This window comes from Streptomyces sp. NPDC059850 (assembly GCF_042731515.1).
In the GTDB taxonomy this organism is placed as follows: domain Bacteria; phylum Actinomycetota; class Actinomycetes; order Streptomycetales; family Streptomycetaceae; genus Streptomyces.
In genome coordinates this window covers 1-56,669 of the sequence record NZ_JBHWJI010000053.1, presented here as the reverse complement: position 1 = coordinate 56,669, position 56,669 = coordinate 1, and the positions used below count along the sequence as shown (strand labels likewise).

The 56,669-nt window shown below is 71.1% G+C and carries 49 protein-coding genes and 1 pseudogene (1 of these 50 running past the window's edge); 32 read left to right on the top strand and 18 right to left on the bottom strand.

Annotated elements, in window-relative coordinates:
• Positions 1-1,057: the 5' portion of an ABC transporter ATP-binding protein gene (locus tag ACFV9T_RS33090; RefSeq protein ID WP_385446188.1), read on the bottom strand. Its footprint begins 47 nt before the window's first position; the window shows 1,057 of its 1,104 coding nt (coding positions 1-1,057); its start codon is at positions 1,055-1,057; the stop codon falls past the left edge of the window.
• Positions 1,058-1,220: 163 nt separating this feature from the next.
• Between ACFV9T_RS33090 and ACFV9T_RS33085 the strand changes: the two genes are divergently transcribed.
• Together ACFV9T_RS33085 and ACFV9T_RS33080 are read left to right on the top strand one after the other, a co-directional pair.
• A complete protein-coding gene (locus tag ACFV9T_RS33085; protein WP_385446187.1) occupies positions 1,221-2,807 on the top strand; it encodes an aromatic amino acid lyase in 1,587 nt (528 codons plus the stop codon).
• Positions 2,807-3,685, top strand: coding sequence for a MurR/RpiR family transcriptional regulator (locus ACFV9T_RS33080; protein WP_385446186.1), 879 nt, complete (start codon positions 2,807-2,809; stop codon positions 3,683-3,685). Before ACFV9T_RS33085 ends, ACFV9T_RS33080 begins: the two co-directional genes overlap by 1 nt.
• A 259-nt stretch (positions 3,686-3,944) precedes the next feature.
• On the opposite strand, the gene ACFV9T_RS33075 is transcribed toward ACFV9T_RS33080, so the two are convergent.
• Together ACFV9T_RS33075 and ACFV9T_RS33070 are read right to left on the bottom strand one after the other, a co-directional pair.
• Complete coding sequence (locus ACFV9T_RS33075; protein ID WP_385446185.1) at positions 3,945-5,309, bottom strand: diaminopimelate decarboxylase; 1,365 nt, start codon at positions 5,307-5,309, stop codon at positions 3,945-3,947.
• Positions 5,310-5,779: 470 nt separating this feature from the next.
• Positions 5,780-6,805, bottom strand: a complete 1,026-nt coding sequence (locus ACFV9T_RS33070; protein ID WP_385446184.1) for a zinc-binding dehydrogenase — start codon at positions 6,803-6,805, stop codon at positions 5,780-5,782.
• 166 nt (positions 6,806-6,971) lie between these two features.
• Between ACFV9T_RS33070 and hutU the strand changes: the two genes are divergently transcribed.
• The 4 genes from hutU (at position 6,972) to hutI (ending at position 12,608) form a co-directional block, all read left to right on the top strand.
• Positions 6,972-8,633: a urocanate hydratase gene (gene hutU, locus ACFV9T_RS33065; RefSeq protein ID WP_385446183.1), complete on the top strand. Its 1,662-nt coding sequence runs from the start codon at positions 6,972-6,974 to the stop codon at positions 8,631-8,633.
• A 92-nt stretch (positions 8,634-8,725) separates the two neighbouring features.
• Positions 8,726-9,913 carry an allantoate amidohydrolase gene (locus ACFV9T_RS33060; protein WP_385446182.1) on the top strand — a complete coding sequence of 396 codons (1,188 nt, stop codon included), beginning with the start codon at positions 8,726-8,728 and terminating at the stop codon, positions 9,911-9,913.
• Positions 9,904-11,286: a formimidoylglutamate deiminase gene (locus tag ACFV9T_RS33055; protein WP_385446181.1), complete on the top strand. Its 1,383-nt coding sequence runs from the start codon at positions 9,904-9,906 to the stop codon at positions 11,284-11,286. The genes ACFV9T_RS33060 and ACFV9T_RS33055 overlap by 10 nt, the downstream gene beginning before the upstream one ends.
• 125 nt (positions 11,287-11,411) lie before the next feature.
• Entirely contained in the window at positions 11,412-12,608 is a 1,197-nt protein-coding gene (gene hutI, locus ACFV9T_RS33050) for an imidazolonepropionase (protein WP_385446180.1), read from the top strand.
• A gap of 94 nt (positions 12,609-12,702) precedes the next feature.
• Here the strand turns inward: hutI and ACFV9T_RS33045 are convergent, their stop codons facing one another.
• Complete coding sequence (locus ACFV9T_RS33045; RefSeq protein WP_385446179.1) at positions 12,703-13,650, bottom strand: RNA polymerase sigma factor SigF; 948 nt, start codon at positions 13,648-13,650, stop codon at positions 12,703-12,705.
• A gap of 253 nt (positions 13,651-13,903) precedes the next feature.
• Here ACFV9T_RS33045 and ACFV9T_RS33040 point away from each other — a divergent pair, with 253 nt between their 5' ends.
• The 7 genes from ACFV9T_RS33040 (at position 13,904) to dacB (ending at position 20,729) form a co-directional block, all read left to right on the top strand.
• Positions 13,904-14,272, top strand: coding sequence for an STAS domain-containing protein (locus ACFV9T_RS33040; protein ID WP_009717368.1), 369 nt, complete (start codon positions 13,904-13,906; stop codon positions 14,270-14,272).
• A gap of 183 nt (positions 14,273-14,455) precedes the next feature.
• Positions 14,456-14,965 carry an ATP-binding protein gene (locus ACFV9T_RS33035; RefSeq protein ID WP_009717369.1) on the top strand — a complete coding sequence of 170 codons (510 nt, stop codon included), beginning with the start codon at positions 14,456-14,458 and terminating at the stop codon, positions 14,963-14,965.
• Positions 14,966-15,144: 179 nt separating this feature from the next.
• A complete protein-coding gene (locus ACFV9T_RS33030) occupies positions 15,145-15,924 on the top strand; it encodes an LPXTG cell wall anchor domain-containing protein (RefSeq protein WP_385446178.1) in 780 nt (259 codons plus the stop codon).
• Positions 15,925-15,931: 7 nt separating this feature from the next.
• Positions 15,932-16,837, top strand: a complete 906-nt coding sequence (locus ACFV9T_RS33025) for a hypothetical protein (protein WP_385446177.1) — start codon at positions 15,932-15,934, stop codon at positions 16,835-16,837.
• Positions 16,834-17,853: a neocarzinostatin apoprotein domain-containing protein gene (locus tag ACFV9T_RS33020; RefSeq protein WP_385446176.1), complete on the top strand. Its 1,020-nt coding sequence runs from the start codon at positions 16,834-16,836 to the stop codon at positions 17,851-17,853. The genes ACFV9T_RS33025 and ACFV9T_RS33020 overlap by 4 nt, the downstream gene beginning before the upstream one ends.
• Before the next feature lie 14 nt (positions 17,854-17,867).
• Positions 17,868-19,199, top strand: a complete 1,332-nt coding sequence (locus tag ACFV9T_RS33015) for a hypothetical protein (RefSeq protein WP_385446175.1) — start codon at positions 17,868-17,870, stop codon at positions 19,197-19,199.
• Between the two features lie 138 nt (positions 19,200-19,337).
• Entirely contained in the window at positions 19,338-20,729 is a 1,392-nt protein-coding gene (gene dacB, locus ACFV9T_RS33010; RefSeq protein ID WP_385446174.1) for a D-alanyl-D-alanine carboxypeptidase/D-alanyl-D-alanine-endopeptidase, read from the top strand.
• A gap of 64 nt (positions 20,730-20,793) precedes the next feature.
• Here dacB and ACFV9T_RS33005 read toward each other — a convergent pair whose 3' ends face one another.
• Positions 20,794-22,323 carry a peptide MFS transporter gene (locus ACFV9T_RS33005; RefSeq protein ID WP_385446173.1) on the bottom strand — a complete coding sequence of 510 codons (1,530 nt, stop codon included), beginning with the start codon at positions 22,321-22,323 and terminating at the stop codon, positions 20,794-20,796.
• A 296-nt stretch (positions 22,324-22,619) separates the two neighbouring features.
• Here ACFV9T_RS33005 and ACFV9T_RS33000 point away from each other — a divergent pair, with 296 nt between their 5' ends.
• Both ACFV9T_RS33000 and ACFV9T_RS32995 read left to right on the top strand, forming a co-directional pair.
• Complete coding sequence (locus ACFV9T_RS33000; RefSeq protein WP_123101300.1) at positions 22,620-23,300, top strand: response regulator transcription factor; 681 nt, start codon at positions 22,620-22,622, stop codon at positions 23,298-23,300.
• A 22-nt stretch (positions 23,301-23,322) separates the two neighbouring features.
• Complete coding sequence (locus ACFV9T_RS32995; protein WP_385446172.1) at positions 23,323-24,573, top strand: ATP-binding protein; 1,251 nt, start codon at positions 23,323-23,325, stop codon at positions 24,571-24,573.
• 21 nt (positions 24,574-24,594) lie between these two features.
• On the opposite strand, the gene ACFV9T_RS32990 is transcribed toward ACFV9T_RS32995, so the two are convergent.
• Complete coding sequence (locus ACFV9T_RS32990) at positions 24,595-25,131, bottom strand: GtrA family protein (RefSeq protein ID WP_385446171.1); 537 nt, start codon at positions 25,129-25,131, stop codon at positions 24,595-24,597.
• A gap of 165 nt (positions 25,132-25,296) precedes the next feature.
• Here ACFV9T_RS32990 and ACFV9T_RS32985 point away from each other — a divergent pair, with 165 nt between their 5' ends.
• The 4 genes from ACFV9T_RS32985 to ACFV9T_RS32970 all read left to right on the top strand — a co-directional run bounded on the left by ACFV9T_RS32985 (position 25,297) and on the right by ACFV9T_RS32970 (position 30,130).
• Entirely contained in the window at positions 25,297-26,436 is a 1,140-nt protein-coding gene (locus ACFV9T_RS32985; protein ID WP_385446170.1) for a 5-(carboxyamino)imidazole ribonucleotide synthase, read from the top strand.
• A complete protein-coding gene (gene purE, locus ACFV9T_RS32980) occupies positions 26,433-26,963 on the top strand; it encodes a 5-(carboxyamino)imidazole ribonucleotide mutase (protein WP_385446169.1) in 531 nt (176 codons plus the stop codon). The genes ACFV9T_RS32985 and purE overlap by 4 nt, the downstream gene beginning before the upstream one ends.
• Positions 26,964-27,332: 369 nt before the next feature.
• Positions 27,333-28,532: a dipeptidase gene (locus ACFV9T_RS32975; protein WP_385446168.1), complete on the top strand. Its 1,200-nt coding sequence runs from the start codon at positions 27,333-27,335 to the stop codon at positions 28,530-28,532.
• 170 nt (positions 28,533-28,702) lie between these two features.
• A complete protein-coding gene (locus ACFV9T_RS32970) occupies positions 28,703-30,130 on the top strand; it encodes an alkaline phosphatase family protein (protein WP_385446167.1) in 1,428 nt (475 codons plus the stop codon).
• Between the two features lie 74 nt (positions 30,131-30,204).
• Here ACFV9T_RS32970 and ACFV9T_RS32965 read toward each other — a convergent pair whose 3' ends face one another.
• Positions 30,205-31,545 (bottom strand): UDP-glucose dehydrogenase family protein, encoded by a 1,341-nt coding sequence (locus tag ACFV9T_RS32965; RefSeq protein WP_385446166.1) that lies wholly within the window; start codon positions 31,543-31,545, stop codon positions 30,205-30,207.
• A gap of 189 nt (positions 31,546-31,734) precedes the next feature.
• Between ACFV9T_RS32965 and ACFV9T_RS32960 the strand changes: the two genes are divergently transcribed.
• Positions 31,735-32,898: an acyl-CoA dehydrogenase gene (locus ACFV9T_RS32960; RefSeq protein ID WP_385446165.1), complete on the top strand. Its 1,164-nt coding sequence runs from the start codon at positions 31,735-31,737 to the stop codon at positions 32,896-32,898.
• Between the two features lie 127 nt (positions 32,899-33,025).
• Here the strand turns inward: ACFV9T_RS32960 and ACFV9T_RS32955 are convergent, their stop codons facing one another.
• Complete coding sequence (locus ACFV9T_RS32955) at positions 33,026-33,577, bottom strand: acyl-CoA thioesterase (RefSeq protein ID WP_385446164.1); 552 nt, start codon at positions 33,575-33,577, stop codon at positions 33,026-33,028.
• A 107-nt stretch (positions 33,578-33,684) separates the two neighbouring features.
• On the opposite strand from ACFV9T_RS32955, the gene ACFV9T_RS32950 reads away from it, so the two are divergent.
• On the top strand, positions 33,685-34,992 hold the full coding sequence (locus tag ACFV9T_RS32950) for an LCP family protein (protein WP_385446163.1): 1,308 nt from the start codon (positions 33,685-33,687) through the stop codon (positions 34,990-34,992).
• A 127-nt stretch (positions 34,993-35,119) separates the two neighbouring features.
• On the top strand, positions 35,120-35,845 hold the full coding sequence (locus tag ACFV9T_RS32945) for a DUF6250 domain-containing protein (protein WP_385446162.1): 726 nt from the start codon (positions 35,120-35,122) through the stop codon (positions 35,843-35,845).
• A 103-nt stretch (positions 35,846-35,948) separates the two neighbouring features.
• Here the strand turns inward: ACFV9T_RS32945 and ACFV9T_RS32940 are convergent, their stop codons facing one another.
• Both ACFV9T_RS32940 and ACFV9T_RS32935 read right to left on the bottom strand, forming a co-directional pair.
• On the bottom strand, positions 35,949-36,563 hold the full coding sequence (locus ACFV9T_RS32940) for a hypothetical protein (protein WP_385446209.1): 615 nt from the start codon (positions 36,561-36,563) through the stop codon (positions 35,949-35,951).
• Between the two features lie 180 nt (positions 36,564-36,743).
• Positions 36,744-36,917 (bottom strand): annotated as a pseudogene (locus ACFV9T_RS32935) (helix-turn-helix domain-containing protein); the annotation flags it as partial.
• A gap of 156 nt (positions 36,918-37,073) precedes the next feature.
• Between ACFV9T_RS32935 and ACFV9T_RS32930 the strand changes: the two are divergent.
• The 7 genes from ACFV9T_RS32930 to ACFV9T_RS32900 all read left to right on the top strand — a co-directional run bounded on the left by ACFV9T_RS32930 (position 37,074) and on the right by ACFV9T_RS32900 (position 41,362).
• Complete coding sequence (locus ACFV9T_RS32930; RefSeq protein WP_385446161.1) at positions 37,074-37,406, top strand: hypothetical protein; 333 nt, start codon at positions 37,074-37,076, stop codon at positions 37,404-37,406.
• Positions 37,407-37,491: 85 nt separating this feature from the next.
• Positions 37,492-37,749, top strand: a complete 258-nt coding sequence (locus tag ACFV9T_RS32925) for a hypothetical protein (protein WP_385446160.1) — start codon at positions 37,492-37,494, stop codon at positions 37,747-37,749.
• Positions 37,724-38,254, top strand: coding sequence for a DUF6879 family protein (locus ACFV9T_RS32920; RefSeq protein WP_385446159.1), 531 nt, complete (start codon positions 37,724-37,726; stop codon positions 38,252-38,254). The genes ACFV9T_RS32925 and ACFV9T_RS32920 overlap by 26 nt, the downstream gene beginning before the upstream one ends.
• Before the next feature lie 26 nt (positions 38,255-38,280).
• Entirely contained in the window at positions 38,281-39,129 is an 849-nt protein-coding gene (locus ACFV9T_RS32915) for a helix-turn-helix domain-containing protein (protein WP_385446158.1), read from the top strand.
• A gap of 102 nt (positions 39,130-39,231) precedes the next feature.
• The gene (locus tag ACFV9T_RS32910; RefSeq protein WP_385446157.1) at positions 39,232-39,771 is read left to right on the top strand and encodes a class IV adenylate cyclase; all 540 of its coding nucleotides are present in this window, start codon (positions 39,232-39,234) and stop codon (positions 39,769-39,771) included.
• Between the two features lie 24 nt (positions 39,772-39,795).
• Positions 39,796-40,908: a radical SAM protein gene (locus ACFV9T_RS32905; RefSeq protein WP_385446156.1), complete on the top strand. Its 1,113-nt coding sequence runs from the start codon at positions 39,796-39,798 to the stop codon at positions 40,906-40,908.
• A gap of 232 nt (positions 40,909-41,140) precedes the next feature.
• Entirely contained in the window at positions 41,141-41,362 is a 222-nt protein-coding gene (locus ACFV9T_RS32900; protein WP_358615900.1) for a DUF397 domain-containing protein, read from the top strand.
• Positions 41,363-41,442: 80 nt separating this feature from the next.
• Here the strand turns inward: ACFV9T_RS32900 and ACFV9T_RS32895 are convergent, their stop codons facing one another.
• From ACFV9T_RS32895 to ACFV9T_RS32885, 3 genes are all read right to left on the bottom strand, one after another.
• Complete coding sequence (locus tag ACFV9T_RS32895) at positions 41,443-42,225, bottom strand: FHA domain-containing protein (RefSeq protein ID WP_385446155.1); 783 nt, start codon at positions 42,223-42,225, stop codon at positions 41,443-41,445.
• Complete coding sequence (locus ACFV9T_RS32890) at positions 42,222-44,147, bottom strand: serine/threonine-protein kinase (protein WP_385446154.1); 1,926 nt, start codon at positions 44,145-44,147, stop codon at positions 42,222-42,224. The genes ACFV9T_RS32895 and ACFV9T_RS32890 overlap by 4 nt, the downstream gene beginning before the upstream one ends.
• An 82-nt stretch (positions 44,148-44,229) precedes the next feature.
• Complete coding sequence (locus ACFV9T_RS32885; RefSeq protein WP_385446153.1) at positions 44,230-45,666, bottom strand: LCP family protein; 1,437 nt, start codon at positions 45,664-45,666, stop codon at positions 44,230-44,232.
• A gap of 225 nt (positions 45,667-45,891) precedes the next feature.
• Here ACFV9T_RS32885 and ACFV9T_RS32880 point away from each other — a divergent pair, with 225 nt between their 5' ends.
• A complete protein-coding gene (locus ACFV9T_RS32880; protein WP_385446152.1) occupies positions 45,892-46,911 on the top strand; it encodes a glycosyltransferase family 2 protein in 1,020 nt (339 codons plus the stop codon).
• A 58-nt stretch (positions 46,912-46,969) separates the two neighbouring features.
• On the opposite strand, the gene ACFV9T_RS32875 is transcribed toward ACFV9T_RS32880, so the two are convergent.
• The 4 genes from ACFV9T_RS32875 to ACFV9T_RS32860 form a co-directional block, all read right to left on the bottom strand.
• Positions 46,970-48,595: an LCP family protein gene (locus ACFV9T_RS32875; protein WP_385446151.1), complete on the bottom strand. Its 1,626-nt coding sequence runs from the start codon at positions 48,593-48,595 to the stop codon at positions 46,970-46,972.
• A 70-nt stretch (positions 48,596-48,665) separates the two neighbouring features.
• Complete coding sequence (locus ACFV9T_RS32870; protein WP_385446150.1) at positions 48,666-50,354, bottom strand: LCP family protein; 1,689 nt, start codon at positions 50,352-50,354, stop codon at positions 48,666-48,668.
• Between the two features lie 232 nt (positions 50,355-50,586).
• A complete protein-coding gene (locus ACFV9T_RS32865; RefSeq protein WP_385446149.1) occupies positions 50,587-51,708 on the bottom strand; it encodes an LCP family protein in 1,122 nt (373 codons plus the stop codon).
• A gap of 222 nt (positions 51,709-51,930) precedes the next feature.
• Positions 51,931-52,674 carry a TIGR03089 family protein gene (locus ACFV9T_RS32860; protein WP_385446148.1) on the bottom strand — a complete coding sequence of 248 codons (744 nt, stop codon included), beginning with the start codon at positions 52,672-52,674 and terminating at the stop codon, positions 51,931-51,933.
• A 117-nt stretch (positions 52,675-52,791) separates the two neighbouring features.
• On the opposite strand from ACFV9T_RS32860, the gene ACFV9T_RS32855 reads away from it, so the two are divergent.
• The gene (locus ACFV9T_RS32855; RefSeq protein ID WP_385446147.1) at positions 52,792-54,234 is read left to right on the top strand and encodes a peptidoglycan recognition protein; all 1,443 of its coding nucleotides are present in this window, start codon (positions 52,792-52,794) and stop codon (positions 54,232-54,234) included.
• A gap of 71 nt (positions 54,235-54,305) precedes the next feature.
• Positions 54,306-55,406, top strand: a complete 1,101-nt coding sequence (locus tag ACFV9T_RS32850) for a sugar phosphate nucleotidyltransferase (protein ID WP_385446146.1) — start codon at positions 54,306-54,308, stop codon at positions 55,404-55,406.
• Between the two features lie 15 nt (positions 55,407-55,421).
• On the opposite strand, the gene ACFV9T_RS32845 is transcribed toward ACFV9T_RS32850, so the two are convergent.
• A complete protein-coding gene (locus tag ACFV9T_RS32845) occupies positions 55,422-56,330 on the bottom strand; it encodes a DNA-3-methyladenine glycosylase family protein (protein WP_385446145.1) in 909 nt (302 codons plus the stop codon).
• Positions 56,331-56,669: the final 339 nt, after the last annotated feature.

The following is a 56,669-nucleotide window of genomic DNA, read 5'->3' as shown; positions in this document are numbered from 1 at the left end:
CGGTGTTCGTACGGCCCGCTTCCGCGTGGCGGCGGCCCGCGTGCTCGTGGATGTGCTCGCGCCCGGTGACCCCGGTCAGCACGCCGTCCGCGTCCACCCGGGCGACCAGCCCGGCGGGGGAGGCCAGCGACTCGTCGAGGGCGGCCAGCAGCGAGTCGGAGTCGCGCAGCGGGCGCACCGGCAGCAGCGGTGCGTTGTCGCCGTCCGGGCCCTCGGAGTCGCGCCAGCCCAGCGGCTCGCCGCGGCCGGAGGTGACCAGCCGCCAGCGGCCCTTGTCATCGGCGGGCCGCTGGGGGAGACCGGCGAGGGTGGACAGCGAGAGCAGCTTGAGCCCGCGCTCGGCACCCAGGAAGCCCGCCACGAAGTCGTCGGCGGGGGCCGCCAGCAGCTCGGCCGGGGGCGCGCACTGCACGAGGTGGCCGCCGGTGCGGAAGATCGCTATCCGGTCGCCGAGGCGGACCGCCTCGTCGATGTCGTGGGTGACGAAGACGACCGTCTTGCGCAGCTCGCTCTGGAGCCGCAGCAGCTCGTTCTGGAGCTGGGTGCGGACGACCGGGTCGACCGCGCCGAACGGCTCGTCCATCAGCAGCACCGGCGGATCGGCGGCCAGCGCCCTGGCCACCCCGACGCGCTGCTGCTGACCGCCCGAGAGCTGGTGCGGATAGCGCTTCCCGGAGCCCTCGGGCAGCCCGACCAGCTCCAGCAGCTCGGCGGCGCGCGCCCGTGCTTTGCGACGGCCCCAGCCCAGCAGCAGCGGGACGGTCGCGATGTTGTCCAGGATCGTGCGGTGCGGGAAGAGTCCCGCCTGCTGGATCACGTAGCCGATGCCGCGCCGCAGCTCGGCGGCGTCGGCCTTGAGGACATCACGGCCGCCGACGCTCACCGTGCCGCTGCTCGGCTCGACCATGCGGTTGACCATCCGGAGGGTGGTGGTCTTGCCGCAGCCGGACGTGCCGACCAGGACGGTGATGTCTCCCTCGGGTAGTTCGAGGTTGAGATCGTCGACGGCGGTGGTGCCGTTCGGGTAGTGCTTGCTGACGTGCTTGAAGCTGATCATCCGCTTCCCCTTGCCCTGCCTGCATATAGTCATGCACAGTCATAGTCGAGTGAATAGAAGTCAATAGGTGTGCGTTAATCGCCGGTTACTTCTGTTCGCGATATGGGACGTAAACGCTTGGCGGCTAGCCCGTAAAGGGTGGGTTCGAGAGGGGTTGCCCTGGATGGTGTCTCACATGCTGGATTCGACGGCGACCGCCTACGGCGCGGGTGCCTCGGGTGTCACCGCCGCACCGCGGATCACGCTCGACGGCCACGGCCTGCGCGTCGTCGATGTCGTACGCCTGGCCGACCGCAGAAACCTACCCGCAGCCCCCGACCCCGCCGCCCTCGCCCTCGCCGAACGCGCCTGGGAGACCGCCGACCGGCTCGCCGCCACCGGACGGGTCTACGGCCGCTCCACCGGCGTCGGCGCCAACCGCACCGAGGAGGTCGGCCCCGGCGCCGACCACGGGCTGCGGCTGCTGCGCAGCCACGCCGGGGCCATCGGCGCCCCGCTGCCCGGCCGCGAGGTCCGCGCCATGATGGCCGTCCGCGCCAACCAGGTACTCGCGGGTGGCGCCGGGCTGCGCTCCTCCGTCGTCACCTCGCTCGTCCGGGCGCTGGACGCCGGTGTCCACCCCGTGGTCAACGAGTTCGGCGCGGTCGGCACCGGCGACCTCGCCGCGCTCGCCCAGGCGGGCCTGGCCCTCGTCGGCGAGCACCCCTGGGATCTCGCCGACGCCGCCCCCGGCGGCAAGGCCCCCGACCCCATCACCCTCGACAGCAACGACGCCCTCGCGCTCATCAGCAGCAACGCCCTCACCCTCGGCCAGTCCGCGCTCGCCCTCGACGACCTGCGGCGACTGCTGTCCGCCTCGCTCGCCGTCGCCTCGCTCTCGCTCATCGCGGTCGGCGGCTCGTACGAGGCGTACGCCGAACCCGTCCAGCTCGCCCGCCCGCACCCCGGCTCCATCCGCGCCGCCGCCCACATACGCGCCCTCCTCGGCGCCCCGGCCCGGCCCACCCCGCCGCTCGGCCGCATCCAGGACCCGTACGGCTTCCGCTGTCTGCCGCAGATCCACGGCCCGGCGCTGGACGCGGCCGACGCGCTGGAGCGGGTGCTGAACGTCGACGTCAACGCCGCCGCCGAGAACCCGCTGATCAGCTCCGCCGACGAGGCCGCGTACCACCACGGCAACTTCTACGCCGCGCACGCCGCCCTCGCCCTCGACCACTTCCGGCTCGCCGCCCTCCAGACCGCGCGGCTGTCCACGGCCCGGCTCGCCGCGCTCAGCGAACCCGACTTCACCCGGCTGCGCCCCTTCCTCGGCGACCCCGCGCCCGCCAGCTCCGGCGTGATGATCCTGGAGTACGCGGCGGGCGCGGCCCTCGGCGAGATGCGGGCCGTCTCCCACCCCGCCTCCCTCGGCCACGCCGTGCTCTCCCGTGGCGTCGAGGAACAGGCCAGCTTCGCCTCGCTCGGCGCCCGCCAGACGCTGCGGGTGGCCGACCACTACCGGCAGGTGCTGGCCTGCGAACTGGTCGCGGCGGTCCGCGCCCTGCGCCAGCGCGGGCTGGAACCGGAGCCCGACGTACCGGCTTCCGCCGCGTATGCCCTGGCGGCGGAAGTCCTCGATCCGCGGATGGAGGACCGGCCGTTGACGGAGGATGTGGCCGACGCGGTGGGTCTGCTGGACCCGCTGGCCGACGTGTGCGAGGGCGTTGAGCTTGCTGTGGCGCGTGAGAGCGCTGAGGGTCAGGAGGACTGATGAGTACGGACAACGGGGTGGCGGATGCGACCGGCGCGAACGGGGGCAGCACTGCCCGCCTCCAGGCGCTGTTCGAGGGCCACCGGCTCACCCCCACCCAGCGCCGCATCGCCCACTGCATGGTGCGGCGGGCGGCCGACGCCCCGTTCCTCTCCAGCGTCGAACTCGCCGAACTCGCGGGCGTCAGCCAGCCCTCCGTGACCCGTTTCGCGGTCGCGCTCGGCTTCGACGGCTACCCCGCGCTGCGCAAGCACCTGCGCGACGTCGCCCCCACCGCCGACCAGCGGGCCGCCGGGGACGGCGCGTACAACGAGTACCAGCAGGCCGTGCAGTCCGAGATCGACAACCTGCGCCACCTCGCCGCCCTGCTCGCCGACCCCGAACCCGTCCTCCGCGCCGGGCGGTTGCTCGCCGCGTCCCGTCCGCTGCCGGTCCTCGGGCTGCGCGCCGCCTCCGCCCAGGCGCGGGGCTTCACGTACTTCGCGCGCAAGGTCCACCCTGACGTCCGGCTGCTGGACGAGGGCGGCACGATGCTCGCCGACCGCGTCGACGCCGCCCACCGCGCGGGCGCCACCGCCCTGCTGTGCTTCGCCCTGCCGCGCCATCCGCGCGAGGTCGTGGAGGGGCTGGAGTACGCGCATGACACCGGCCTGACCGTCGTCACCGTCGCCGACAGCGCCTTCGCCCCGGTCGCCCGCCACAGCGATCTGCTGCTGCCCGCAGCTGTCGGGACGGGGCTGGCCTTCGACACGGCCTGCGCGCCGATGCTGCTGGGGCGGGTGCTGCTGGAGGCCATGTGCGACGCGCTGCCGGACGCGCAGGCGCGGCTGGAGGAGTTCGACGCGCGGGCGGCCGCGCGGGGCCTGTTCGTGGAGTAGCCCCCGGGCGGTAGCCACCCGCTCCACCGGCGGGAAGCCGCTGCGCGGCGGCTCTCCCCTGACCCGCCCCTTCCCGAAACCGGGGGCACCCCGGGCCCCGGCCTGGTTGGGGTTTCGCCGCCGGGTGCGGCCCGGTGGCCGGGTTGTGCCCACCCGTCCCGCCCAGCGGGACGATTGCCCACAACCGGGGGGCAGGTAGCCCCCGGCACCCACCACGCACCCAGGCGCACCCACCCGGCACTCGCACCCCGCCGCCGCGCTACAGGCCCGTCAGGCCCTCGGCCTCCGCGCCTCCGCTTTCCGCCACGATCTCCGCCACCGTCTGGGGCTTTCGCACCTCCGCGAAGCGGATGCCGTTGTGGTCGGGTGCGAAGCCGTATACGCCTGGTCTGGGCAGGCTGTTGTAGGCAAAGTGGTTGGAGAAGTAGTACGCCCCCGTGTCCAGCAGGCCCACCAGGTCCCCCGCCGCCAGCTCCGGCAGCGCCCGGTTCTCGGCCACCAGGTCGCCCGCGAAGCAGCAGGGGCCCGCGATGTCCTGGGTGACCGGCCCGCCGGGGCCGGTGCGCTTGGGGTGGCCGTCCGCGTCGTACGCGGCGACCCGCAGCGGCCAGGAGGAGGGGGCGAAGACCGTACGGGTGGCCAGCTGCGCGCCCGCGTGCGTCACGGCGATCGGGCGCCCGCCCGCCGACTTCGCGTACTCGACGCGCGCCAGCACCACGCCCGACTTGGCGAGGAGCGACCGCCCGAACTCGGTGACCAGCCCGTACCGCCCGTCGAGGAGACCGGGGACGGTGGTCTTGAGCAATTGTGTGTACTCCCGGTAGCTGGGTGTCACCTCGTCGGACGTGAAGTTCACGGGGAGGCCGCCGCCGATGTCGAGGGTGTCGATCTGGCGGCGGCCGATGGCCTCGTTGATCTCCTCGGCGAGTTCGTACGCGGCCTGGACGCCCGCCGCCATCAGCTCCAGCGGGCAGCCTTGCGAGCCGACGTGGGCGTGCAGCCGGGTCAGCCAGGGGCGCTCGGCGAAGGCGCGTACGACCCAGTCGCGCGCCCCTACGTCGCGCAGCGCGACCCCGAACTTGGAGGTCGCCGTGGCGGTGCTGAGCGCGCCGATGCTGCCGCCGCCGACCTGCGGGTTGACCCGCAGGCCGAGCGGGGAGCGGGGGTGGCCCGCGCTCGCCACGAGCGCGTCGAGGCGGGCCAGCTCCTGCGGGTTGTCGGCGTTGAGGGCGATGCCCAGATCGAGGGCTTCGCGCAGTTCGGCGGGGGTCTTGGCGGGCGAGTCGAGGACGATGCGGTCGGGACCCACCCCGGCCGCCCGGGCGAGGGCCAGCTCGCCGGGGCTGGCCACCTCGCAGCCCAGCCCCTCGTCGGCCAGCAGCCGCAGGACGGGCACGAGCGCGGCGGCCTTCACGGCGAAGGCGTGCAGCACGGGCGTGCCGGGCGCCACGACCTCGTCGAACGCCGCCCGCAGCTCGGCGGCGGCGGCGCGGATGCCGGTGACGTCGAGCAGCCCGACGACAGGCTGCCCGTCCCCGAGCAGCCCCTGCGCGACGGCGGCTCGTACGGCCCGCTCCCGCCGCTCCACGGCACCGCCCGACCCTGAACCCGGATGCGCAGTCATGCCCTCACCCAACCACCCGACCCGCGAAGCGTGCCAGGCCGACGCCACCACCACGGCGGACGGCCTGGCCCCACCGCTCCGTCGGGCCACTCGGCTGCCCCGGCCCCCGGGTGGGTGGCCCGGCTCGGTGCCGCGTCAGGGCGCGGGCCCGGCCCGCCGTGCTTGTCCCGCGCTGGGCCGGAGCGGACCGGGCTACTCGGCTGCCCCCGGACCCCGGGCGCGCGGCCTGGCTCGACGCCGCGTCGCGAGGCGCGGGCCTGCCCCGCCGTGTTGCCCCACGCTGGGCCGGGGTGGGCCGTGCCACTCGGCTGCCCGGGTCTCCGGGCGGGTGACCCTGGGGGCTCGGGGCGCCCCGTGCGCACTCGGAACCGGGGCCGGTCCGGTCCGGCCATCCGGCTGCCCCGACCTCTGCGGCCCGGGGGCGCCCTCGGCCCCGGTGGAGGCCGGGGCGCGGCGGCGGGGCACCCCGCTCACAGCTCCACCAGCACCGCCCCCAGATGGCGCCCCTCCAGCAGCTCGACCAGGGCGCGGGGGGCCTGGTCGAGGCCGGGGAGGCGGGTGTGGGGGTAGGTGATGGCGCCCTCGCGCAGCGCACGGCCGAATTCGCGTACGTACGCGGGCAGCGCGTCCGGGTGGTCGTAGCCGCTGATGCCCCGGAGCGTGACGCCGCGGGCGATGAGGGCGAGGGTGCTGATCGGGGTGGTGGCGAGGGCGTCGTCGGACAGCTGGGCGGCGAGCGCGCCGACGATGGCGAAGCGCGCCCTGCGGCGGGCCAGGGCGAGGGCGGCGCGCAGCTGCTCGCCGCCGACGGTGTCGAACAGGACGTCGATGCCGTCCGGCGCCGCCGCCCGCAGCTGCTCCTCGATGGGGCCCGCGCCCCGGATCACGGCCGCGTCGTAGCCCAGCTCCCCGATGAGCCGGTCGGCCTTCGCTCGGGAGCCGGTGGAGCCGATGACCCGCGCGGCGCCGTGGAGCCGCGCGAACTGCCCGGCCAGGGTGCCGACGCCGCCCGCCGCCCCGGTGACGAACACCGTGTCGCCGCGCCGCACCCCGGCGCCCCGCACCACGCCCAGCCAGGCGGTGAAGCCCTGCGAGAGGTACGCGGCGGGGTCGGGCAGCGCGTCGGGGTCGAGCGGCCGCGCCTCGGCCGCGTCGAGTACGGCGTACTCGCGCCAGCCGGAGTGGTGCCGTACGAGGGCGCCGACGGCCGGACCGGAGTCCGGCGGGGCGCTGACCACCTCGCCGATGGCCGGGCCCCGCATGACGTCACCGACCCGGCTCCGCAGCTGCGGCAGGCCGAGCGCGCCGGGATCGGCCGAGGTGAGCGGGCGCATGGCGGCGGCGACGCTCATCAGCCGGTTCCGGACCAGCACCTGGCCGGGGCCGGGCGTGGGCAGCGGGGCGTGGACGACCTCGAAGTGGTCGGTGGTGAGCGGCGCTTGGGGCCGGGGCCGGGCGGCGAGGCGCACCTCGCGATGGGTACGGGGCAGGGGCACGGCAGGACGCTAAGTCCTGGCGCCCGCGCCCCGCGCACGCCTCTCCGCGCACGCCCCTCGGTGGAACCACCCGGGTGTATGCCGCCCTCGCCCTATTGACTAGCTATATTCATCGCATTCAAGATGTGAATAACTCGATCCAGTCGATGGCAGGGAGGCATGGCCCATGTCAGGACCGCGACCCGTACGGGCCCCGCGAGGTACGGAGCTGAGCGCCCGGGGATGGCAGCAGGAGGCCGCCCTGCGGATGCTGCAGAACAACCTCGACCCGGAGGTCGCCGAGCACCCCGACAAGCTCGTCGTCTACGGCGGCACCGGCAAGGCGGCCCGCGACTGGCGTTCGTTCGACGCCATGGTCCGCACGCTGCGCACGTTGAAGCAGGACGAGACGATGCTCGTCCAGTCGGGCCGTCCGGTCGGCGTCATGCAGACCCACGAATGGGCGCCCCGCGTCCTGATCGCCAACTCCAACCTGGTCGGCGACTGGGCGAACTGGGAGGAGTTCCGCCGCCTGGAGGCGCTGGGCCTGACCATGTACGGCCAGATGACCGCGGGCTCGTGGATCTACATCGGCACCCAGGGCATCCTGCAGGGCACGTACGAGACGTTCGCGGCGGTCGCGGAGAAGAAGTTCGGCGGGACCCTCGCCGGGACGATCACCCTCACCGCCGGTCTCGGCGGCATGGGCGGCGCCCAGCCGCTCGCGGTCACCATGAACGACGGCGTCGCGATCTGTATCGACTGCGACCCGCGCGCCATCGAGCGACGCATCGAGCACCGCTATCTGGACGTCCGTGCCGACAGCCTGGACCACGCCCTCCAGCTGGCGACCGAGGCGCGCGACGCCCGCCGCCCGCTCTCCATCGGCGTCCTGGGGAACGCGGCCGAGCTGGTCCCGCAGCTGCTCGCGATGAACGCGCCGATCGACATCGTCACCGACCAGACCAGCGCCCACGACCCGCTCGCGTACCTGCCCATCGGGGTCGGCTTCGACGAGATGGCCTCGTACGCCGCCGAGAAGCCCGCCGACTTCACCCAGCGGGCGCGCGAGGCGATGGCCCGGCACGTGGAGGCCATGGTCGGCTTCATGGACGCGGGCGCCGAGGTCTTCGACTACGGCAACTCGATCCGCGGCGAGGCCCAGCTCGCGGGCTACGAGCGCGCCTTCGCCTTCCCCGGCTTCGTCCCGGCCTACATCCGGCCGCTGTTCTGCGAGGGCAAGGGCCCGTTCCGCTGGGCGGCGCTGTCCGGCGACCCGAAGGACATCGCGGCCACGGACAAGGCGCTCCTCGACCTCTTCCCGGAGAACGAGTCCCTCGCACGCTGGATCAAGATGGCGGGGGAGCGGGTCCACTTCCAGGGCCTGCCCGCCCGCATCTGCTGGCTCGGCTACGGCGAGCGCGACAAGGCGGGGGAGCGGTTCAACGAGATGGTCGCGGACGGGACGCTCGCCGCCCCGCTGGCCATCGGCCGCGACCACCTGGACTGCGGCTCGGTGGCCTCCCCGTACCGCGAGACCGAGGCCATGCTCGACGGCTCGGACGCGATCGCCGACTGGCCGCTGCTGAACGCCATGGTCAACGTCGCCTCGGGCGCCTCCTGGGTCTCGATCCACCACGGCGGCGGCGTCGGCATGGGCCGCTCGATCCACGCGGGCCAGGTGACGGTCGCCGACGGCACGCCGCTGGCTGGCGAGAAGATCCGCCGCGTCCTGACGAACGACCCGGGGATGGGCGTGATCCGCCACGTAGACGCAGGCTACGACCGCGCCGACGAGGTAGCCGCCGACCGCGACGTCAGGATCCCCATGAGGGAGACGGGAGAGTGACCGTTGTGGGCAATCGTCCCGCTGGGCGGGACGGGTGGGCACAACCCACCCACGCACCCGCACCCGCGCACGAAACCCCGTCGTTCCACGAGATGTGGCGCGACCTAGCCCCGATCGGCCGCAACGGCACAACGAACGGCTACCGCCGCTACGCCTGGACCGGCGCCGACGCCGACTGCCGGGCCTGGTTCCAGGCCCAGGCGGAGACCCGCGGCCTCACCTACGAGCTGGACCGCAACGGCAACCAGTGGGCCTGGCTGGGCGACCCCACGGCAGGAAACGCCGTGGTCACCGGCTCCCACCTGGACTCCGTCCCCGACGGCGGCGCCTTCGACGGCCCCCTCGGCGTCGTCTCGTCCTTCGCCGCCCTCGACGAGCTACGGGCCCGCGACGCACACCCCACCAAACCCCTCGCCATCGTGAACTTCGGCGACGAGGAGGGCGCCCGCTTCGGCCTGGCCTGCGCAGGCTCCCGGCTCACCGCGGGACAGCTCGACAAGGACCGGGCGCACGCCCTCCGGGACGCGGACGGGATCACCCTGCCGCAGGCCATGGAGCGCGCCGGGTACGACCCGGAGGCCATCGGCCCGGACCCGGAGCGGCTGGCCCGCATCGGCGCCTTCGTGGAGCTGCACATCGAGCAGGGCCGAGCCCTGGACGACACAGCAAACCCCGTCGGCGTCGCCTCCGCGATCTGGCCCCACGGCCGCTGGCGGTTCGACTTCCACGGCGAGGCGAACCACGCCGGGACGACCCGCCTCGACGATCGCCGTGACCCCATGCTCACGTACGCGAACACGGTGCTCGCGGCCCGCAAGAAGGCCCGTATCGCGGGAGCCCTGGCGACCTTCGGCAAGGTCGGCGTCGAGCCGAACGGGGTGAACGCGATCGCCAGCCTGGTGCGCGGCTGGCTGGACTCCCGGGCGCCCGACGAGGAGACCCTGGCCGCCGTCGTCGGCGAGATCGAGCGTGCGGCGGTCGAGCGCGGGCAGCGCGACGGGGTGGACGTCCGGGTCACCCGGGAGTCCTTCACCCCCGTCGTGGAATTCGCCCACGACCTCCGCGACCAGCTGTCGGGCCTGCTCGGCGGCGTTCCGGTCCTCCCCACCGGGGCCGGACACGACGCGGGCATTTTGTCCGCGTCGGTTCCGACCGCCATGCTGTTTGTAAGGAACCCCACCGGCGTCTCGCACTCACCCGCGGAGACGGCGGGCGAGGATGACTGCCTCGCCGGTGTGGCCGCGCTCGCGCAGGTACTGGAGGGGTTGGCGTGTCACTGACGGCGCAGACCTACTGGGCGGAGTACGCCTGGCTGGACGGCCAGGTGGTGCCGGACGTGGTCATCGTGGTGGCCACGGACGGGCGGATCAAGGCCGTGCGGCCCGGGAGTCCCGCACAGCACCCGGCCGGGTCCGTCACCCTGCGCGGGCTGACCGTCCCCGGCCTGGCCAACGCCCACAGCCACGCCTTCCACCGGGCCCTGCGCGGCATCGTGCAGGCGGGCGCCTCGGCGCGCCCGACCGGCGGCGCGGCCCCGGACTCGTTCTGGACCTGGCGCACGCTGATGTACGAGGTGGCCGACCGGCTCACCCCGGACAGCTACTTCGATCTCGCGCGCGCCGTGTACGCCGAGATGGCCATGGCGGGCATCACCTGCGTCGGCGAGTTCCACTATCTCCACCACGCGCCCGGCGGCAGCCGCTACGCCAACCCCAACGCCATGGGGGAGGCCCTGATCGCGGCCGCGACCGAGGCCGGTATCCGCATCACCCTCCTCGACACCTGCTATCTCTCCTCCGGTTTCGGGGCGGAGCCAAATCAGCACCAGCTCCGCTTCTCGGACGGCACGGCGGACGCCTGGGCCGAGCGGGTCTCCGCGCTCAAGGGCGACGGCAACACCCGGATCGGCGCCGCGATCCACTCGGTGCGGGCCGTCCCCGTCGATCAGCTGGCGACCGTCTCCGGCTGGGCCGAGGGGCAGGCGGCACCGCTCCACCTCCACCTCTCCGAGCAGACCGCCGAGAACGACGCCTGCGTCGAGGCGCACGGCTTCACCCCCACCCGGCTGCTCGCCGACCACGGGGTACTGGGCCCGCGCACGACCGCCGTGCACGCGACCCACCTCACCCCCGGCGACATCCGGCTGCTGGGCCAGTCGGCCACCGGCGTGTGCATGTGCCCGACCACCGAGCGTGACCTCGCCGACGGCATCGGCCCGGCCGCCCAGCTGCACCAGGCGGGCTCACCGCTCTCCCTGGGCAGCGACAGCCACGCCGTGATCGACATCCTCGAAGAGGCCCGCGCCATGGAGCTGGACGAGCGGCTGCACACCCGCACCCGTGGCCACTGGACCGCCGCCCAGCTGCTGCGCGCCGCCACCGCCGACGGTCACGCCGCGCTCGGCTGGGGCGCGGACACCGGCCGGATCGAGGTGGGCGCGCTCGCCGACCTCACCACGATCGCGCTGGACTCGGTTCGTACGGCGGGGCCGCCACCCCGGCTGGGCGCCGAGACGGCGATATTCGCGGCGACCAGCGCGGACGTCCGGCACACCGTGGTCGGCGGCCGCCATGTCGTACGGGACGGGGCCCACCAGCTCGTCCCGCGCGTGCCCGAAGCACTGACCGAGGCCATCGCGGCCCTGCACGCCTGACAACAACACGGCTGACGACACGGCTGCCAACACGGCTGACGACCAGGCCGACCAGGCCGACGACACCGGCCAGATTGACCACGCCGACCAGGCCGAGCCGGTTGATGAAGGAGAACGCCCCCACCATGACCACCGCCACGGACACGGCCGCGACCCCCACCACGACCGCCCTCACCCACATCTCCAGCCTCGTCACCAACGACCCCTCCCTCGGTGAAGGCCCCCTCGGCCTGATCCAGGACGCCGCGGTCGTCATCGACGGTGACCGCATCGCCTGGGTTGGTGAGACAAGCAAAGCACCCGCCACTGACAACCGGGTCGACGCGGCGGGCCGGGCCGCCATCCCGGGCTTCGTCGACTCCCACTCCCACCTGGTCTTCGCGGGCGACCGCACCGAGGAGTTCAACGCCCGGATGTCCGGCCGGGCCTACAGCGCGGGCGGCATCCGCACCACCGTGGCCGCCACCCGCGCCGCCTCGAACAACGTGCTGAACGCCAACGTCGCCCGCTATGTGGTGGAGGCCCTGCACCAGGGCACCACCACCCTGGAGATCAAGTCCGGCTACGGCCTCACTTCGGAGGACGAGGCCCGCGCGCTGTCCATCGCCGCCGCCCACACCGACGAGGTGACCTTCCTCGGCGCCCACATCGTCGCCCCCGAGTTCGCCGACGACCCCGCCGCGTACGTCGACCTCGTCACCGGGCCGATGCTCGACATGTGCGCCCCGCACGCCCGCTGGGTCGACGTCTTCTGCGAGCGCGGCGCCTTCGACGGCGACCAGGCCCGCGCCGTCCTCACCGCGGGGAAGGAGCGCGGGCTCATCCCGCGCGTCCACGCCAACCAGCTCTCGTACGGCCCGGGTGTGCAACTCGCCGTCGAGCTGGGCGCGGCCTCCGCCGACCACTGCACCCATCTCACCGACGCCGACGTGGACGCGCTGGGGCAGGGCGACACGGTCGCCACGCTGCTGCCCGGGGCGGAGTTCTCGACCCGCTCGACGTATCCGAGCGCGCGCCGGCTGCTGGACGCGGGCGCCACGGTCGCGCTGTCGCCGGACTGCAACCCCGGCTCGTCCTTCACCAGCTCGATGCCGTTCTGCGTCGCCCTGGCCGTACGGGACATGGGGATGACTCCCGACGAGGCGGTCTGGGCGGCCACCGCGGGCGGCGCGCGGGCGCTGCGCCGCGACGACGTGGGACGGATCGCCCCCGGCGCCCGGGCCGACCTCGCGCTGCTGGACGCGCCCTCGCACGTCCACCTCGCCTACCGCCCCGGCGTACCGCTGGTCTCGGCGGTCTGGCGCGCGGGCACCCTCGTCTGACGCCACATCAGGGAAAAGCAGGTCAGCGAAAGAGGGCACGAATAAGGACCCGTCCCGGCAAGCGGGGGCGGGCCCTTACCCGTCTGCGGAAGCGTTACTCCTCGATCATCAGTCCCTTGCGGAGCCGACGGAGGGTGCGCGACAGCAGCCTGGAGACGTGCATCTGAGAGATGCCCAGTTCCTCGCCGATCTCCGACTGCGTCATGTTGGCGACGAAGCGCAGGGAGAGGATCTGCTTGTCACGGGCGGGCAGATCGGCGATCAGCGGCTTCAGCGACTCGACGTACTCGATGCCTTCGAGCCCGTGGTCCTCGTACCCGATGCGGTCCGCCAGCGCGCCTTCGGAGTCGTCCTCCTCCGGCTGGGCGTCCAGCGAGCTGGCGGTGTACGCGTTGCTCGCGGCCATGCCCTCGACGACCTCGGCGGTGGTGATGTCCAGGCGCGCGGCCAGCTCGGTCACGGTCGGCGCGCGGTCGAGCCGCTGGGCCAGCTCGTCACCGGCCTTGGCCAGGTCCAGCCGCAGCTCCTGCAGCCGCCTGGGGACGCGCACGGACCAACTCGTGTCCCGGAAGAAGCGCTTGATCTCGCCGACGATGGTCGGCATCGCGAAGGTGGGGAACTCGACGCCCCGGCCCGGCTCGAACCGGTCGATGGCCTTGATGAGGCCTATGGTGCCGACCTGGACGATGTCCTCCATCGGCTCGCTGCGGGAGCGGAAGCGGGAGGCGGCGAACTTGACCAGGGCCAGGTTCAGCTCGACCAGGGTGTTTCGGACGTAGGCGTACTCGTGGGTGCCTTCTTCGAGCGCATCGATGCGCTCGAAGAGCGTCTTCGAAAGGGCCCTCGCGTCGACCGGACTAACCGCCTCAAAGGACGGTATCTCCGGCAGATCAGACAATTCGGTCAGTTCGCCGTAGGAATATCCGGCGAGCGCCTGGGCATCCGCATCAGGGACGAACTGTTCGGGTACGTGAGTCGACGAGACGGTGGCCCTGGTACTCCAAGACGGGTCGGTACGCGAGTCGTCGAGCTGGGGTGACATAGTCTCCTCCGTCGTTCTCGGCATATGGCTGCCGATGCCATGACGTGCTGCTCCGGTGAGCGGCGCCTCCAAAGCCGGGCCGTGTTCGGATGTGGTCCCTACTACGCCTACCCGTATTCACCGGTGCGTGGCAAGTCCACGTTGTCCATATTTGCCGAACTATGCGAAATGTTCGGCTACCGGAGGACCGGTCAAAGGCGTAAGGTTCGTTGCGCGCAATCGAAAGCAACGAGACGCCAGAAGAGGTGCGCACATGGACCGCGGGATGGTCGGCAGCGCCAGCAAGGGCCGGCTCCAGGTCGAGGTTCGGCACCACGGGGCGAGCGCGGTCGTGACACCGACGGGGGAGTTGGATCACCACACCGCCGAGGTGCTGCGAGAGCCGCTGGAGCAGTGCGTGGAAGGGGGGCGCGTGCGACTGGTGGTGGATTGCTCACATCTGGAGTTCTGCGATTCCACCGGGCTCAATGTGCTGCTCGGCGCGCGCCTGAAGGCCGAGGCCGAGGGTGGTGCGGTCCACCTGGCCGGGATGCAGCCGGTCGTTGCCCGCGTCTTCGAGATCACCGGCGCGGAGGCCGTCTTCACGGTCCACGAGTCCCTTGACGCAGCGCTTGTCGAGTGATCTCCGCCACTCCTGATTCCGGTGTGTCGGCAGGGTGTCATCGGGGCGTTGTCCGCGTCACACGAGCCCTACCGGAGAAGTGGGTGTTCTCACGCTTTGACCGGGCAGGAGACAGGCTGAAACTGTTGAAGAGATCAGGTATCCCTTGTCCCTGAATCGGTGAATCGGTGAGGTGAAGCGCTGATGAGCACCACCCGGCCGTACCCGCCGGGCGACCGCGGCCCGGATCCGGACGGCCCTGCCGCTTCGGCTGCCCCACCGGCCACTCCTCCCCCTGGGCGGATCCGCCAGCTCCGCAGGCTCCATCTCATCGGGGCCAGCGGCGCCGTGCCGCGCGCCCGGGATTTCACGCGCGAGGCGCTGCGTGACTGGGGCTGGCTTCCGGCCGCGACCGCCGATCAGCGGGCCGCCGCGGAGGATGTGCTGCTCGTCGTCTCGGAGCTGGTCACCAACGCCTGCCTGCACGCCGACGGCCCCGAGGAGCTGCGGGTCAGCTGCAACGCGAAGGTGCTCCGCCTCGAAGTGGTGGACCTCGGCACCGGTACGCCCGCCCCCCGCACCCCGCACCGCGCCGGGCGTCCGGGCGGCCACGGGATGTTCATCGTGCAGCGGCTGTGCCTCGACTGGGGGGTCGTGCGGAACGCGGAGGGGTCCGGCAAGACCGTATGGGCCGAGCTGGCGGCGCCCGCCTGAAGAGCGCGGCCCCGGCCCCTCTCCGCCCGGGCGCTGAGCGTCCGCTAGTCCCGTAGTCCCACGCCGATTCGGCGTGCTCTGTGTCTTCCCTCGACAAGGTCCCCGGCGTACTGTCGGCGCCCGATCTGATGTGCCGTCAGTTACATTCGGCTGCGGCGCTTGACGAGAGGGGATCTCAGGTGTCCCAACCCCAGCGCCGCGCGGCCGGCCGTGGCGGTGCCCTCACGTTGGCCGCGGCCGTGGCCGGTTCGGCGGTACTGCTCACCGCTCCGGCCGCCCACGCGGCCACGGTGGACGTCAACTACCAGTGCAAGACGCCGATCGGCGACAAGAGCGCCGTATCGCCGATCGACATCAAGAGCACTCCGAGCGGCGGTGGCCACAAGCTCACGATGTCCTTCGAGAAGGGCGTCTCCTCCAGCCCCGTGGAACTGGGCAAGGGGGCCATGCATCCCAGCGCGCTCATCAAGCTGGGCGGCGCGGAGACCGGCACCGTCTCGGTGTCGGGTCCCGCCAACGACCAGGCCGTCCCCGCCAATACGCCAATCAAGATCAGCACGCTGACGGGCACGTACACCCCCAAGAAGAGCGGCAAGGTCACCTTTACCGCCGGGGTCCTGACCATCAAGGCGCTGGGTACGACCACGACCTGTACCCCGGGCAACAACCCCAAGCCCTCGCTGACCCTCGACGTCACCGCCCCGGGCGGTAGCGGCGGCTCCGATTCCACCGGCGGTACGAGCGGCAGCGACGGCACCAGCACCGGCGGTACGGGCAGCACGGGCGGCACCGGCGGTACGAGTAGCACCGGCGGCACCGGCAGCACCGGCGGCGGCCAGCTGCCGCAGACCGGACCCGCCGACTCCGCCATCGCGCTCGGCACTCTCGGCGGAACGGTGCTCCTCAGTGGAGCCGCCGGGGCGCTCTGGCTGACCCGTCGCCGGCGAAACACCCCCTAGGGCGGCGATGCCGTCCCGTACCGGCGCCGCGTTACGCGCGGCCGCCGCCGTCACCGTCGCCGCGGCGCTGCTGGGCGCGCCCCCGGCACCCGCCGCTGCCGCAGGACCCGGCTGGTCGGCGGCGCCCGCGCCCGGCGCGGGCACCGCATCGGACGCCGCCGACCGGCCGTACTTCTACCTGGAGGGACGGCCCGGCACCGTCCTCCACGACAAGCTCTCGGTCACCAACAAGGACAAGCGCCCCCACACCCTCCGGCTCCGCGGCGAAGGGGCCGAGGGAGCGTGGATCGCGTTCGCCGCGCGCACGGTCAGCGTTCCGGCCCGCACCCGCGCCGACGTCCCCTTCACCATCACCGTCCCGCCCGACGCGGCGCCCGGTGACCGCTCCGGCACGCTCGTCGTCACGGGCGGCGGCCACCGGACCGCCGTACGGACGCATCTGCGGATCAGCGGCGCCACGCTGTCCGCGCTCTCCGTCGAGGACGTACGGGTCGTACGGACCGGGGGCGGCGGCGGGGCGGCCATCCGCTACGCGGTCGTCAACCGCGGCAACACCGAGCTGACGCCACGGCTGGCCGTACGCGCCGACGGCCTCTTCGGCGCGGTGCTGCGCCGGGACGCCCGTACCCTCCCCGTCCAGGTGCCGCCGGGCAGGCGGGTGCGGCTCACCGAGCGCTGGCCGGACGCCCCCGCCCTCGACGCGGTGGACGTGAAGCTCACCGTCACCGCGGGCGGCGGCGCGCACGCGGCGGCCTCCGCCACCTACACCGCCGCCCCCGGATGGCTGCTCGCCGCCTCGGCGGCCACGGCGCTGGGCGCGGCGGGCGGCGGCACCTGGCTGTTCCGCAGACGCAGACGCAGACGACGTCAGGCACAGGTGGGCGGCACCGAGCCAGGGGTGGTGAGCGCATGAACGCCGGGACGCGCCACCGTCGCTACGCAGGCCTGCTGGCCGCCTGGCTCACCGCGCTCGCCCTCGTCCTGCCCTCCCCCGGACCCGCCTTCGCGGCCGACGACGGCCCGGCCGCGAAGGTGTCCCGGGAGCAGGCGGGCAAGGGCGGCACGATCACCGTGAGCGGCACCGGCTGGCGGCCGCGCGCCCTGCTGACCCTGCTCATCTGCGGTCAGAACATGATCGGCGGCACCAACTCCTGCGCCAACGCCGAGGGCAGGGCGGTCACCACCACAGCGGACGGCACGTTCCGCCGGACGCTGCCGGTCGCCGAACCGCCCAAGCCCTGCCCCTGCGTCGTCCATGTCGCGACCGTGACCGGCGAAGCCGCCGCCGTGGACGTGGCGTTCAAGGTCGCAGGGCATCCCGTAGCGGCCCTGCCCGAGCAGCGCACCGGAGGCGAACGGCTCAGCGTGCTCTCCGCGCGGCTCGACGGTTCGAGCGGGCTGCTGACCTGGTTCGGCGCTCCGCCGCAGCGGCGACTCGTCGTCACTGTCGGCAATCTCGGCTCGACCCCGGCCCGCGATCCGGTCTTCCAGGTGGGCACCTCGCACGGCGTCTTCGCTCCCGAATGGGAGGAGCAGCAGTGGCGGGGCACCATCAAGCCGGGGGAGAAGGCGCAGGTCAAGCTGCCCGTCGAGTTGTCGGCGGGCGCGCACGGCGACTATCAGGTGTCGCTCAAGTACGGGCGCAAGGTGCTCGTCGAACAGCCATGGGGCGTGGGGCGGCCCTGGGGCGTGACCCTCTTCTGGATCCTGCTGTGCGTTGTCGTCCCGGCGGCGGTCTTCCGTATCGGCATGGCCGTCGTGGACAAGGCACGGCCGCGCACACCCCCGCCCGCGAAGCCCGCCAAGGCCGCGAAGCCCGCCAAGGCCGCCCTGCCCTGGTTCACCCCGGACACGCTGCCGGGGACCCCGACGCACCACCTGTCCGCACCGTCCGAGGAGAACCGACCGAACCCGAAGGGAACGACGTGAGGACGCGACGAAGAGTGAGTGCGGCCGCCGTCGCACTGCTGCTCGGCGGTGCGGGCGTGGTGCTCGGCGCGAGCACCGCGTACGCAGCCGAGGTCTCGTACGAGACGGAATGCCTGCCACCGCCCATCTCCGGACTGCCCCCGGTGCAAGGCACCACGACCGTTGACGTGCAGGCTCCGGCGACCGCGAAGGTCGGCGACGAGGTCGAGGTGGTGTGGAAGACGGTCCAGGCCGCTTCCAAGAACCCGCCGATCCTCGACCTGGAGGAGAACACCGTGCTGCCCACCGGCACGCTCACGGTGGGCGGCGCGCAGAGCGGTGAACTGGCCATGGAGGGACCTCGGGAGAATCCGCCGATCCCCAAGGACAGTCCGATGAAGCTGTCGGACATGAAGGCCAAGCTGAAGCTGACGAAGGCCGGTGAGGTCACGCTGACGCCGGGCGCGTACAACATCAACGTCAGCAAGCCGCTGTCCACGGACACCAAGTGCGCGGCGAAGGAGACCGTGAAGGCGGCCGCCACCATCAAGGTGACGGAGGGCGGCAGCGCGGGCGGCACCACCAGCGGAACGACCTCCGGCACCACGTCCGGAACCACATCGGGCACCACCTCCGGCACCACCAGCGGCACCACATCCGGAACTACCTCCGGCACCACCGCAGGTAACGGCGGCGGTGAGGGCGACTCGTTCACCGGCAAGGAGGTGCAGGTCCAGTACGCCTGCAAGACGCCCATCGGAGACAAGACCGCGACCTCCCCGGTCCAGATCAACGCCACCAAGAACGGCGGCAGCTTCGGCCTGACCGTGAAGTTCGGGAAGTCCGTGATGGACAGCCCGGCCGACATCCCCGCGGACTCGGTCCAGCCGTCCATGGCCGTCAAGGTCGGCGGCGCGGACAAGGGCAGCGTCACGGTGCAGGGCCCGACCAACAAGGGGCCCATCAAGTCCGGTGACCCGATCGAGATCCCGGATCTGACCGGCACCTACAAGCCGGGCGCGACCGGCAAGGCCACGCTCACCCCGGGTGTGCTGACGGTCAAGGCGCTCGGTACGACCACCACCTGCACCCCCGCCAAGGACCCCGGCGCCTCGCTGGAGCTGGACACCACCCAGCAGCCCGGCGGCACCTCGGGCTCCACCACCACCTCGGGCGGCACGACCACCTCCGGTGGCACCGGCACCTCGGGCAGCGGCACCAGCGGCACCAGCGGCGGGCTCGCCGAGACCGGCTCGGACGACCGAGGCGGCCTCACCGCGCTCGGCCTGATCGCCGGTACGACGATCCTGCTCGGCGGCGCGATCTTCACCCTCACCCCGTGGCGCAAGCTGCGCGGCACCCGCTGAACGAGCAACGGCTTTCGCCCCGCCCCACACCGTGCGGCGGGGCGAAAGCATGACCCGAAACACTGCGTTAGCGGGACGTTAGCCATGCCCCTTTAGCCTGTGCCCATCGTTCCCCCATTGCACTTTCAGGAACTTCATATGGACGCCGTACGCACCGATCCCGAATCCCCCTCCACCCCCCACGCGCCGCAGCGGCAGCGGCACCGGCACCGCAAGCCCAAGGCGATGAACGCGGCCGCCCGCCGCGCCCTCGTGCTCGCCGCGACCGCACCGGTGGCCGGGGCCGTGCTGGCCGGGCCGTCGGCGTTCGCCGCCGACAAGAGCGCCGCCGCGGCCGCCACCGTCCCGGACGCGGTGGAGCCGCCGCTCAGCGAGGCCGACAGCGCGATGGCCGCGAACCTCGGCGAGCGCGTCAACAACCCGAGCCTGGCCAAGGACGGCACCCTCAGCGGCGTGGTGCTGGACTCCGCCTCGGACAAGGTGATCTGGGGCCACAACGCCTCGACCGCGCTGATGCCCGCCTCCAACGTCAAGCTCGCCACCGCCACCGCCGCCCTGAGCGAGCTGGGCCCCGAGCACCGCTTCACCACCAAGGTCGTCTACAGCAACGGCACCCTCACCCTCGTCGGCGACGGTGACCGCACCCTGAGCAGCGCCGACCTCGGCGAGATGGCGCGGACGGCCGTCGACGGGCTCAAGGCGGCGGGCGTGACGAACGTCAAGGTCGCCATCGACGACAGCCTCTTCCCGGAGCCGACGATGGCCGAGGGCTGGCGGCCCGACTACTACGACGACCAGATCTCCCCCGTCCGCGCCCTGTCGGTCGACGGCAAGCTCTCCGCGGACACCGCCCTGGACGCCGGGAAGGTGTTCGCGGCCAAGCTCGCCGAACGGGGCGTCACGGTCGACGGCGACGTCACGCGCGGGAAGGCGACCGGCGGCGATGTGCCGGTGGCGCAGAAGCTGTCGCCGACGGTGGCCGAGCTGGTTCGTACGATGCTCAAGACCAGCAACAACGACATGGCCGAGACGCTGCTGCGGAAGACGGCCATCAAGGCGGGACAGCCCGCCACGTTCGAAGGCGGTACGGAGGCCGTCCGGCAGGTGCTGGGCCAGCGGTACGGCATCCCGCTCGACAACGTCGTCCTGAAGGACGGCAGCGGGCTCTCCCGCTCCACCCGGATTCCGGCCGCCACCATCGCGGCGATCCTGGACAACGCCACCGAGCCCCGCAACGGCTACGTACTCGGGCCGATCCTGGAAGGCCTGCCGGTCGCCGGTGAGGCGGGCAGCACGCTCGGCCCGGAGTACGCCCGTTTCGACGACCCGAACTCCAAGTGCGCCGTCAACAAGGTGCGGGCGAAGACCGGCACCCTGACCGGCGCGGTCGCGCTCAGCGGGGTGACCCAGGGCAAGGACGGCCGCTGGAAGGTCTTCTCCTTCGTGGAGAACAATTCCACCGCCGCGACGTCCCAGATCACGGACGCCATGGACGGCCTGGCCGCCACGGTCAACGGCTGCTGGGCGTAACGACGTAAACGAGGGCCCGGGGCTGACCAGCCCCGGGCCCTCGTCACGCCGTACGTGTCGGACGTCAGTGCACGTCGGCCATGAGCGCCACGACCTTCTTGCGGTACATGAAGACCGCGAGGCCCGCGAGCGCCGCCGCGCTCGCCTCCATCGCGATGACGCCCGGACCGCTCAGGTCGACCCCGGCGATGGACAGCAGCCCCGTGACGCAGTCACCGGCGGTCACGGCGAGGAACCACACGCCCATCAGCTGGCTGGCGTACTTCGCGGGCGCCATCTTGGTCGTCACCGACAGGCCGACCGGCGAGACGCACAGCTCGCCCACGGTCTGGATGAAGTAGATCGACACCAGCCACATCGGGCTGACCTTCGTACCGTCCGAGGCCATCTGCATCGGCAGCACGAAGACGAAGAACGAGGCGCCGATCATGACCAGGCCGAAGGCGAACTTCAGCGTGGTGTTCGGCTCCCGGTCGCGCCGGGCGAGCCACAGCCACAGCCAGGCGAAGACCGGGGCCAGCGCCATGATCAGCATCGGGTTCACCGACTGGAACCACGAGGACGGGAACTTCAGCCCGAAGATCGTGTCCGCGGTCTTGGTCTCGGCGAAGGCGGACATCGTCGAGCCGCCCTGGTCGAAGATCATCCAGAACACGGCGGCGGCCGCGAAGAACCAGATGTAGCCGCTGACCTTGGTCTGCTCGACCTCGTCCAGATCCCGGTCCCGCTTGATCCGCACCAGCACCGCGATCGGGATGATCAGGCCGAGCAGGGTGATCGGGACCAGCGCCCAGTTGAGCGTCCAGCTGCCGCTGGCCACCACGCCGGTGTAGAAGACGGCGGTGACGGCCAGCCAGATCAGGCCCTTGCGCAGCCAGGACCGGCGCTCCTCGGCCGCCAGCGGCATCGGCACGGTGTCGCTCTCGGGGCTCAGATGGCGGGTGCCGATCAGGAACTGCACCAGGCCCAGCGCCATGCCGAGCGCCGCGAGTGCGAAGCCCAGGTGCCAGTTGTACGACTGGCCGACGGTGCCGATCACCAGCGGGGCGGCGAAGGCGCCGAGGTTGATGCCGATGTAGAAGATGGTGAAGCCGCCGTCGCGGCGCGGGTCCTGCGGTCCGTCGTAGAGCTGGCCGACCATCGTGGAGATGTTGGCCTTGATCAGACCGGAGCCGAGCGCGACCAGCGCGAGGCCGACGAAGAAGCTCGCCGCCCCCGGGATGGCGAGCGCCAGATGCCCGGCCATCACGATCCCGGACGCCAGCACGACGGTCTTGCGCGGACCCCAGAGCCGGTCGGCGAACCAGCCGCCGGGCATGGCCAGCAGATAGACCATGGCCAGGTAGACCGAGTAGATGGCCACCGCGTTGCCCTCGGTCATCCCGAGGCCGCCGCCCTGGCCGCCGTCCTTGGCGTCCGGGCCGCCGGAGATCAGGTAGAGGACGAGGAGGGCTCTCATGCCGTAGAAGCTGAAGCGCTCCCACATTTCGATCATGAAGAGCGTGGCGAGGCCGCGTGGGTGGCCGAAGAAGGTCTTGCCACCGCTGGCAGGGGACTCCTGCGCGGTCGCGCCCTTCGACATGCTGGACGCCATGTGGGGGGTTCCTTACAGAACTCAGGGGTGCACCGCCGCGCGTATCGACACGCGTAGAAGAGCGCCCGTGGGGGGAGGCGACTCCAATGTCCGGACCCGGGCATGACAGAGACCTTCGGCGCGTCGAACCCACCAAAGGTCCCAGAGGAGTGCTACAGACGTTGTTTCACCATACGACACGCACTTGACACTCCTGGGTGAGACTTAGATCACGGATCGGGTGCGCGACCGGTCGTGCTCCCTGCGTCACCACCTGCGCGCCCCGTACGTGAACCCAAGCGGACTACCATCACCTCATGACCCGAGTTTTGCTCGCCGAGGATGACGCATCGATCTCGGAGCCCCTCGCCCGCGCGCTGCGCCGTGAGGGGTACGAGGTGGAGGTGCGGGAGGACGGACCCACCGCGCTCGACGCCGGTCTCCAAGGAGGCGTCGATCTGCTCGTCCTCGACTTGGGCCTGCCCGGGATGGACGGACTGGAGGTCTGTCGCCGACTGCGCACCGAAGGCCATGGCTTCCCGGTGCTGGTGCTCACCGCCCGCGCCGACGAGGTGGACACCGTGGTCGGCCTGGACGCCGGTGCCGACGACTACGTCACCAAGCCGTTCCGCCTCGCCGAACTCCTCGCCCGTGTCCGGGCCCTGCTGCGCCGAGGCGCCGTCGAGACCCAGGCGCAGGCGCCCGCCACCCACGGGGTGCGCATCGACGTCGAGTCGCACCGCGCGTGGATGGGCGACGAGGAGCTGCAGCTGACGGCGAAGGAGTTCGACCTGCTGCGGGTCCTGGTGCGGGACGCCGGACGGGTGGTCACCCGCGATCAGCTGATGCGCGAGGTGTGGGACACCACCTGGTGGTCCTCCACCAAGACGCTCGACATGCACATCTCCTGGCTCCGCAAGAAGCTCGGGGACGACGCCGCCAACCCCCGCTATATCGCCACCGTCCGGGGTGTCGGCTTCAGGTTCGAGAAAAGCTGACGGTGGCTGAGACGGTAGGGCCATGCGCCGTCGCTTGATCAACTCCACGCTGGCCGTGGTGCTCGTCGTCATCGCCGTCTTCGGCGTCTCGCTGGTCATCGTCGAGACCCGGACCATCGAGAACAGCGCCCAGGAGAGCGTCAGCTCGGACGCGGTGCGGCTGGTCAGCATCGTGGACAGCAGGCTGCTCGGCGGCGAGGGCGTCACCCACAAGGTGCTGCGCGAGCAGATCGAACCCGGCCGCTACGCCCTGATCACGATCCCGGACCACCCGGACGTCGAGATCGGCAAGCGCCCCGAAGGCAGCGTCATCTCCTCCGAGGAGCACGGCGAGCAGGGCGAGACGGTACGGGTCGAGGCGTCCCGTACGACGGTCAGCCGGGAGATCGGCCGCACCATGCTGATCATCCTGGCGGTGGCGCTGCTCGCGGTCCTCGCCGCGGTCTTCCTCGCCGTACGGCAGGCGCACCGGCTCTCCGCGCCGCTCACCGACCTCGCCGAGACCGCCGAGCGGCTGGGCTCCGGCGATCCCCGGCCGCGCCACCGCCGCTACGGGGTGCCCGAGCTGGACCGGGTCGCCGATGTGCTGGACGCGAGCGCCGAGCGCATCGGCCGCATGCTCACCGCCGAGCGGCGGCTGGCGGCCGACGCCTCGCACCAGCTGCGGACGCCGCTGACCGCGCTGTCCATGCGGCTGGAGGAGATCACGCTCACCGACGATCCGGAGACGGTGAAGGAGGAGGCGTCGATCGCGCTGGGCCAGGTCGAGCGGCTCACCGACGTCGTCCAGCGGCTGCTGACGAACTCGCGCGACCCGCGCAGCGGCTCCGCGGTCGCCTTCGACCTGGACGAGGTGGTCAAGCAGCAGATCGAGGAGTGGCGCCCGGCCTCCCGCAGCGAGGGGCGCGCGATCGTGCGCTCCGGCAAGAAGGGGCTGCGGGCGGTCGGCACCCCGGGCGCGGTCGCCCAGGTGCTCGCGACGCTCATCGAGAACTCGCTGATGCACGGCGACGGTACGGTGGCGCTGCGCACCCGGGTCACCGGCAACCAGGCGGTGGTCGAGGTCACCGACGAGGGGCCGGGCGTACCGGCCGACCTCGGCGCGCGGGTCTTCGAGCGGACGGTCAGCGGACGGAACTCCACCGGGCTCGGCCTCGCGGTCGCCCGCGATCTGGCGGAGGCGGACGGGGGACGGCTGGAGCTGCTGCAGCCGCATCCGCCGGTGTTCGCGCTCTTCCTGAGCCGCGTGGCGGAGGACATCCGCCCTAGCTGAGCGGCTACGTGCTCTGAGCGGCTACTTCCGGACCGGCTGCTTGCTGTCGCGGCGGGTGGTCTGGGCGGGCGGCGCCTCCGCGAGGAACGCCTCCGCGCTCTCCACGGCCTCCCGCGCGGGCAGCGCCCGGAACACCCAGGTCCGGTAGGACCAGAAGCGGAAGAGGGTGCCGATGCCGATGCCGACGAACTTGAAGACGTTGCTCGCGAGCGAGCTGTCCCAGCCGAAGCCGTACGTCGCCGTGTAGAGCACCCCGTTCTCGATGATCAGGCCGATCGCGCTGAACAGCAGGAACAGGCTGAGTTCCTTGGTGCGCCCCTGCTTGTCCCGGTCGCGGTAGGTGAAATACCGGTAGCCGAGGTAGTTGAAGCAGGTCGCGACCACCGTCGCCACGATGCTGGCCCGCACCACGGGCAGCTCCGTGACGCTGCGGACCACGTTGAAGACGGCGAGGTTGACGAAGACGCCGGCGCCGCCGACCACCCCGAACTTCGCGATCTCCCGGGCGAGCCGTCCCACCTGGGTGCCCAGCCCCCCGAGCATGCGTCGTTCACTCATGGTGATCGTTCAGCCCCGTTTCGTCATCATCGACAGCATCTCCCCATGCTAACCAGCGGCACCGACACTCGCCCGGAGGCCGGGAGTAACAGGCCGGTCCGAATATCTGGAGGATCATCCAAGTGCAGGTCAGGGGCTGTCGTGGCGAGAAGTTACCCTTGGAGGGTGACATTTCCGGTAGTCGGCATGGTCGGGGGCGGCCAGCTCGCCCGTATGACCCACGAGGCGGGCATCCCCCTCGGCATCAGGTTCAAGCTGCTCAGTGACACTCCTCAGGACTCGGCGGCCCAAGTGGTCAGTGATGTCGTCGTCGGCGACTATCGCGACCTGGAGACGCTTCGTGCGTTCGCACAAGGCTGTGATGTGGTCACTTTCGACCACGAGCATGTCCCGGCCGAGCATCTGCGCGCGCTGGAGGCGGACGGTGTCGTCATCCGCCCCGGCATCGAGGCCCTGCTGCACGCGCAGGACAAGGGCGTGATGCGGGAGCGGCTGCGCGCCACCGGGGTGCCCTGCCCCCGCCACCGCATCGTCGCCGACCCGGCCGACGTCGCGCGGTTCGCCGAGGAGGGGGACGGCTTCCCGGTCGTCCTCAAGACGGTGCGCGGCGGCTATGACGGCAAGGGCGTATGGGTCGTCCGCAGTGCGGAGGACGCCGCCGAGCCGTTCCGGGCGGGCGTGCCCGTCCTCGCCGAGGAGATGGTCGACTTCGCGCGCGAGCTGGCCGCCAACGTCGTGCGCTCCCCGCACGGCCAGGCCGTGGCCTACCCCGTCGTGGAGTCGATACAGGTGGACGGCGTCTGCGACACCGTCATCGCCCCCGCCCCCGACCTCTCCGAGGCGCTCTCCGCCCAGGCGCAGGAGCTGGCGCTGAAGATCGCGGCCGAGCTGGGTGTGGTCGGCCACCTCGCGGTCGAGCTGTTCGAGACCCGGGACGGCCGCATCCTCGTCAACGAACTGGCGATGCGCCCCCACAACTCCGGCCACTGGACCCAGGACGGCGCCGTCACCTCCCAGTTCGCCAACCATGTGCGCGCGGTGCTCGACCTCCCGCTCGGCGCCCCGAACACCCGGGCGAAGTGGACCGTCATGACCAACGTGCTCGGCGGCGACTACCCCGACATGTACGCGGCCTACCTCCACTGCATGGCCCGCGACCCCGGGCTGAAGATCCACATGTACGGCAAGGGCGTGAAGCCGGGCCGCAAGGTCGGCCACGTCAACACCTACGGCGACGACCTGGCCGACGTCCGCGAGCGCGGCCGTCACGCCGCCGACTACCTCCGAGGGACCATCACCGAATGAGCGCTCCTGTGCCCGCGATCGGCATCGTCATGGGTTCCGACTCCGACTGGCCGGTCATGGAAGAAGCCGCCAAGGCCCTCGACGAGTTCGAGATCCCGTACGAGGTGGACGTCGTCTCGGCGCACCGGATGCCGCGCGAGATGGTCGCGTACGGCGAGAACGCGGCGCCCCGGGGCCTCAAGGCCATCATCGCGGGCGCGGGCGGTGCGGCCCACCTCCCCGGCATGCTCGCCTCGGTGACCCCGCTCCCGGTGATCGGCGTCCCCGTGCCCCTCAAGTACCTGGACGGCATGGACTCCCTCCTGTCCATCGTCCAGATGCCTGCGGGCGTCCCGGTCGCCACGGTCTCCATCGGCGGCGCCCGCAACGCGGGCCTCCTCGCGGCCCGCATCCTCGCTGCCCACGATGCGGAGTTGCAGGGCCGGATGAGGGAGTTCCAGGACGAGCTGAACGAACAGGCCACGGAAAAGGGCAAGCGACTGCGCGCCAAGGTGGACGGCGCCCCGTCCTTCGGCTTCGCCCACTGACCCACCCCTGCGGGGGCCTGTTCCCCACCCCGCCCCTTCCCGATGCCGGGGCTCTGCCCCGGACCCCGCTCCTCAAGCGTCGGAGGGGCTGGATGGTGGCACAGGGGGAGGCTGGGCTGGGGTTGCCCCACTCCGGCAGGGCAAACCAGCCCCAGGCGGGCAAGCCAGTCCCGGCCGGGAAAATCCAGCCCCTCCGGCGTTTGAGGAGCGGGGTCGGGGCGGTGATGCCCCACCCCCAGCCCCTCCGGCGTTTGAGGAGCGGGGTCTGGGGCGGAGCCCCAGGTTCGGGGAGGGGCGGGGTGGGGACAAGGCCCGCCGCGGGCGCCGCGTGGCCGTGACTTCGTCGGGCGGCCGTACGAAAATGCCCGGATGACCGATCACCTCGCGCACGCCCGCCAACTCCTGGCCGCACACCCCATCGTGGATGGCCACAACGACCTCCCCTGGGCCCTGCGCGAGCAGGTCCGCTACGACCTCGACCGCCTCGACATCGCCGCCGATCAAACGACGCGCACCCACACCGACATCCCCCGCCTCCGCGAAGGCGGCGTAGGCGCCCAGTTCTGGTCAGTCTTCGTACGCTCGGACTTCAGCGGCGACACAGCAGTCAGCGCCACCCTCGAACAGATCGACGTCGTCCGCCGTTTGACCGAGCGCTACCCCGACGACCTCCGGCTGTCGCTCACCGCCGCCGACATCGAGGCGGCCCGCGCCGAGGGCCGGATCGCGTCGCTCATGGGCGCCGAGGGCGGCCACAGCATCAACTGCTCGCTCGCCACCCTCCGCGCCCTGTACGACCTCGGCGTGCGTTATATGACGCTCACCCACAACGACAACATCCCCTGGGCCGACTCGGCCACCGACAAGCCGAGGGCGCACGGCCTCACCCGCTTCGGCGAGGAGGTCGTCCGCGAGATGAACCGGCTCGGCATGCTCGTCGACCTCTCCCACGTCTCGGCCGACACGATGCGCGACGCGCTCCGCGTGACCGAGGCCCCGGTCCTCTTCTCGCACTCCTCCGCCCGCGCCGTCTGCGACCATCCGCGCAACATCCCGGACGACGTCCTGGCCGCGCTCCCGGCCAACGGCGGGGTGGCGATGGCCACGTTCGTGCCGAAGTTCGTGCTGCCGGAGGCGGGTGAGTGGACGAAGGCGGCGGACGAGAACATGCGCGCGCACGGCCTGCACCCCCTGGAGCTGACGGACGCCGCGAAGAAGGTGCAGCGCGCCTTCGAGGAGGCCCGCCCGAGGCCGAAGGCCACCGCCGCCACCGTCGCCGACCACCTCGACCACATGCGTGAGGTGGCGGGCGTCGACCACATCGGCATCGGCGGCGACTTCGACGGCACCGCCTTCACCCCGTCCGGCCTGGACGACGTCGCGGGCTACCCCAACCTCATCGCGGAACTGCTCGACCGCCGCTGGTCCGAGGCCGAACTCGCCAAGCTGACCTGGCAGAACGCCGTCCGGGTGCTGCGCGGCGCCGAGGACGCGGCGCGCGGGCTCCGCGCGGTCAGGGGTCCGTCCATCGCGACGATCGACCAGCTGGACGGCACCACCGAGGCCTAACACCCCCAGCACTCGCATGAGCCACCAACCACCCCTTTACCAGGGCTTGGTGGCTTTGCGATGTGTTGATGCATCGTTCACGTAATTCGTCTCTTCTCCGTCGTCGGCATGGCGAGAGAGTCATCAGCGGTCTGACGATCTCTCATGCATAGATACGGGAAAGAGGCGTTATGCCCGACTTCACCCGCCGTAGACTCCTTGGTGCCGCCGCCGGTTCGTTCGGCGCGGGCGCGGCCATGACGCTTCTGCCGCCGAGCGTGCAGCAGGCGATAGCCGCCGGACCCCCGAAGGGCGGTTCGCTCGACGACATCGAGCACGTCGTCCTGCTGATGCAGGAAAACCGCTCGTTCGACCACTACTTCGGCACCCTCAAGGGAGTGCGCGGGTTCGCCGACCCGGACGCCCTGACCCTCTCCACCGGCAAGTCCGTCTTCCACCAGCCGGACGCGGAGAACCCGGACGGCTATCTGCTCCCGTTCCACCTGGACACCCGCTCCACCAGTGCCCAGGCGATCCCCTCCACCAGCCACGCCTGGTCGGTGCAGCACGAGGCGTGGAACAACGGCGCCATGGACAAGTGGCTCCCGTCCCACCGCGCGGCCGACGGCGAGAACGGGCCGTACGTCATGGGCTACCACACCCGTGAGGACATCCCGTTCCAGTTCGCCCTGGCCGAGGCGTTCACCGTCTGCGACAACTACTTCTGCTCGGTCTTCGGCCCCACCTGGCCCAACCGGCTGTACTGGATGACGGGCACCATCGACCCGGCCGGAGTCAAGGGCGGCCCGGTCCTGGAGAACACGGCGCCCAAGCCGTACCGCTGGACGACGTACGCCGAGCGCCTCCAGAAGGCGGGCGTCAGCTGGAAGGTCTACCAGGAGGAGGACAACTACGGCTGCAACCTCCTGGAGGAGTTCCAGCAGTTCCAGGACGCCCGCCCCGGCGACCCGCTGTACGACCGAGGCATGGTGCACAGCCCCGCCGGGACGTTCGAGGAGGACGCCCGCAACGACCGGCTGCCGACCGTCTCCTGGATCATCCCGACCGCCGAGGTCTCCGAGCACCCGGACTACCTCCCGGCGGCCGGTGCCGACTACGTGGCGTCCAAGATCGAGGCCATCGCCTCCAATCCGGACGTCTGGCGCAAGACCGTCTTCATCCTCAACTACGACGAGAACGACGGCCTGTTCGACCACGTACCGCCGCCCACCCCCAAGGCCGGGACCGTGGACGAGTTCGTGGGCGGCCTGCCCATCGGCGGCGGCTTCCGGGTGCCCTGCCTCATCGTCTCGCCGTGGACGGTGGGCGGCTGGGCCGCGGGCGAGGCGTTCGACCACACCTCGGTGCTGCAGTTCCTGGAGCGGCTGACCGGGGTGAAGGAGCCCAACATCAGCCAGTGGCGCCGCCGCACCTTCGGCGACCTCACCTCGGCCTTCGGCTTCGGCCACGCCGCCCCGAGGCCGCCGAAGCTGCCGGACGACACGGCCGAGCAGCTGGAGAAGGCCAAGGAGGACGTCGAGAACCTCCCCAAGCCGACCCTCCCGGGCGCCGACCAGAAGCCCCCGAAGCAGGAAAAGGGCCGCCGCCCCCGCCGCTGAACCCGCCTGCCTATGTACGCCGCCCCCGCCGGAGGAAGCCCGGCGGGGGCGGCGTACGTCAGAGACTTACGGGCCTACGCCATGGGGCGGCCCAGCGCGCGGTACGTCCAGCCCGCGTCGCGCCAGTAGTCGGGGTCGAGGGCGTTCCGGCCGTCCAGGATGCGGCGCTCGGCGACCATCTCGCCCAGGCCCACCGGGTCCAGCTCCCGGAACTCGCGCCACTCGGTCAGATGCAGCACCGCGTGGGCGCCCCGGGCCGCCTCCAGGGCGGTCGGGGCGTAGGCGAGGGTCGGGAAGAGGGCGCGGGCGTTGTCCATGCCCTTGGGGTCGAAGACGGTGACCTGGGCGCCCTGGAGCTGTATCTGCCCGGCCACGTTGAGCGCGGGGGAGTCCCGTACGTCGTCCGAGTCCGGCTTGAACGTGGCGCCCAGCACCGCCACCCGCTTGCCCAGGAAGCTGCCGCCGACGGCCTCACGGGCCAGCTCGACCATGTGGCCACGGCGCCGCATGTTGATCGAGTCGACCTCGCGGAGGAAGGTCAGGGCCTGGTCCGCGCCGAGTTCACCGGCGCGGGCCATGAAGGCCCGGATGTCCTTGGGCAGACAGCCGCCGCCGAAGCCGATCCCGGCCCGCAGGAATTTCTTGCCGATCCGCTCGTCATAGCCGATGGCCTCGGCGAGCTTGACCACATCGCCGCCCGCCGCCTCGCAGACCTCGGCCATGGCGTTGATGAACGAGATCTTCGTGGCGAGGAAGGAGTTCGCCGACGTCTTCACCAGCTCGGCGGTCGGGAAGTCGGTCACCACGAACGGCGACCCCTCCGCGATCGGCGTCGCGTACACATCCCGCAGCACCTTCTCGGAGCGGTCGCTGGTGACCCCCACCACGATCCGGTCCGGGTGCAGCGTGTCCTGCACGGCGAAGCCCTCGCGCAGGAACTCCGGGTTCCACGCCAGCTCGGCGTCCGCACCGGCCGGGGCCAGCTCGGCGAGGCGCGCCGCCAGCCGGTCCGCGCTGCCGACCGGGACGGTGGACTTGCCGACGACCAGCGCCGGGCGGTGCAGATGCGGGGCGAGCGATTCCACGGCGTTGTCGACGTGACGCATGTCACACGCGTACTCGCCGTGCTTCTGCGGGGTGTTCACGCAGATGAAGTGGACATCGCCGAACTGTCCGGCCTCCTCGTAGGAGCTGGTGAAGCGCAGCCGCCCGGTCGAGCCCTCGGCGCCGACCACGTGCCGCTTCAGCAGATCCTCCAGACCGGGCTCGTACATGGGCACCCGGCCCTCCGAGAGCATCGCGACCTTCTCGGGCACGATGTCCAGCCCCAGCACCTCGAAGCCCAGCTCGGCCATGGCCGCGGCGTGGGTCGCGCCCAGGTAGCCGGTGCCGATCACGGTGATCTTGAGGGCCATGTGGTGCTCCAGAAGCGTCGGTCTCAGATGCGCTGCCTGAGCATAGTCGGCACCCCCGGCAGGGCTCAGCGGCGTCTTGGCGGCGTCTTGTCGGGTAGCTCACGTATAGGGCACGTATACGTGTCGCGTCGGCGGCCCTAGACTTCAGTTACTTAACGGTAGTTAGCACCACAGGGGAGTGAGAAGACCTTGGCGTCCTCGGGAAACGCAGACTTCGACCTGTACCGGCCGTCGGAGGAGCACGACATGCTCCGCGATTCGGTCCGCTCGCTCGCCGAGGCGAAAATAGCCCCCTTCGCGGCCGAGGTCGACGAGGAGGGCCGCTTCCCGCAGGAAGCGCTGGACTCCTTGGTCGCCAATGACCTGCACGCGGTGCACGTCCCCGAGTCCTTCGGCGGCGCCGGTGCCGACGCGCTCGCGACCGTGATCGTCATCGAGGAGGTCGCCCGCGTCTGCGCGTCCTCCTCCCTGATCCCCGCCGTCAACAAGCTGGGCTCGCTGCCGGTCATCCTCTCCGGCTCCGAGGAGCTGAAGAAGAGGTACCTGAGCCCGCTCGCCAAGGGCGACGCGATGTTCTCGTACTGTCTCTCCGAGCCCGACGCGGGCTCGGACGCGGCCGGTATGAAGACCAAGGCGGTCCGCGAAGGCGACTTCTACGTCCTCAACGGCGTCAAGCGCTGGATCACCAACGCCGGGGTCTCCGACTACTACACGGTGATGGCCGTCACCGACCCCGAGAAGCGGTCCAAGGGCATCTCCGCCTTCGTCGTGGAGAAGTCGGACGAGGGCGTGTCCTTCGGCGCCCCGGAGAAGAAGCTCGGCATCAAGGGCTCCCCGACGCGCGAGGTCTACCTCGACAACGTCCGCATCCCCGCCGACCGCATGATCGGCGCCGAGGGCACCGGCTTCGCCACCGCCATGAAGACCCTCGACCACACCCGCATCACCATCGCCGCCCAGGCCCTCGGCATCGCCCAGGGCGCCCTGGACTACGCCAAGGGCTACGTCCAGGAGCGCAAGCAGTTCGGCAAGGCGATCGCCGACTTCCAGGGCATCCAGTTCATGCTCGCCGACATGGCCATGAAGATCTCGGCCGCCCGCGCCCTGACCTACCAGGCCGCCGCCGCCTCCGAGCGCTGCGACGCCGACCTCACCTACCAGGGCGCCGCCGCCAAGTGCTTCGCCTCGGACGTCGCCATGGAGGTCACCACGGACGCCGTCCAGCTCCTCGGCGGCTACGGCTACACCCGCGACTACCCGGTCGAGCGCATGATGCGCGACGCCAAGATCACCCAGATCTACGAGGGCACCAACCAGGTCCAGCGAGTCGTCATGGCCCGCAACCTGCCGTAGCGGTACGTATGGCAGAGGGCGGGGGCGTCGCATACGGCGCCCCCGCCCTCTGCCATACGCCCCGCTCAGGCGCGCGCCGAACTCCTCAGCGCCGAACTCCTCAGCGCCGAACTCCTCGGCGACGGACCTACAGCTCCTCCGGGCCCTCCGCCGCGCGCCGGGCGCGCAGGTCTCTGATCGCGCGGCGGCGGGCCAGGCGGTGGGTGCGGCGGATCTCGGCCTCCTGGTAGCGCCGCTTGTCGCGCTCGGTCTCCGGTATGACCGGGGGTACGGGGCGGGGCTTGCCGTCGGCGTCGACCGCGGCGAAGACCAGATAGGCGCTGCCGACCTGGGTGGCGGGAGTGGATTCGTTCCAGCGCTCGGCCAGCACGCGGACGCCGACCTCCATGGAGGACCGTCCGGTCCAGTTGACCTGGGCCTTCACATGGACGAGGTCGCCGACCCTGACCGGCTCCAGGAAGGCCATCTCGTCCATCGAGGCGGTGACCGCGGGGCCCTCGGAGTGCCGTCCGGCGACCGCCCCGGCCGCGTCGTCGACGAGCTTCATGATCACGCCGCCGTGGACCGTGCCGAGGAGGTTGGTGTCGCTGCCGGTCATGATGTGCGACAGCGTGGTGCGGGAGGCGGAGGTGGGCTTGCCCGGAAGATCCACTTCGGCGCTGTGGGCCTGTTTGGTCATGGCGTCCACCATATGCGGACCACGTTCTTATCAGCTCTGCAACAGCCACGCCCCGATCCGGCACCCGCCCTGTAAGACAGCGGGGCCGACCAGGCACACTTCCTTGCATGAGCGAATGGCCCCAGGGTTACACCGGTGACCGCAACGACCGGTACGGACGCGGCAGCGGTGGCTCCCAGCCAGAGGGGGCCCGCTCGATGCCGCAGGTACGGCGGGCGGCACCGGGCGGCGGCGAGCCGCCGCTGCCCCCTGAGCTTTCGCCGCGGGGGAACGTACCGGGGCCCTCCCCGAGCTACGACGACTACGGCGGCCACGGCGGTGACGGATACAACACCGGCCAGGTCTACGGCGGCGGTGGCCGTGGCCCCGGCGGGCCGGGCGGATCCGGCGGCGGCCGCGGCAGGCGCGGCGGGCGCGCGGGAGGCCCCGTGAACTGGAAGCGCCGGATAACCGTCGGTCTGGTCACCCTGGTGGTGCTGCTGCTCGCGGTCGGTATCGGTACGTACTTCTGGGCCGACGGCAAGCTCAAGCGCGAGGTCGACCTCAGCAAGGTCGAGGACCGGCCGACCGGCGGCAAGGGCACCAACTACCTGATCGTCGGTTCTGACAGCCGCGAGGGCATGTCCGACGAGGACAAGAAGAAGCTGCACACCGGCTCCGCCGAGGGCCGCCGCACCGACTCCATGATCCTGCTCCACGTCGGTGAGAACGGGAACACCATGGTCAGCCTCCCGCGTGACTCCTGGGTCACCATCCCGGCCTTCACCGGCTCGGAGACCGGCAACCGGATCCCGGCGAGCCAGAACAAGCTGAACGCGTCGTACTCCTCGGAGGGCCCGCAGCTGCTCGCCCGGACCATCGAGTACAACACCGGTCTGAAGATCGACCACTACGCGGAGATCGGCTTCGACGGCTTCGCCAAGATCGTCGACGGGGTCGGCGGGGTCGAGATCGACATCCCGCAGGACATGAAGGACAAGAAGTCCGGCAATGACCTCAAGGCGGGCAAGCAGACCCTCGACGGTCAGCAGGCCCTCGGGTTCGTCCGGCAGCGCTACGGCCTCGCGGGCGGCGACCTGGACCGCACCAAGAACCAGCAGAAGTTCCTGTCCGCGCTGGCCAACAAGGCGGCCTCGCCGGGCACGGTCATGAACCCCTTCGCGCTCTACCCGATGATGGGCGCCGGGCTCGACAGCCTGATCGTCGACAAGGACATGAGCCTGTGGGACCTCAAGGACATGTTCTTCGCGATGAAGAGCGTCTCCGGCGGCGAGGGCAAGCAGATGAACATGCCCGTCTCCAACCCCGGCCTGTCCACCCCCAAGGGCAGCGCGATCCAGTGGGACATGACCAAGGTCAAGCAGCTGGTGAACGAGCTGAAGAACGACGAGAAGGTCACGGTCTCCAGTAACTGACCGCGCCATCTCCGCACGACGGCCGCCGCCGGGCCCCCGAAGGGTCCGGCGGCGGCCGTCTGTTAAGTTCATCGGGCGCTACGCATTGAAACGGTTCAACCATTCCCCCGGAAGGAACCGCACCACGATGACGTACCTCCGCTCCCGCAGACGCCTGCTCACCCTCGCCGCCGCGACGGCCGCCGCGACCGCAGCCGCCCCGGCGGCCCTCGCGGCCGCTGCCACAGGCCGCCGCTGGACCCGGATAGCCCACGACGACTTCCGCCACGGCACCCGCCAGTGGACCGCCGAGCTGGAGAGCGGCGGGACGGTACGGGCCCGGCACGGGGTGCTCGACGTCGACGTACCGGGCGGCGCCACGGTCTGGTTCACCCGCGAGCTGACCGGCCCGTACGTGATCGAGTACACGGCCACCCCGGTCTCGGCGGGCGGCCCCAACGACCACGTGACGGACCTCAACGCCTTCTGGAACGCCCGCGACGTCCGCTCCCCCGGCGACCTCTTCGCCACCCCCCGCAGCGGCACCTTCGCCGACTACGACCTGCTGAAGACCTACTACGTCGGCTACGGCGCCAACCTCAACACCACCACCCGCATGCGCCGCTACGCCGGCGAGCCGGGCAACCGCCCCCTGCTCTTCGACCTCACCGAACCACTCCTCACCCCGAACGCCCCGCACCGCGTCCGCCTGATCTCCGCCGGGCGGACCGTCCAGTACTGGAGCAACGACCAGCTCCTCTGCGACTACCGGGACCCCGAGCCGTACACCAGCGGCTGGTTCGGCTTCCGCACCGTCGCCAGCCACTTCCACCTGACGAATTTCGCGATCTGGCGGCCGCGCCGCCACCGCTGAGGAAACCCGCCCAGATTGCCGTGGCCCCGCCGGGGCCACGGCAAGGCCGCCAGCTCGCCAGCGGCTCCGCGCCCCGATCACCACCATCGTGGCCCGCCGTCGATCACCGGGCCGCTTCGGCCTTACGCAGCGCCTCCCGGTGCTCCCCGCTCCACGCGGCCCCCTGAAGGTTTTCCGGCAACCCCCGCAACCCGGCGGACAGATGATCGGCAGCCTGGTCGTAGCGCCCCAGCGCCAGCGTGGCCAACCCGAGGTTCAGACGGTTGAACTCCGGAGTCAGCCAGTAGGCCGTATCAGGCGGGGGCACTCGGGCCGCTATGTCCGTCAGCCGCTCCGCACGCTCGACCATGCGCAGCGCGCGGTCGGTCTCACCCAGCTCAGCCCACCCCGCCGCCGATTGAAGGATGTCTCCCAGCCGCTGCGCGGGGTGAGCGCCTGGAGCGTCCGCTGCCGCCGCGAACCATCGCGCGATCCCCTGGGGCCGCCCCTGCTGCCGGGCAATGTAGCCCTTGAAATTGAGTGCCTGCGCCGCGAGCGCACCGTCTCCGATTTCGTCGGCCAGCTCCAACGCGTCCGTGAGGAGGCGCAGCGCCTTGGTATCGTCGCGCACCTGAGCCAGCATCCAGCCACCGAATTGAACGAACTCGGATGCCACCGCTGTCAGCTGCCCACGATGCGGCCCTCGTGCGCCCTTCAGCATGCAGGTGATCACGTTCATTTGAGCGAGGGTTGCGGAGAGCATGGATTCAGGTCTGACTACGTCGTCCAGGCGACGGTACGCACTCAACACGCCCGCGAGAGCGTCCACGGTGCCTGCGTCCAGCCGGGACGGCTGAGCGGCACTCCTGGCGACCCGCGAGGCGTCATCCGGGCTCAGCGTGGTTTCGGAAAGCGCTCCCCCAGCCCCGACGAGTTGGTCAAGCGCCGTTGCCAGCTTCTCGGAAGGCCTCTGTTTCCCGTTCAGGACACGCGAGAGGTAGGCGACGTCGTAATTGAGGGCGCGGGCAGCCGCACACATGGAATAGCCACTGTCCCGTAGCGCCCGGCGAGCGAGATCCGCAAAGTCACTCACAGTGAACCCCTTGTCATTGACTGATTCCTCTCGACATCGTCAATGCCGGTCAACTCCCGCGTAAGCAGCGGAAACTCAACGATAGCTGAGCACAAAGCATCCGAGACGTGACCACGTCCCGGAGCATGACGTAACAGCTATTGAGGAGCCGAAAACGTGAACGACATCAAGGGCTTGCGACTGCTGCCATGGTCTACCCCGGAGGGCAAGCCGTGCTTCCTGGCGACGGACGGCGGCAACACCCGCCTGAGCCGCAGGGCAGACGAGATCGAGACCCTGCAACTGGCCATGGGCTCTGAACTCCTCGGTCACGCCACCTCGTTGCTGAGTGATCGCAAGGCGAACGCCGGAGAAGTCCGCTTTCTGGCGGAGCGGCTGTGCGAGGCATTGCGCGACGTACTTCGGGTGGCAGAGAGCCGGGGCGCACGCCTGCCCGCGTACGCCGACGCCGCCGAGCCAGGCGTCGGTGAACGCGGCGGCAACCCCTGAGCTGTTCGCACGCTCTTGACGCGGGGTGACCGTCCCAGCGAAGCTCGTGCAAGTTGGCGTAAGCCACTCGACACCGGAGGCAGCCATGGCACTGCGGTTCATCGGGATTGATCCGGACACGGGTCAGCAGGGCTCCCCCACCATCTGGGTAGACGAGGAGAAGGGCGAACTGGTGCTTCAAGGCTGGAAGCCGGACGAGGAGCTGACGGCGCGCTGCGCCGCGTTCGAAGCTCCGGGGCACCTGCCCGGGATTCCCGCGCACGAAGCTGTGATCCGGATTCCATTCCGCATGGTGCCGGTGCTGAGGGAGGCGTGCGATGTCGCTCAACGAGCCGGGCTTTGAGGAGTTGCTGGCCTCTGCCAAGCACACGGCCCTGCACCTGGAGATGCGGGATGTGTATGGCGTGGGTGACGAAGCCGAGGACTTCGAGACGTGGAAACGTACCGGGCGACGTGATGTGGACCCCGCGTCCGCCTACTGGTCCCCCTGGGCCACTCTGATGCGTTCCACGGTGGCCAGAGGCGTGGCCGTCCGCCGTGCTCGCATCGTCTCCGAGCCCGTCACGGAATACATCCGGTACGAGCACGCCGGGACCGTTGTCAACCTCCACGCGGGGGAACAGGTGCGGTGGCTTCCCCGGCGGCAGGCGTCGGACCTCGCCCTGCCCGGGAACGACTGCTGGGTGTTCGACGACCAGGCCGTCCTGTTCAATCACTTCTCCGGGAGTGGCAACTGGTCCGAGCCCGGCTGGGAGGTACGTACCGAGCAGGCCGTGGTCCAGTTGGCGGGGTCGGCGTTCGAGGCGGTCTGGGAGCGCGGCATTCCACACGAGAAGTACACGGTCTGATCAGCGAAGCACCGAAGAGTCGACTCATGTCCGCGTCCCCCTCCTCCAGCGCCCAGGCCGCCCGTGCGGTTCTGGCCGCTCGCCTTGGGGAGTTGCGCAGAGACGCGGAGCTGACGGGGCACGAGTTGGCTCTCCGGTGCGGCTGGAGTCCCGCGAAGTCGTCTCGCATCGAGCGAGCCAGGACTCCCGCTTCCGACGCCGACATCCGCGCATGGTGCACAGCATGCGGAGCGGAGGACCAGGCGGACGACCTGGTCGCGGCGAACCGCCAGGCCGACCACATGTACGTGCAGTGGAAGAAACTGCATCGGCACGGAATGCGCCGTGCGCAGGAGGACGTCGTACCGCTGTACGAGCGCACTCGGAACTTCCGGGTGTACTGCTCGAATGTCGTCCCCGGCATGGTGCAAACCGAGGCGTACGCGACGGCCTTGCTCTCCACGATTGCCGCCTTCCAGGAGACCCCGGACGATTCACCGAAGGCAGCGGCCTCACGCATCGAGCGCTCACGGGTCGTGCACGAGGGGTGCCACACCTTCGCGCTGCTCCTGGAAGAGACCGTGCTGCGGTACCGGATCGGTGACTCCGGCACGATGGCGGGCCAGCTTGGCCATCTGCTGGCGGTGATGGCGCTTCCCAACGTCAGCCTCGGCATCATCCCGTTCACCGCCGAGCGGCGCGTGTGGCCGCTGGAGGCCTTCTATCTGTTCGATGACCATCAGGTGAGTGTCGAACTGCTGACGGCCGCGGTGAATGTGTCGGCCCCCAGCGAGATCGCCGTGTATGCCAACGCGTTCTCCCAACTGGCCGAGATCGCCGTCTACGGCTCGGACGCCCGGACCCTGATCACTGAGGCGATCAATAAGCTTCGGTGATTCGTGTGCAATCTCATGCAAGAACATGGCCCGCCGACTCCCGCGCCTCCTAACGTCTTGGCAACCGAGGCATTGGTGCGACGAGGCGGAGACGACCACACCATGGGTACCACCGAGTTCGAGGGCAGGGCGCTGGGCATCGACGTCGCGGCCATCACCGCGACGATCAGGCAGCGTGGCGGTGCACATGTGGCCGACCGTCTGATGCGCCGACATGTGTACGACATCGTCCCCGGCGAGCAGGGGCGATGGATCCGGTTACGAGACACCGGCTCCGAGGTCACGCTCTGCGTCAAACACATCACGTCCGACGCTATCGACGGCACTCGCGAGGAGGAAGTGGCCGTATCCAGTTTCGAGGACACCCACGCTCTCCTGAATCTGATGGGATTCACCGCAAAGGCATATCAGGAGAACCGGCGGACCTCGTACGTTCTGGAGGGGGTACGCCTGGAGATCGACTCCTGGCCGCTCATCCCTCCCTACTTGGAGATCGAAGGCGACAGCACCGAGGAAGTAACCTCCACGGCCAAGCTTCTCGGGCTGGACCCGGGCAGCCTCACCGGCGCGAACACCCTCGGGATCTACGCCCGGTACGGCATCGATCTCACGCAGATCAAGGACCTGCGTTTCCCGGATTGAGGGCACCTCTGCGAGAGGACTCCTGTGTACGAGGAAGACTTATCCGCTCTGCCGGTTTCGGTGGTGCCGGACCGCACCGTACGCGTGAAGATTATTGACGCCTGCGGGTTGGCCTGTGGCTTCTGCCACAACGAGGGAACGCCGGTCGCCGCCGACAATATCGGGCGCCGACCGGAGGAATTCAGCGGTGCGTCCGGCAAGACGGGGCGAGTCTCCATCTACCTGCCCACCAACGGGGCGAACTTCTTGCCCGCACGGATCGAACCCGACGCTGATTTCGCTCTGGCCCTGGCCGCCATACGAGGCGCCGTGGAGACCAATGAAGTCCACTTCACCGGCGGAGAACCTACTCTCCATCCTAAGCTGCCAGACCTGGTCGCCAGAGCCCGCCAACTCGGGCTGATCGTTGGCCTGACATCCAACGGCGAAAACGGTGCAGCCGTACTGGAAGAATGCGCGAAGGCCGGACTCGACCGCGTCAACCTGTCCGTATTCGGCACGACCGCCGACGAACTGGCCGCCGTGCAAGCACCGCGCTTCGCTTCCGCCGAGCTTGCGCAACGGAAAATCTCCGCACTTCACGCAACCATTGAGACTGCGCAGAAATGCGGAATCAAGGTGTCGGCCAACCTGGTGGTGCCGGACAGGAGCCATGTGCCGAGAGTCCTTCGGGTCATCGAGGACCATGGGCGGAATGTCGTGGTCCGCATGCTCGTCAATCTCGAAGACGGCGGGTCGTCACTGGCTGCGATGCGAGAGGTGCTGGACACCCTGGGTGCCGTGCCGGTACGCCACATCTTCACGGCGGGCACCTCGGACCAGCGCACGCGGTACCGCCTGCCGGACGGGCGCACCCTCTACGCCAAATCCATTCGTCCCGTACGGCTTCCCGGGACGTGCGCGGTCTGCCGCTTCAACAACGGCACCGACTGCCAGGAGGGGTACTACGGAATCCGACTCTACCGGGCGAGGAACGGCCCCTTCATGGTCGGTGTGTGCATTCAGCGAATGGATCTCTGTACGACGCTTGGTGAGTTCGTCATGAGCAAGATCCGTGATGAAGTCCGCTACCTGAGGGATCAGGAATTGCTGCGTCTGCGCATGGAGCACAGATCTCAGATCCGAGAAGCGGCGTAGACGGCGTCGTCGGCGCGTAACGGGCTAAACCCGGGTCACGAACGATGTGTCGCTGCACGCCGCGTCAAGCCAGTGGCGCGGGTGGACCAGTTCACGCGTGGGCGAAATGATGGCGGCCGCACCCGAGCCGCGCGGCGGCGCCCGCACTCCGGCCGATTCGAACGACTGCTACCTCCGCCGCGCTCTCGGTCGAGGCATCGGCTGATCTGATCGCAGAGATAAGGAAGAACACATGAGCCATGTAGACGACGCCTCCGCCCTCCCGGTGACGTGGTGGAAGTCCTCGTTCAGCGACAGCGGGGCGCAGTGCGTCGAGTGCGGCGTCGTCGATGCCGAGACGGTGGCCGTCCGGGACAGCAAGCGCCCGAACGGCCCCGCGCTGCTGTTCCCCCGCGAGGCGCTGTCCGCGTTCGCCGCCGCCGCTGCCTCGGGGGAGTTCGGCAGCGTCGAGTAGGGGCGCCACACGCACAACGACGGCCCGCCCCCACGGCATTCGGAGGCGGGTCGTCCGCATGGGTGGACCAGAGCCTGCGATCAGACGGAGTCGATCAGGGTCAGGTCCGGGGGGACCAGGGTGGTCGACAGCATCAGGGCTCGGATCAGGTGGTCGTTGAGGGCGTTGCCGACCGGTTCGCCGACCTCCTCGCGGGTCAGCCAGGGGACGCCGTCGCGGGAGAGGGTGGTGCGGACCCGGTTGACCAGGTGCTCGACGCGTTTCTCGCGCCAGCCCGCGCCGGGGCGCAGTTCGGCGAGGTGTTCGGCGGTCTGCTTCCAGGTGAGGGGCTGGGGGCGGGGTTCGTGGCGGAGATAGCGCTGGCCCAGGACGACGAGGGCGAGCTTCTCGTCTTCGGTGAGCACCCACACCCGGGGTGGGCGGGTGACGTCGCCGGGGCGTGGGGCGGGTGGCGCGTCCTCGGGGCCGGTGACGAAGAGTTCCAGGAGGTGTTCGCGGTCGCCCGAGCCACGGACGAAGAGCGGGGTGTAGCCGGTGGCGAGGGGGAGGGGGTCCTCGCCGGTGAACAGCAGCCGGGCCGGGATGCGGAGGGGCAGTCGGCCGGTGCTGGTCACCCACCAGCGGCCTGCGTGGTGGGTGAGCTTGCCGTGGCGGCGGCTGACCTGGGCGTCGTCCTCGCCCAGGCACACATGGACCTCGGGCCGGTTGCGGCCGAAGATCAGCTCGCGGCCGTCGCCGGGGCCCAGCCGCATGCCGCCGGTGAGGGCGAGGGCGAAGACGGTGCCGGGCACCGGGGAGGTCACGCCGCGGGCGAGGCTGCCGTGGGTGGCGGGCAGCGCCCGGAGGGGGCTCGGCGCGGTCATGGCTTCGGGAGCTTCTTCGCGGCCGCGGCGGCGAGCGCCTTCGCGGTGCGGCAGAGCGTCGCGGACGACTGCGGTCCGTATGTGTTCAGCGTCAGCAGCTCGACGGTGGGGTCTCCGAGGGAGTTGCGGTACGAGCGGTGGAGGGTCCGTACGACGCAGGTGCCGTCGCCGTAGTCGTCCGGCGTTACGGTGCTCTTTCTCCCGGCGAGGACTGCGGGCCGCCCGTCGTCCATGTCGAACGTAGCGCTCCGGTCGAACTCCACCTCCACTCCGGCGTCGCCCGAGCTGTCCTCCCATGCGCACGCCCAGTTGCCGAAGCCCGGGTCCGAGGGGTGCGCGTCGACACCGGGCATCCGCCGCAGTGCGGTGGCGTCGAGCAGCGCGCACGCGTTCGACCGGGCCAGGGAGCGCGCGTTCGGCACGGAGGCGCGCCGCGGGACCTGGCCGCGGTCCAGCACCGAGACCGCGTGATCGGTGGCCGCGTCGCCCAGGGCGCACGGGTCGGGGGCGGAGGCGCTGAACCGCTTGGCGATCACCCGGATCTGTTTGCGGTCGGCGACCGCGATGGTGCGCTCACAGACGTCGCCGTCGCGCGGGGACGTCATGACCGTGACATTGCCGATCCTTCTGGCGGGCCGTTCGTCGCCCGGCTCGGCCGGATCGCCGTTGAAGTTGATCTGTACGTCCGCGACATCGTGGCCGTCGTCGCCGTGGACGAGGACGTCGCAGCGGTCCACCTCCCCGTAGTCCGGGTCGAGTTCGGTCTCGCCGAAGCGGCTCAGCGACGCGGCGTCCAGCAGCCTGCACGGGTCGGCCGTGCGGGGGTCGCCGATGGTGCCCGCCCGCCCGGCGGCCGGGGCCTTCGCCTCGCCACCTCCGCCGTCGCCCGGCGACCCGTGGGACTCGTCGGAGGAGCCGCCCGACCAGGGGCCGAAGAGGGCCAGCCCGGTCGCCAGGGCCGCCGCGGTGACAAGCGCGGTCGCGGTGATCACCACCCCGCGTCCCGGGCGGCGCCAGGTGCGGCCGACCGCCGGAGACAGCAGCCGCAGGGTGCGGAGAGTACGGTGCGGCGCGTGGAGTTCCGCCGCAGGGGGGAACTGCGCGCCGGGGGCGGCCTGCCGCAGCAGCCGCAGCGCCTTGGTCGCGGCGGGGCGCTGCTTCGGCTCCACCTCCAGCAGCGCGGCGAGCGGTTCGCCGAGCGGCCCGGCCCGGTGCGCGGTCCCGATGGAGCCGTCGATGGCCCGTGCCACGTACGCCATGGGGTGCGCGGCCTCCCCGTACGGGGACTGGCCCTCGACCGCCGCGAAGAGCGACGCGCCCAGCGAGAAGACGTCCGACTTCCGGTCGGCCGTGCCGCCCCGCGCCACCTCGGGCGGCAGATACGGCGGCTTGCCCTGCACCCCGCCGGTCACGGTCATGGTGACCTCGCTCCACAGCGCCCGGGAGATGCCGAAGTCGGTCAGCTTGGCCACCCTGTCGGCAGTGACCAGGATGTTCTCCGGGGTGACGTCGCCGTGCACCACGCCCTCGGCGTGGGACTTCGCCAGGGCTGCCGCGATCTGGCAGCCGATGGCGGCCGCTTCCTCCGGGGCGAGCGGGCCGCGCTCCCGCACCAGGTCCGCGAGGCTGGCGCCGGGCACGTATTCCATGACGATCCAGCAGACGTCGTCCCCGTCACCGAAGCCGCCCTCGACGAAGTCGAAGACCGAGACGATGTTCGGATGGTGCAGCCGCGCCGCGTTGCGCGCCTCCTTCTTCAGCCGCTGCGCCGCGCGCTCGTCGTCCGGGCGGGCGCACTTGACCGCCACCCGCCGGTCCAGCAGCTCATCGTGGGCCTGCCAGACGATGCCCATGCCGCCTCTGCCGATGGGCTCCTGGAGGAGATACCGGCCCGCGATCCTGTCCCCGGCTCCTGCCTTCACCCGTAAACCCCCGTACCCCGCGCCCCGCCTTGGTCAGGACACGGAGAGTACTTCAGCCGTCACGCGGCTGAATAGTGCTTCGCTAGGCGCACGCGACCTCGTCGCCGGTGACGGCCGCGATGCCGGGCCGGTCCCGGCGCGGGTCCTCGGTGCGTACCGGGCGTACGTCCTTGTAGTCCGCGCCGACCGTGACCTGCATGACTCCGCCCTGCCCCTTCACCGGCTTCAGCTGCGCGCCCGGCAGCGCGGCGGCCAGGGTGCGGACCGAGCGGTTCCAGACCGGGTCGTATGTGATGACCGTGCGCGCCAGGTCCTTGGTGGCCGCGTCGGCGGGGGAGCCGGTGGTGGCGAAGCCGGTGGCGTGCAGCGCCCGGTCCGCGCGCCGGGCGAGCCCGGCCGTCCCGGTGCCGTTGAGCACATGGACCCGTACCTGCTGCGGGGCCACGTCGACCACGGTGGCCTTGGGCTTCGCGCGGTGCGTGGTCAGCGGCCGGTCCTCGCGGATGGCGGCGAACAGCTGCTCGGCCTTGGGCCGGTCCCAGTGCAGCGTGGAGCCGACGCCCTTGAGCGGCTTCCCCGGCAGGATCACCGGGACCGAGGCGAACTCGGAGGACGCCGGGGTGAGGCCGTTCATCGCCCGGCCGAGCGCCATCAGGTCCTCCGCGCCGAAGCCGTGGTCGGCGCGGACCGAGCCGAGCAGGGTGGTGGCGACGGCGTTGAACCGCACCGGGTTCAGCAGGATGCCGCCCGCCGTCGTCTGGTGGAGCACCGAGGCCAGGAAGCGCTGCTGGCGCTGGATCCGGCCGAGGTCGGAGGTGCCGTCGGTGTGGCGGGAGCGTACGTACTGCAGCGCCTCGCCGCCGCGCAGCAGATGGGTGCCGGGCGGCAGGTCGAGGCCGGTGTGGTCGTCCTTGAGCCGCCGGGACGTGCACACCTTCACCCCGCCGACCACGTCGACGGTCCTCATGAAGCTGGTGAAGTCGACCTCCAGGTAGTGGTCGATGTGCACCCCGGTGGCGTGCTCGACGGTGCGTACGGTCAGGCTGGGCCCGCCCTCGGCGTACGCGGCGTTGAGCCGCTGCGGATGGGCGCGGTGCGGCTTCCCGGCGCGGTCGGTGTACGCGGGGATCACGGCGTACGAGTCGCGCGGCAGGCTGACCACGGAGGCCCGGCGCCGGTCCGCCGACAGATGGACCAGGATGACCGTGTCGGTGCAGCGGCAGGGCGCCCCGCCGAGCCGGTAGAGCGCCTTCTCCTGCGGGGTGATCTTGGACCGGCCGTCGGTGCCGACCAGCAGGAAGTTGACGCCGCCGCCCGCGCTCTTCGGCCGGTTGTCCAGGCCGCCGAAGGCGTCCACCCGGTGGATGCCGGATTCCAGCTCCCGGACCAGCAGATGCCCGATGGCGCTGACGGCCAGCACCAGGCACGCGACGAACAGGGCGATCCGCAGCCCCCAGCGACGGCGGCGGCCGGAGCGGGGCCGGGGGCGGGGGCGCGTCGATCGGGCCGGTGCACTCACCGAAGGAGACCTCCGTGAACGGGCCCGGCGGGACGGGCCCGGGCGGGGCGCTGGCGGGTCGGAACCGCTGTCACGGTAGGGCCATACGATGAGCGACCCGGCGCCCCACGCCGCCCGTACCGCCCGCTGCCACCCGGGCGGCGCGTTCCGGTGCCGCCATTCGCGGTACCGTGGGCCCGCTACTGCAGTCTCCTGGGGCCCCGTCCCCAGAAACCCCGAGGTGCCATGGACCCGCGTCAGCTCCCGGCCGTCTCCGTGATCATGCCGGTGCTCAATGAGGAACGCCATCTGCGCAACTCCGTGCGGCACATCCTGGAGCAGGAGTACGACGGTGAGATGGAGGTGGTGATCGCGGTCGGCCCGTCCTCGGACCGCACCGAAGAGATCGCCGCCCAGCTGGCCTCCGAGGACCCGCGGGTGAACACCGTGCCCAACCCCACCGGCCGCACCCCGGCCGCGCTGAACGCCGCGATCAAGGCGTCCCGCCACCCCGTGGTGGTGCGGGTCGACGGGCACGGCATGCTCTCGCCGAACTACATCGCGACCGCCGTGCGGCTCCTGGAGGAGACCGGCGCGCAGAACGTCGGCGGCATCATGCACGCCGAGGGCGAGAACGACTGGGAGCGGGCCGTGGCCGCCGCCATGACCTCGAAGATCGGCGTCGGGAACGCCGCCTTCCACACCGGCGGCGACGCGGCCCCCGCCGACACCGTCTACCTGGGCGTCTTCCGCCGTGAGGCGCTGGAGCGGCAGGGCGGCTACAACGAGGAGTTCATCCGCGCCCAGGACTGGGAGCTGAACTTCCGGATCCGCGAGGCGGGCGGTCTGGTCTGGTTCTCGCCCGAGCTGAAGGTCTCGTACCGGCCCCGGCCGAACGTGCGGGAGCTGGCCAAGCAGTACCGGAACTACGGGCGCTGGCGTCATGTCGTCGCCCGCTTCCACCAGGGCTCGATCAACGCCCGCTACCTCGCCCCGCCGACCGCCGTGGTGGCCATCGCGGTGGGCACCGTGGTGGGCGCCGCCGTCTCCCCGTGGGGCTTCCTGATCCCGGGCGGCTATCTGGCGGCCATCGCCGCGGGCTCGCTCCCGGCGGGCAAGGGGCTTCCGGCGGGGGCCCGGGTACGGATCCCGCTGGCGCTCGCGACCATGCACATGTCGTGGGGCTGGGGCTTCCTGACCAGCCCGAAGGCGCTCGCCAAGAAGGTCATCGCGAGCCGCCGCCCGGCGGTCATGGCGCAGGGCTAGACAGCCGTACGCACAGGGGGCCGGACCAGGCGGTCCGGCCCCTTCGTCGTACAGCTCCTCAGAACGTGTAGTCCGGGTTGACCGTCATGCACGCCTTCTTGTCCTCGCCGTTGAGCGCGTCGGCGCTCTCCGGCGTCTTGTCGTCCTCGGTCTTCGAGGCCTTCGGATAGGTCGTGCCCGCCCGCCAGTCGTTGCCGACCACCACGGTCACGTCCTCCACCGACTTCGACGACTTCACCGCGCTCTTGGGCAGCCCCAGCGCCTTGGCCACGGCGAGCGCGTCGCCCTGCTCGGCCTCGCTCGGGTAGGACACGGTGGTGTCGGCCTGCGAGATGAGCACGGTGTTCGCGGCGGCCTTGCCGTAGCCGAGCCGTACCAGCTCATTGGTGATCACACCGGCCCTGCCGGAGACCGGCCCGTACACCATGGACGCGGTGCCGTTCTGCACGACGACCGGGACCTCGCCCTTGGGCTGGGTGGGAGCCGGGGTCTTGTCGGGCTTCTTCTTGTCCTTGCCGTCCAGCGCCGTGTCGTTGCGCAGCAGCGAGAAGGTCTGCTCGGCGTCACCGGGCTTGGGCTCCACGAACTGCTCGTTCGCGCTGTACTGCCAGGGCATGGTGACCATGGTGGTGCGCTCCGTCGGCACCCGCTTGAGGTCGTTGCCCAGGTTGTAGAGCTTCTTGACGTCGCCGAGGCCGTGGTCGACGGTCAGCGCGTCGGTGGCCGCCTCCGCCAGGTCCATGAGCTTGCCCGGGTCGCTGAGCTTGGTGCCCTTCTTCAGCTGACGGATCATCGAGCTCATGTACATGTGCTGGGCCTTGGCCCGGCCGATGTCGGTGTTGTCCTCGAAGCCGTAGCGGGTCCGCAGCCACTGGAGGGCCTGGACGCCCTTGACGGAGTGGGTGCCCTTGGTCAGCCGCAGCCCCGAGCCATGGCCCTTGCTGTCGTGCGAGTAGACGTTGTCCTTCACGCACACCGGGACGCCGCCGACGGCGTCCGCCATGGAGACCACCCCACCGAAGTCGATCATCATGAAGTGATCGATGTATATGCCGGTGAGTTCCTTCCAGGTGGCGACCGTGCAGCCCGGACCGCCGTGCTGGAGCGACTGGTTGATGGCCGCCTCGGTCTTCGGGTAGACGCGCCCGCCGTCCGGGTCGGTGCACCGGGGGATGGTCACCCGGGTGTCGCGCGGAATGCTGACCACCGACATGTTGCTGCGGTCGGCCGAGACGTGCACCAGCATCTGCACATCGGCCAGCGGCTTGCGGTCGGCGTCCTGCTTGGCGCCGCCGAGCCGTACGTTCTCCGCGGTGTTACGGCTGTCCGAACCGATGAGCAGGATGTTCAGCGGGGTCTGGCCGTTGGCGTTCGGCTCGGGCTTGCCCAGCTTGCTGTCGCCGAGGTCGAGCGCTTCCTTCTTCAGATTCTCGTTCAGATGGTTGTAGTACAGGTAACCGCCGGCTGCCGCGCCCAACACGAGCACGGCGAGCGCCAGCGCGCTCCACCGCACCACGCGTAACCCCCGGCCGCCCTTGGCCGTCTTCCGCTGACCGCCCTGGCGGCGCCCCGCGCCACTGGACGCGGGGCCTTTCGTTCCGGGCGGGCTGTCACCCTCACCGGTGCCGCGGGGTTCGGGTACGGCCTGCCGCCGCCCCTCCCCCCGCACACTGCTCTGCCGCATCGGGCCCCTCCCCGTACTTCCTCGCTCGTCCGGACCGATGGGCGAGGGCGCTCCGACGGGCCGGGGGTGGTCACTTGGCGCAGACGTTCTTGTCGTCGGCTTCGACCTTCTGAATATCCTTCGGCGCCTTGGCCGGACCGGAGATGGGAGTGCCCGCGCCCTTGAAGTCCGCGCCGAGCGTCAGCGTCATCTCCGCCTTGGGGGCGGCGTCCTTCGTGCCTTCCTTCATCGCGGACGCGGGCAACCCCATGCTGTCGGCCAGCCGGCGCGCCTGGTCCGCCTGGTTGGGAGCGTACTCCAGAGTGGTCTTCTCCAGATCTGCCGGAGCGTTTCCGCCGTTGCTGGTGAGCGGCATCCCCTCGGTGTTCTGCATCCAGTCGAGGGTTTCCTGGGCGGCCCCCGTCTGCCCGCTGCCGTTCAGCACCTTGGCCCGGACCTCGGCCGCGTCGGCCTTCGGTCCCTTGAGGCGGGCGGCCTCCTTGTCCTTGGCCGCCTTCTCCTTCTTCTTGACCTCGGTCAGCGACACATCCTGCTGGACCATCTCGAACAGCGGCTCGGCCTTGGTCTGGTCGAGCAGCACCGTCGCTCCGTCGGTGTTGTCGACGACCGGAACCGTCGTGAAGGTCATGTTCTTCAGGTCGATCTTGCTGAGCGCCTTCCCCAGCGAGACCAGCTTGTCGACGGTGCCGATGCCGGTGTCCACGGTGAGCGCCTTGGTCGCGGTGTTGGCCAGGCCCCACATCTTGCTGGGGCTGCTGAGCGTCCCGTTCCCCTTCATCTTGCGCATCATCGAGCTGAGGAACTGCTGCTGCAGCTTGATCCGGTCCAGGTCGCCGCCGAAGCCCACGGAGTGCCGGGTCCGTACGAACGCCAGGGCGTCCTCGCCCTTGATGTTGTGGTTGCCCGCCGACAGCTTCAGATGCGACTTGGGGTCGTCGATGTCCTTGGCGAGACAGACGTCGACCCCGCCGACCGCCGTGGACATCGACTTGACGGCGTTGAAGTCCGCCATCATGAAGTGGGTGATGTCCAGCCCGGTGATCTTCTCGGCCGTCTTCATGGTGCAGCCGGGGTCGCGCCCCTCCTGGCCCAGGCTGGTGTTGAAGCGCACCTCCGACTGGCCCGGGATGATCTTCTTCGAGCCGTCCTTCTGCACGGTCGGGCAGTCCGGGATGTCGGTGACCATGTCGCGCGGAATGGACAGCACCGTCGCGTTGGTGCGGTCCCCGGAGACATGCATGACCAGCGTGGTGTCGGCGTGGCCGACGCTCCCCGCGTCACCGTAGCCCTCGTTGCCCTTGCCGTCGCGCCGGTCGGTGCCGATGAGCAGGATGTTCATCGGTCCGTCGGTGACCGCGGCGTTGTTCTCGCCGATGTCGACCTTGCTGATGTTGCCGTTGAGGTGCTGGTAGACGAAGTACGCCGCGGCCGAGCCGCCGACCAGCACGAAGGCCAGGGTGCCACTGCCCCAGTACAGCGCCTTCTTCGTCTTCGTCTTCTTCGGTTTCGGCTTTCTCCTGCTCGCGGGAGCCGCCGCCTTCTCCGGCTCCCGTTTCCCCGCCGCCCTCCTGCGCCCCCGCGGCTCGGACTCGGGGGTGCGACGACGGCCTGTGGTTCTGGGGGCCGGGTGGGGCTCGGCGGCCGAGGCCGTCTCCCCCGCAGGGTTCAGCCTCAGCTCATAGTTGCCGGTGTTCGGGTCGAACACCCACTGGTCGGCGGGGTCGATGTCACCGTCCCGCCCAGGGCCTTGCGCGTCCACGGTCGCCTGTGTCCTCCGTCGGTGCCACGCGGGCGCCTCCCCCTCAAGGCGCTCGGTCCGTCTTCATATACAGTGCGCGGTCACATCTAGGAGCGCACCGGATCGCTCACACTATCCGCCCGGATCCGCGTCAAGCGACGCCGGTGACAAATTCCACTTCCCTACAACTGGGCAATCTGCCCAATCCTTTCGAGATTCTTCACGAGTCCGGGCCCTTCCCTATGGCGGCCCATTACCCGCAGATGTCGCGGGCCGCCGTCGTCCCCTGGTACGGAGTGCGCTCCATGCCCTTGGGGTCCTCGCCGCGGCCGGCGGTGACGGCTCGGGTCACCGACACCGGGCGATCCAGGCGGAGTTGCTTGAACAACCGGTCGGCATCGGGCTGGACGAGTTCGTCACGGTTCTTGTTGTACGTATACGGCTGTCGCGGAATTGTCAGGAAACGGATCTTCTCGCGCGGGATGTCCCGCACCCCGCGCACCAGTCCGTACAGGTCCTTGAGGGTGTCCAGACCCGGATCCGTGGTCAGCGAGGAGGTCGCCGCGCTGAGCACCGGATACAGCTTCGCCGGATTGAGCAGCACACCATTGCTCTGCACTTTCTTCACAAGGGAGCTGAGGAACTCCTGCTGCCGGGCGATGCGCTCCGTGTCGCTGCCGTTACCGATCGAGTAGCGGGCGCGGACAAAGCCCAGCGCCTTCTCCCCGTGCAGGGTCTGACGGCCCGAGGGAAGCCGCAGATGCGCGTCGTCGTCGTCGACCGGTTCCGTGAGGCACACTTCGACGCCCCCGACCGCGTTCACCAGCTTCTTGAAGCCGCTGAAGTCCACGATCACATGGTGGTCCACCCGGATCCCGGTCAGCTTTTCCACGGTACGGATCGTGCAGGCCGCGCCGCCGAACTCGAACGCCCAGTTGAACTGGGCGAATCGGGGCGCCAGTCGGCCGCCGCCCTTCGGCCGGTCGCAGCCCGGCACGTCCACCATCAGATCGCGCGGGATGGAGACCGCGGTCGCGCTCTTACCGCCCGCCTGGAGGTGCAGCAGGATCGTGGTGTCCGAGCGCTGGGTGCCGGTGTCCCGGCCGTACTTGCTGTTTCCCTTGCCGCTCCGGTCGTCGGAGCCGATCACCAGGATGTTCTGCGCGTCCCGCACGACCGACACCGGCCGCTCGGCCTCGTACTTCTTCAGCTCGTCCGCGGTCCGGGTGTCGGTGCGGATGTTGCGGTCGAGGCGTTCGTAGAACCACCACCCCGTCGCGGCGGCCGACAGCACCAGCAGGGTCGCGCCCAGCGCGACCACGCGCGGCCAGCGGCGTCTTCGCCCCGGCGCGGGCTCTTGGCCGTCAGTCGTCACGTCCGCGTCCTCCCACTCCGCCTCCCGCCCGGCAGCGGACGGGAGCGGTATCGCGTGCTGGGCCGATCATTGGGACAGACATGCGAACCCCGCACATGGTTGTACGTATCCGTCGATCATCGCGCGGGGTGCACGCCGGGGCGCGCGGGCTCGGCCCAGCGGTCCGCCGGACGGGGGTCGGGCGGACGGCCGGGCCGTGGGGGCGTGGGGGACGAAGGGCCGTTACAGGGTGACGCGCTCGCTCTCCCGGCGCTCCGCGAGCGCCTTCTCGTCCAACTGGTCCAGATGGCGGCACAGCACCACCGAGCCGCCCGCCGCCAGCGGCGCGTACAGCCCGTACGACAGCCCCTCCCAGTCGTCGTACGGCAGCCCCGACAGCACCCGGGAGCCCGGCGCGAGCCCGCGCCCGGCCGCGTCCGCGCGCGCCCGCTCGACCAGCTCCGCGCCGGTCAGTTCCAGACCGCCGACCGCCAGCGCGGGCGCGTCCGGGTCCACCGGGGCGTACGGAGCGAAGCGGTCACCCTGGCTCGGCACCTCCACGGCGTAGTCGGCGAACCCCTGCGGCTGCTGCGGGAACCGGCCGCCCAGGGGGCGCAGGGCGAGCGCCACCCGCTCCCCGGAGCACGCGCGCGCCTCCTCCAGGGTGTCCGGCCCGCTCACCACCACATCGGCCGCGGCCGGATCGCCGCCGACGTCCGCGAGGACCCCGACCGACGAGCAGGCCAGCAGCCACACCGCGGTCTGCCAGTGGGCGGGCAGCAGCAGCGCGACCCGGTCGCCGGGGGCCACGGCCAGATCGTCCTGCAGCAGATTGGCGGTCTTCGCCACCCAATTGGCGAACGTGGCCACGGAGAGTTCGACGCGTTCGCCCGTGGCGTCGTCGTAGAAGGTCACGAGGGGGCGCGCGGGATCCGCGGCGAGCGCGGATCGCAGCAGGTCGGCGGGGGCGCGATCGGTGGCGTTCATCCGCGCAAGGGTACGCGCCCGACACGCCGCGCCAGGGGGTCGCCCGACTCTTCCAGTCGGGCGCTCACCGCGCGTCCGAATAGACACTTGTGTCACGATATGCACAGGATTTTCATCATGCGTGGATTCCTTGCGTCCTCGGTCGGCGTCGTGTGCACCGCCGCCCTCGCCCTTCCGTCCGCCCTGGGCACCGCACATGCCCGGGCCGACCGCACCGGCCCCGTGGGCAGCACCCAGTCGCTGCCCCTCCTCCCACCCGCCGGTCTCGACCGGGGGTTGGCCGCCCCCGGCGGCGACCGCGCGCTCGCCGCCCGCGACGTGGCCCCCTTCTCCCTCGTCGGCGTCGTCTGGAACGACGCCTCCGCCGACCTCCGCGGCGATATCCAGGTGCGCACCCGCGCCGCCCGCACCGGTGTGTGGTCCGCCTGGCGCGACCTCCGGGTCTACCACGACGACGGCCCCGACCCGGCTCCCGCCGCGGCCCCTGGTGGCGCGCACGGCGGTGCCGCGGAGTCCGGCGCCACGGACGGCGGTGCCGCCGATGGTGGTGCCACGGACGGCGGTGGCGGGGGCCCGCGCGGTGGCACCGCCCCGCTGTGGGTCGGCGACTCCGACGGCGTGCAAGCCCGCGTGCGCGCCGCCGCACCACCCGCCGGAGCGGTTCCGGCCACCCTCCCCGCCGGGCTACGCCTCGAACTCGTCGACCCCGGCGCCGTCCCGGCCCCGGCCCCGCCCCCGGCCCACCCCACCCCCGTACAGCCGGTCCATCCGCACCCGACGGCCGTTCCGCACTCGCACCCCACGGCCGTTCCGCACCCGGACCCGCACCCGCACCCCACCGGCGACGTCGCGTCCCCCACGGCCCGGCCCACCCCCCGGCCCACGGCGCCCACTCCGCGTCCGTCCGGGACCACCCAACTCCCCACCGACCAGTCCGAGTCCAGCGCCGCCCGCCACACCGCACCCCGGCCGCGTATCGTCACCCGCGCCGGATGGGGCGCCGACGAGAAGATCCGCGAGAGCGGCCACGTCTACAGCAAGACCGTCAAAGTCGCCTTCATCCACCACACCGTGACGGGCAACAGCTACACCTGTGCCCAAGTCCCCTCCGTTTTGCGCAGTATCTACCGCTACCACGTCCAGAGCATGGGCTGGCGCGACTACGGCTACAACTTCACCATCGACAAGTGCGGAAACATCTACGAAGGCCGCTCAGGAGGCGTCACCAAAGCCGTACTCGGGGCGCACACCCTCGGGTTCAACCAGAACAGCATGGGCGTCGCCGTCCTCGGTACGTACTCCGCCAAGAAGCCCTCCGCCAAGGCCGTCAAGGCCATCGCCAAGCTCACCGCGTGGAAACTCGGCATCTTCAACCGGAATCCACGCGGTACCACCCATCTGGTGTCCGGCGGCGGCAACAAGTACAAAAAGGGCGCCAACGTGAAGCTGCGCGTCATCTCCGGACACCGCGACGGCTTCGCGACCGAGTGCCCCGGAAAGCGCCTCTACAGCAAGCTCGGCTCCGTACGCAGCACAGCCGCCCGGCTCCAGGGGCGCTGACCAGGCGCGGTCCGGGCTTCTGCATACACTGGTCCGCCGACCGGCGAGCCCGAGCAGGAAGCAGAGACTACGTGACCAAAGCGCCAGCAACGCCAGAAGCGATCCTCCTGGTCGGCGGCAAGGGAACGCGGCTGCGCCCCATGACGGTGCACACTCCCAAGCCGATGGTCCCGGCGGCTGGCGTTCCCTTCCTGACCCACCAACTCGCCCGCGCCCGCGCCGCCGGGGTCGAGCACATCGTGCTCGCCACCTCCTACCTGGCCGAGGTCTTCGAACCGTACTTCGGCGACGGCTCCTCCCTCGGTCTGCACCTGGAGTACGTGACCGAGGAGGAGCCGCTCGGCACCGGCGGCGCCATCCGCAACGTCGCCTCCCGGCTGCGCTCGGGCCCCGACGACCCGGTGCTCATCTTCAACGGCGACATCCTCACCGGCCTCGACATCCGCGCCCTCGTCGACACCCACTGCCGGACGGGCGCCGACGTCTCCCTCCACCTCACCCGGGTCCCCGACCCGCGCGCGTACGGGCTCGTGCCCACCGACGAGCACGGCCGGGTCACCGCCTTCCTGGAGAAGCCGCAGACCCCCGAGGAGATCGTCACCGACCAGATCAACGCGGGCGCGTACGTCTTCAACCGCTCCGTGATCGACGCCATACCGGCCGACCGGCCCGTCTCCGTCGAACGCGAGACCTTCCCCGGCCTCCTCGCCGCGGGCGCCCACCTCCAGGGCATGGTCGACTCCACGTACTGGCTCGACCTCGGCACCCCGCAGGCCTTCGTCCGCGGCTCCGCCGACCTGGTCCTCGGCCGCGCCCCCTCCCCGGCCGTCCCGGGCCGCTGCGGCGACCGCCTCGTCCTGGAATCCGCCACCGTCGCGGGCGACGCCAAGCTCACCGGCGGCACGGTCATCGGCCCGCAGGCCCACGTGGGCGCGGGCGCGCGCATCGACGGCAGCACGGTGCTGGAGGGCGCGGTGGTCGAAGAGGGCGCCGAGGTCCGCGACTCCCTGATCGGCGCGGGCGCCCGGGTCGGCGCCCGTACGGTCCTGCACGGCGCGGTCGTCGGCGACGGCGCCCTGGTGGGCCCGGACAACGAACTCTGCGACGGCGCGAGGGTGTGGTGCGACGTGGACATCCCACCGGGCGCGGTCCGCTTCTCGTCCGACCAGTAGAGCTGTGCCCTGCCGCTACATCGCCCGGAAGTCGCGCACCGCAAAGCGCGGTGCGCGCCGCGGCATCGCGGCCCGGCCCGACAGCAGGATCAACCGGGCCGCCCGGTGCCGCTGCCCGGCGTAGGGCGCGAGAAGCTCCAGCATCGCCGCGTCGTCCGTACCGCGTTCACCCGTGAGCGCGTAGCCGACCATACGGGGCAGATGCAGATCCCCGACCGTGATCGCGTCCGGCGTGCCGTTGCTGCGCTGCAGGGTCTCCGCCGCCGTCCAGGGGCCGATGCCCGGGATCAGCCGCAGCCGCTGTGAGGCGGCGTCGAGATCCATGGACGCGGCCTCCTCCAGCCGCCGGGCGACCCGTACGGCCCGCAGGATCGTCGCCGAGCGCTTGCCGTCCACCCCCGCGCGGTGCCACTCCCACGACGGGATCAGCGCCCAGGCGCGCGGATCGGGCATCACCCGCATGCGCTCCATCGGCCCCGGCGCGGGCTCACCGTGGCGCTGCAGCAGCAACCGCCAGGCCCGGTACGCCTCGTCGCTGGTGACCTTCTGCTCCAGGATCGAGGGGATCAGCGACTCCAGCACCAGCCCGGTCCGGATCAGCCGCAGCCCGGGATTCCGCCGGTGCGCCTCGTGGACGAGCCGGTGCCGTGGGGTGAACGCGGACGGATCGTCGTCGGCGCCGAGCAGCCCGGGCAGGTGGTCGAGCAGCCACTCGGCCCCCGGCCCCCAGGCCTGGGCCTCGACTCCCTTGCCGTCCCGCGCGATCCGCACGGTCCCGGGACCGTGCGGGGTCCGGCTGGCCCGCCAGAAGGCCCCGTCCGCGTCGACCCGGAACGCCGGATCCCCCGGCCCGCGCCGCAGCACACCGAGGTTCCGCGCGAGGTCGTACGCGCAGGAAGGCACCCACACACGACGTCCCACCACGCCGCCACCCTAAGCCCAGGGGGGCGGTCGGTTTCGCTGTTCCCCTGATCCGCCCCTCCCCGAAACCGGGGGCACCCCGGGCCCCGGGGTGGGCAGGGGGTTTCGTGGCCGGGTGCGGGCCGGTGGGTGGGTTGTGCCCACCCGTCCCTCCCCCAGCTACCGCTGGGAGGTGCCCCCCGGCGGGACGATTGCCCACAACGGGACGGGACCGGGCCGGGGTTTGGGGCCACCGGCGGGAGGGGGCGGGGTCGCAGGGGTGGGGGCCTGGACGACGACGTGTATTTGTGGCGCCTACTCCCGGCCCACCCCACGTTCTTCGGCGGTGGCGCCAAAAATATA

Excerpts from the sequence above, each read along its gene's own strand:
- hutU (WP_385446183.1), top strand. The coding sequence starts at position 6,972 with ATGTCAGGACCGCGACCCGTACGGGCCCCGCGAGGTACGGAGCTGAGC.
- ACFV9T_RS32975 (WP_385446168.1), top strand. The coding sequence starts at position 27,333 with ATGACCGATCACCTCGCGCACGCCCGCCAACTCCTGGCCGCACACCCC.
- ACFV9T_RS33025 (WP_385446177.1), top strand. The coding sequence starts at position 15,932 with ATGCCGTCCCGTACCGGCGCCGCGTTACGCGCGGCCGCCGCCGTCACC.
- ACFV9T_RS32910 (WP_385446157.1), top strand. The coding sequence starts at position 39,232 with ATGGGTACCACCGAGTTCGAGGGCAGGGCGCTGGGCATCGACGTCGCG.
- ACFV9T_RS33005 (WP_385446173.1), bottom strand. The coding sequence starts at position 22,323 with ATGGCGTCCAGCATGTCGAAGGGCGCGACCGCGCAGGAGTCCCCTGCC.
- ACFV9T_RS32990 (WP_385446171.1), bottom strand. The coding sequence starts at position 25,131 with ATGAGTGAACGACGCATGCTCGGGGGGCTGGGCACCCAGGTGGGACGG.
- ACFV9T_RS33060 (WP_385446182.1), top strand. The coding sequence starts at position 8,726 with ATGTGGCGCGACCTAGCCCCGATCGGCCGCAACGGCACAACGAACGGC.
- ACFV9T_RS33080 (WP_385446186.1), top strand. The coding sequence starts at position 2,807 with ATGAGTACGGACAACGGGGTGGCGGATGCGACCGGCGCGAACGGGGGC.
- hutI (WP_385446180.1), top strand. The coding sequence starts at position 11,412 with ATGACCACCGCCACGGACACGGCCGCGACCCCCACCACGACCGCCCTC.
- ACFV9T_RS32940 (WP_385446209.1), bottom strand. The coding sequence starts at position 36,563 with ATGAACGTGATCACCTGCATGCTGAAGGGCGCACGAGGGCCGCATCGT.
- ACFV9T_RS32950 (WP_385446163.1), top strand. The coding sequence starts at position 33,685 with ATGAGCGAATGGCCCCAGGGTTACACCGGTGACCGCAACGACCGGTAC.
- ACFV9T_RS32955 (WP_385446164.1), bottom strand. The coding sequence starts at position 33,577 with ATGACCAAACAGGCCCACAGCGCCGAAGTGGATCTTCCGGGCAAGCCC.
- ACFV9T_RS32920 (WP_385446159.1), top strand. The coding sequence starts at position 37,724 with ATGTCGCTCAACGAGCCGGGCTTTGAGGAGTTGCTGGCCTCTGCCAAG.
- ACFV9T_RS32855 (WP_385446147.1), top strand. The coding sequence starts at position 52,792 with ATGCGTGGATTCCTTGCGTCCTCGGTCGGCGTCGTGTGCACCGCCGCC.
- ACFV9T_RS32860 (WP_385446148.1), bottom strand. The coding sequence starts at position 52,674 with ATGAACGCCACCGATCGCGCCCCCGCCGACCTGCTGCGATCCGCGCTC.
- ACFV9T_RS32965 (WP_385446166.1), bottom strand. The coding sequence starts at position 31,545 with ATGGCCCTCAAGATCACCGTGATCGGCACCGGCTACCTGGGCGCGACC.
- ACFV9T_RS32925 (WP_385446160.1), top strand. The coding sequence starts at position 37,492 with ATGGCACTGCGGTTCATCGGGATTGATCCGGACACGGGTCAGCAGGGC.
- ACFV9T_RS32945 (WP_385446162.1), top strand. The coding sequence starts at position 35,120 with ATGACGTACCTCCGCTCCCGCAGACGCCTGCTCACCCTCGCCGCCGCG.
- ACFV9T_RS33020 (WP_385446176.1), top strand. The coding sequence starts at position 16,834 with ATGAACGCCGGGACGCGCCACCGTCGCTACGCAGGCCTGCTGGCCGCC.
- dacB (WP_385446174.1), top strand. The coding sequence starts at position 19,338 with ATGGACGCCGTACGCACCGATCCCGAATCCCCCTCCACCCCCCACGCG.
- ACFV9T_RS32875 (WP_385446151.1), bottom strand. The coding sequence starts at position 48,595 with ATGCGGCAGAGCAGTGTGCGGGGGGAGGGGCGGCGGCAGGCCGTACCC.
- ACFV9T_RS32995 (WP_385446172.1), top strand. The coding sequence starts at position 23,323 with ATGCGCCGTCGCTTGATCAACTCCACGCTGGCCGTGGTGCTCGTCGTC.
- ACFV9T_RS32880 (WP_385446152.1), top strand. The coding sequence starts at position 45,892 with ATGGACCCGCGTCAGCTCCCGGCCGTCTCCGTGATCATGCCGGTGCTC.
- ACFV9T_RS32900 (WP_358615900.1), top strand. The coding sequence starts at position 41,141 with ATGAGCCATGTAGACGACGCCTCCGCCCTCCCGGTGACGTGGTGGAAG.
- ACFV9T_RS33085 (WP_385446187.1), top strand. The coding sequence starts at position 1,221 with ATGGTGTCTCACATGCTGGATTCGACGGCGACCGCCTACGGCGCGGGT.
- ACFV9T_RS33000 (WP_123101300.1), top strand. The coding sequence starts at position 22,620 with ATGACCCGAGTTTTGCTCGCCGAGGATGACGCATCGATCTCGGAGCCC.
- ACFV9T_RS33035 (WP_009717369.1), top strand. The coding sequence starts at position 14,456 with ATGAGCACCACCCGGCCGTACCCGCCGGGCGACCGCGGCCCGGATCCG.
- ACFV9T_RS32970 (WP_385446167.1), top strand. The coding sequence starts at position 28,703 with ATGCCCGACTTCACCCGCCGTAGACTCCTTGGTGCCGCCGCCGGTTCG.
- ACFV9T_RS33040 (WP_009717368.1), top strand. The coding sequence starts at position 13,904 with ATGGACCGCGGGATGGTCGGCAGCGCCAGCAAGGGCCGGCTCCAGGTC.
- purE (WP_385446169.1), top strand. The coding sequence starts at position 26,433 with ATGAGCGCTCCTGTGCCCGCGATCGGCATCGTCATGGGTTCCGACTCC.
- ACFV9T_RS32895 (WP_385446155.1), bottom strand. The coding sequence starts at position 42,225 with ATGACCGCGCCGAGCCCCCTCCGGGCGCTGCCCGCCACCCACGGCAGC.
- ACFV9T_RS32915 (WP_385446158.1), top strand. The coding sequence starts at position 38,281 with ATGTCCGCGTCCCCCTCCTCCAGCGCCCAGGCCGCCCGTGCGGTTCTG.
- ACFV9T_RS33075 (WP_385446185.1), bottom strand. The coding sequence starts at position 5,309 with ATGACTGCGCATCCGGGTTCAGGGTCGGGCGGTGCCGTGGAGCGGCGG.
- ACFV9T_RS33045 (WP_385446179.1), bottom strand. The coding sequence starts at position 13,650 with ATGTCACCCCAGCTCGACGACTCGCGTACCGACCCGTCTTGGAGTACC.